The organism is Arcticibacterium sp. SM2516 (genome assembly GCF_057914865.1).
The window spans coordinates 1,557,132-1,614,802 of record NZ_CP195290.1 but is presented as its reverse complement, the minus strand read 5'-3'; the positions used below and the strand labels follow the sequence as shown (position 1 = coordinate 1,614,802).

The following is a 57,671-nucleotide window of genomic DNA, read 5'->3' as shown; positions in this document are numbered from 1 at the left end:
CAGCCTATCATGATAAAGGTTAATGAAAATATCACCCCTCATGGTATAAACCCTATGTACTAGAGCATTGGCAATCAATTCTCTAATAACCTCTATATTATAGTTTGGTATGGTTTGACGAAAAATACCGTCTGATATTTCTATGGACTCTTTCCAGTCTGGTATTTCTGTTAAAACGGCTTGTAGTAATTCTTTTGGGTTGAAACGATAGTCATCCCAAACAATCTTGTTTACTTTAATTTCATTTTCATCGTATTTAATAAACTGAATAGAAGGAGCATACAACAATAAGGCTCTTTGCTTTCTTTGCCCTAGCCACAGCACCCCAAGATTAGTTAAGTAACCATCACTCGCAAATAGATAATATTCCAAAAGCTCATCAGGGCTTTTTTCTTTAACGAATTGGCTAACTCTGTCTGAGTCTAGTATTGCACGTTCAAAATCATTAAACTTTTGAGCGTCTAAGTCTGTAATTGGGTATTTTCTTACGACCCTTTCTTCCCAAATGAAAGCTTGCTTTTCTGCCGCCATTCTTGCCATATCTTCAGGCAAGAGTGGTTTACATTCATCTGATACCCTCATATAATATCTACCATCTGAAGTACAAGCAATGGATTGACTGCTTCTAAATACCTTTAAAATGATAAATTCGCCACCGTTGGAAGCAACTGACTTACTGGCATTCATTCCCACCATCAGCGTTCTTTGCGGTATGGTCTTATTAATTTTTTCGATCAATGATTTGGGTATCTTTTGAGTAGGAGGGGGCATTTCTTCATTGTCTTCAATACCTATATGAATTTCACCACCAACACCATTGGCAAAACATACACAATCCTTCGCCAACTCGCTCCAGTCGGCGGAAGAGCCTTGCACCAATTTCAAAGATTTTTTATCAAACTCGCTGTTTTCTGTCATAAGAGAACACTATTTAGCAATTTTCAAGCGATCATAATAATAAAGCGTTAATTCCAAATGCCTTAGCGTAAGGTTTGGCTCTTCAATTTGACAAATATGTAGCCACTCATGCATTTTGGTGATGTAAAACAAAACCTTCTTTAATTCGCCTTTTTGATGTCTTAGGTCTAATGGCTTATCAATATGTTTCTTCTCTTTTCCACTAAAAAGACTTTGCCATGCTCCAATCGTTCTGCTATCATAAATGGGAATAAGATTGGGTTTAATGAAATGCAAAACCTTAGAAACACCTACATAGCTATTGTTAATAACTGGCACTAATGTTTCAAAAGCCCAAGTGAGGTATTCAACAGAAGCGGTTAATTTGTTTAGCTTATCCACTAAAATAGCTTCATCCTCAGGCTTTAACTCATCATAATGAAGTGTAGGAATGGTAGGCATCCAAGAATATGCAAAAGCCACCAGTTTCCAGAAATCATCCATGGAGGCTAAACCATGAGCAATGAAGAGCTTATATTTATATTCTTCCTCATTTATATTTTTCTGGTCTACGAATTCGCCTTTGACCAGCTCTCTTATTTTTTGATATGTAGTATAATCCAAAACCATCATTCAGCTACTTTTACCCTCACTTTACCTGTAAGTAATTGCTGCATTAAACCTTGTTTAAGTTCGTGATAGTTGGTTTTCTTGTCTAATAAGACTTCTAGTTTTTCATCAACTGTACTTAAAATTTCGGTTATTTTTTTCTGTTCTGGAATTGGTGGAATGGGAATTTGTAAACTATCAATTATGCCTTTACTCAAATTTGGTTGCCCTGAACCCTGACAAAGATTTAATAAGTCATTTGTGCATTTTTTCAAATAATGATAAAGAAACAGGTTAGTTAAGGTTGATACTTTAGAAGTTATAGCTAAAACTGCCTGATTACTACTCGCAGAAACTTTTAGTATCCCAACTTTTCCCGCAGTGGCTCCATACATAGCTACTAAAATTGAATCAGGTTCTATAAGTTTTGCCGAAGATTCTTTCAAAGCCAATTTTGTAATTTTTTCTTCTGCATCAATAATTGAATTATTGTTTACTTCTCCTGATTTTATCCAAGGAATTGAACCTCCGTAAAATCCTTCAGTACCTCTTTTTGGTGTTCCTCCAGCAAAAGATTTTGCAAGTTTGCCAAGTTTTCCAAATACCCAACTAACAGGAATCTCACCTAAAGGAGAATCTTTAAACTCGGTGTGTCCAATGCCTTTGGTAAGTAGGCGTTGCATCAAGCCTTTTTTGAGTTCTTGGGTTTCGGTGATTTGTTGGTCTATCACGGCTATTTTTTCATCTACCGTGCTTAATATTTCGGCTATTTTTTGTTGTTCTGGGAGGGGTGGGAGGGGGATCTCGAACTGATTTATTTGCCCTAAACTAAGGTTTGCTTGTGCAGTTGAAACATTAATTTTTTCAATTAGTGATTTTATATAATTTCCTCTTAGATAATGGAAGATATAATTTAAATTTTCAGAATTTTTCAATCTGATAATTGCAACCGCTTGGTTGGTGTTAGCTGGTAATATTTCTTTACTTACAACCGCACTTCTTCCTAAAGCTCCGGCTATTGTAAACAAGATATCATTATTCCTTAATTGCGACCTTTTAAATGCTTTATGACAGTCTTCACCCACGTGAGCAAACATCTTTGGCATTAAAGTACCATTTGCATGAATGCTTTCTACCTTAACGAAATTTACACCTTCTTCTAAATACGCAAATCCATTAGTTGTTGGAGTTGTTCCTTTTGTTATTACTTCTGTAATTTCTGAAAGCCTCGCTAAGTCCCAATACTTTGGTATTATATCTTTATCTTTCATACACCCAATTCCTTTAAAAATCCGGCCAACTTCTTATCTATTTCAACTTCAAGTTCTTCCAAATCAGAGAGTTTTTGGTGTACCTCTTTTATGTTCACTTGTACTTCGGGTTCAGAGGTATCTATAAAACGAGAGATGTTGAGATTATAATCGTTTTCAGCCAATTCGCTTACAGCTACCACTCGCATGTATTTGTCTACGTCTGTGGCTCCATCATACGCTTTTACAATTTTCGCTATGTGCTCAGCTAGTAACTCGTTTTGGTTTTTACCTTCTTTGTAGTTACTGCTGGCGTCTATGATGCTTACTTTTCCTTTTTGGGCTTCCGTTTTGTTTTTATTAATAATCCAGATAGAGGCTGGGATACCTGTATTATAAAACAAAGCACTTGGCAAGCCAATGATGCCTTCTACCAAGTCGGCTTTTATAAGAGCTTCACGTATTTGGCCTTCGGTTCCGCTTCTAAACAGCGTACCATGCGGTAACACCACACCAGCTTTGCCATCTTGTTTAAGTACGGCTATCATGTGTTGTAAGAAAGCCATATCTGCATAGCCTCTGGGAGGTACGCCGTATTGCAGTCGGCCATAAGGGTCGGTCACCACATTTTTGTAGTTGGGTGTTACCTTTTTCTCTTTGCCATCCTTATCTAGTTTTACTTCTATGTTGGTTTCAGCAGGTGTCCACCATTCACTAGCAGAAAAAGGTGGGTTGGCTATCACACGATCAAAAAGCAACAGCTCGTTTTGGTCGTTTAGGTGTTTAGGTTCTACCAGGGTATCACCTTTGCGTAGGTCGGCATCCATAAAATTATGCAAAAGCATATTTAGCTTGCCAATGGCCCAAGTACCTAGGTTTTTCTCTTGGCCATAAAGAGACACATTGATGTTATTATTCACTTTACCATCAGGTAGCTCACTTACATATTTAGCAGCTTCTATCAGCATACCACCAGAGCCACAGGTAGGGTCGTAAATCTTTTGTTTGGGTTGTGGTTTAATGAGCTGTACTATCAGCTGCACTACACCTCTAGGCGTGTAAAATTCGCCTCCTTTTTTACCAGCATCATCGGCAAACTGCTTTATAAGATACTCGTACGCATCGCCCAAAAGGTCTTTGCTAACCAAATCATCATTCCTTAGCGAGTGTTGGTTAAAATGTCTTAAAAGTCGCTGTAAAAGGGCATCAGAAAGCTTCTCTTTGTCTCCAAACTTGGTGGCGGTCATAACACCTTCCAGATTGGTGTTTTCACGCTCAATGGCTGCAAATGCCTTGTCTAAGGCAATGCCAATGTTCTCTGTTACTTTCTTAATGGTATCCCAACGAGATTCTGGCGGCATCTGAAAGAAAGTCTCTTCTTCGGCTTCCTCTCGGTCAATTCCTTCACGAGCCATGATAGTTTCCACTTCTTCCTCAAAAACGTCATTAGCACGCTTTAGAAAGAGTAATCCAAAGATATAGTTCTTAAAATCGGAGGAGTCTATACTGCCTCTCAGGATATTAGCAGAATCCCAAAGCCAAGATTCAAGGGTGGCAAGGTTTAATTTATTATCAGCCATTCAGGGTTTTAGTAGGTAAAAAATCAATAAGCTACTAAAGTAGAAATTAGTGCATGAAGTTTTATAGGGTTTTATGGGATTGTTTTTGATTATGAAACAATGCAGCTAAATTGCTTAAGAAATAATACTGAATCTAAAGAAGAGAGAGTAAAGCATGAAATACGTTTTTGAATCCTTAGAAGATAGATTCACTTTTGGGAAGTATAGGGGTTTTACCCTTAATGAAGTTTATTGTGGGAATAGGTTCCTCGAGCGAGAATTGTTTAAGAAGTATCTAAAGCAATTGGTTGACACTGATGGTTTCATTTTTTTAATTCCTCAAGTAGGGCATCGATTAGAAGTGAAAAATTTTAGTAAGGATTTAATAGAATTTAACTCTCCATTTTTGAATCAAATGATTATTAATTATCAATCCTCATTTGACGATAAGCCTGAATCTATTTATGAGGAATTTTATGATAGGTTTTTTTTGAATAAAAGAGAACAAATCGTAGTTCCCATAAATTGTAATTACGAATTAGTGCAGTTTGCCTTAAAAGAATATCCTAATAGTGGAAAGCTTCCAGCAGAATCCTCTTCTAATATTAGCTGGCACATTACGAATAATAAGGATTTTTGTATAAAACCAGATGTACTAGAGAGTTTATTGGCATCTGAGGTAAACAAATTCGAAGGAATAGAGTTGAAAAGATTGCAAAAACTTGAATTCTCTTATAACCCAATAGTTAAAACTGAGCTAATAAGTTTCACTCAGCAAACTATTGCAAAAAACAAAGCTAAATACACTAATAATGTTGGTCATGGTAGATTTAACGAACAGTCTGAAGATCGTACTTTTAACCGATACCAAGGTTCATATGCTTCTGACGAAATGGGTTTTAGTGATCAAGACATAGATGATGCTTTTGATGGTGATCCAGACTTATATTGGAATATTGATTAAATTATGTACAAGATTAACCGCACAGACAACGACGTTACAGAGTTAAAACCAAAGAAATTTGGAGAATTAAAAATTCGAGAAAGGGAGCATCTTCAAGAATGGATAGCCAAGAATCCAGAAATGCTAGGGGAGGAGCTGCTTATTATTCAAAAAGAATTTGACGGCTTTAGTGAAACATCAGAAAGGCTTGATTTGCTGGCTTTGGATAAAGATGGCAACTTAGTCGTAATAGAAAACAAGTTAGACGATTCAGGACGAAATGTGGTATGGCAAGCCCTTAAGTATGCTTCCTATTGTTCCACATTAACAGATGAACAGATAATTGACATCTATGGTAAATACTTAGTGAGATTTACTGATTCGGATGCTTCTGTGGCTAAGGAGAATATCATGGAGTTTTTAAATATTGAAAACGAAGATGATTTATTGCTTAATAAGAATGACCAAAGAATAATGTTTGTTGCTAACGAGTATAGAAAGGAGGTCACTTCAACGGTACTATGGCTATTAAATCACGATATTAAGCTTCAATGTTTTAGGGCTGTTCCGTATTCTTTTGGGGAAGACGTTTTTCTACAAATGGAACAGATTATTCCTCTACCAGAGACTGAGGAGTATATGATTGAGATAAAAGAAAAGCAGAAAGAAGTAACCGAAAAGAGTCAAAAGGTGGCAAAAACTGAGTCAATTTTGTCGGCACTTTGGAAAGCGTTTCAGAAAGACCTGAAAGAAAATAATATCAACTTTCTTGACAATGTGAGTGTAAGCTCAAGGGTTTACACAGGCTTTGGGCGTGGGCCAGGCTATTTTAGCTATAATGTAGGCAAGAATACAGTTCGTGTAGAACTCTACTTGAGTAAAGATGAAGATAAAAAGTTCATTGATGGTCTTCTTGATTTCAAATCTGAGATTGAATTAAAACTTGATAATATTTCTTGGGAACGCCTTGAGGGTAAAAAGGCATCTCGTTTAAAGTTAGAGTTGCCAAAAGATCAAATACCCGTAGGTGGTTTCCGTGATGAAGAAAACTGGACATTCTATTTCAATTGGTTTAAAGATTCAATGAATGAGTTTTATAGCGTAGTGAATCCAATTTGGGAGAAAGTACAGCAGAAGGTAAGTAGTTAATCCCAAGGTATTGTATTCTTCTACTAAAACGCTAAATTGACAATTGAAAAATAGATTAAAATCGAATGAACCCAAAACTATTATTAATAGCAACTACCTCATTACTATTTGGTTGTAGCCATGCCAATACTTCAGTTGAGAACTCAGACATTGGGACAGAAATTGTATTAACCGCATCAACAACTAAAAACTCTCTAAACTTTGAAAAGGAAAGTGATAAGTGGGAAAAAGAGTTGTTACTAAATGGTGAAGTTGGTCCTCCTTGTAAAGAAGATTATAATAAATGGAGTGAAGAAAATCCAAATTTTTATTGGGGTTTACAACCAATAAAAATTATTGAATTTGATTTTAATTCGGATGCCATTATAGATGCACTTATTTATTTTCCAGCCCAGAACTGTGTTGGAGGAAATGGGACAGCTTCTGATTTTGCAATGCTAGTTTATTCAAATAATGATCTAACGTTAACAGATAAGAATTTAACAAAAAATATTGAAGCTAAGTTAAAAAAGGGTTTGATGGATAAAGGCCTAGGCTATGATTCTGAAATAGTAATAAATTACAAAACACTTTCCAAGTCTATAGGAGGTAGCTATCGTGCATGGGAAACTGAAGACGCACATTGTTGCCCCAGTTTAAATGGCACGTTTGAATATAATCCAGTGAAATCTTCAATTGTGATAAAATCTGAAGTTTCTGCTGACGAAGCCTATTCTTCCGGACAAGATAATTTTCAAACTTTTGAGGCGGCTGGGTTTAAAGTTAAATGGGGTTGTATTTTATATACCAACAATACCTTAATCGAAATGGCTAAACAGCAAGGTGCGAATAATATAAAGGCTTACATCTGTGCCGAAAATGAAGATAATCCAGGCATTGGTTCAATTTGCAATATTAATGTTATTGATGAATCGAAGAATTATAATGGTATGAAACAATCGGGTTACTCATATTTTGAAAAGAAATACCTTGAACAATATGCAATTAATCTTAAAAAGCAGGGTATAGGATCTTTACATAATACTATACAGGGAGTTTCTGCAATTGAATATACTTTTGATCAAAATGGTTTGCCTACTAAGGCAATAGTTTTTTTAAAAAATAAAAAGATGTATTTATTACAAGTTGGAACTAGAAAGAATTTAATAACAAAATTCAATTCGTTGAAATCCAGTTTTGAATTCTTATGAAGCTAAAAAAATCTGGTTACCAATTCTATTGTCACTATGGTTTTAACTTTAAAGTGTAGTCCCAAGTAAAAGTAGAACTCAAAAAGTGATGTAATGGCATTTATAACTAAAGCTAACGCAAATAGTATTATTTACAAAATGGACATAGAAGCATCTGTTTTAACAGGAGATGTGTATAAACGTCCCATTTATTTTTTCAATAAAATTGAAATCAAAAGACTCCTAGCGATAAAGGAATTATTTTCTGACCCAGAGAGGTTCCTAAAAGAAGTTTATAAGCCTATTGTGAGTAAAGATACTTTGAGTTATGTATATGAAGGAAAACCTCCATCTTTTCATAAAACAACTAGTTGTTCAAGATTAAATTCAGATTATGAAAATTTTCTAATTCCAGAATCAATAAAAGAACAAGGGAAAGAGAAAATTATTGAATTTAGAAAGTGGTTTAAAGAAAACCAAATCAGTCTTGCAAAACCGGATATTTTTGCCAATAGATTATATCTGAGGTGGGGTATTATTACCAATCCCAAAAACATTAATAAGGATAATTCAGGACTTACCGAGTTTCATGACTTTACACCAATCGAATTGGAGATAAAGATTGATGAGTTAATAAAGAGGGCAGGAGAAATGTATCATACTGACAAAGCCATATTACAAAGATTTAATAAGGTAGCTTATCTTGGCCGCAGGCAAGAACCAATTGAAAATAATTCTACTGGATTTTCTGATGCCCAGGTTAAGAAGGTTTTAATGGAGTTTGAAGATAAAATAAAGAAGCCATTAAGTCCATTGCTATTAGATTATTATAGAGTAACACTTAATCCAGAATTAGATTTACATAATAGTATTTTAGAGGAATTGGGGTTTAGACCTTGCAATCAGTGTTACTCAAATAATGATATAATTAGACCCACAGTCAATAAAAATACAGTTTATGAGTCGAGGGTCAGGGGAGAGTTAAATGGTACATTTAAAGAGACTTATGTATTGATAAAGAATGGATATAATATTCAAGGAATATCAAGATTGAGAGGTATTACTGCTACTACTGTGGTTGGACATATTACCAAAATCGCAGAAATAAAAGAAAGCAAAAAATTGTCTTCAATTAGGCCTAGTGAGATGATTATTAGTAAAGTTCATAAGGCCATAATTGCGATTGGCGAGAGAGAAAAACTAAGACCAATTTATGAAAAGCTTAACGAAGAAGTTACCTACGATGATATTCGACTTGCATTGATATTTATTGATTAGTAAAATCCAGAATGTAAAATTTAGCCTACGGTGTGAATTTGCTTATTCTACTCCGACAATTCAATTGAATTCATGAATTCTATAAACTTAGCGTCTAAACCTGAATTCGCAATTACATTGAAATAGTACATTTTTTTATTATGCAAGGAAAAAAAAATCATATTTCTGCGATTTAAATATTCCATTTCAATTTTATATCCATCTAATCCTGAAAAAGTTATTTCTTCTGGTTTAAATTCTTCAAACTGGGCTTTTAGCTTACTGAATTGGCTGATAATTAATGGATCAGGAAATTTGGTTAAATCATTTATTTTAATTTCATAAATAGTATGTAACTTTTTATTATCAGTATTTTGCTCTAAAGCATAGTGTAAGGCTGCATTCGAATTTGCTATTTTAGAAACATCTTTAAGAGGCTCCGGTGATTTGATTTTTATACCATATTTCGAAAAGTCATTAAGGTAAGTAAAATTATTTATCACCTTATTTTTTTCTAAAATGATACTTTTTGAAAGTGAATCGTTTTCTAAAGCATGACTTTCAATGTGATCTTGCCCACTATTTTGTACACAGCTTGATTGGATCATCACAGCTATTATAGCTACAGTTTTTATATTCATTATTAGTGTTTAATTGTCGTTGGTTTTGTCCTTTACAAGGTAAGGATTTTCGGAATGTTTATTAAAGTTATAAATTTGTTTTCTGTTATTCTACGTTTAGGTTCATTCTAGGAATACCATGTGCCAGCAATTCTCTAATTTCTTCTGATAAACTTCAGAAATCGAGTTCCTCGGGAGCCGGCTCTCGAGGAAAGAGGAAGATTGAAAGATTATTTGATAATTTAAACTCTGTCTGAAAAAAAGGAAGGCTACAGCAGACTTAAAATAGCTAATCCCAAGCTCCAATACGAGGGTCATTTAGGATGGCGTATATGTAGGATTTCGCTACTACGTGTTTATAATCGGCTAACCTATCCTTCTTGCCTATTACTAAGGCTTTCTGGAACTCATTGTAGGTTAAAGGAAAAGAAAGCTTAACAGTGTCCACATACATATGCTCATACTTGCCTTGGCTGTAAGTAAATGGCTTACCTCTTTTTAAGTAGAAGGTTTCTCTTCGGTGTTTTAGTATCTTTTGCCAGATTTGTTCCATGTTATTTTTTACCATATTTTCTAAAAGCTTGAACGCCTTGGAATAATAAAATTGGGATGCTTAGTCGCCCAATAAAATCAATAATCAAGGCGAGGGATTCGCTGGGTTTGTTTTTTTCGATGTTAAAATCGTGTACAAAGTCAACTTTGTGTGTTGGGTTCAAAAACTCAAAATAGTAAGGGACTAGGTTAAATGCATGAAGGTAGTCTCCATTTACATCAAAACCGTACAAGAAATAGGAATACAAAACGAAAAGGAACATTGAAACTACCAAGGTCGCCATCATTGGTTTAACCCAGTTTGTGCCATGAGAATTAGTCCATTGATTAAAAAGTAGTTGAAATCGCTCTCCTCGTGTGGAATCGCTACTTTCCCTACTTTCAGAGTTGCGATTTGCCAGCAATATTCTCCGGTGAGTATCCATTTCTAGTTGATGATACTTTAATGGGGTTATTGCGTCACCACGATTCTCATAAATTTTTTTCAGTTGATTGTACGCAACTACTTTTTGATTATCCAGCTCTTTTGGATCAATGGTCTCTAGAATATCGGGAAGTCTCGGGCCCGATATAAACATTTCTACAATCTTGCTATTTAGAAAAATAAACTTGTCATAATGGGATAAATCGCTACTAATCATAGTTTTTCCCATATCAGAATTTAAAATGCTAATTGACGTTTGCTCTACGGAGTATCTTATTTTTTTATGAAAATCCACTCCTCGTGCTCTCCCTGTTATCTTTCTGTTATTTTCAAAATGTACCCCTTCCTTAAATGGTTTTAGATTGTTAATATTGACACTTGCCAAATTAAGGATTGTGTCAAATATCAAATTTGTGATTCGGGAGTCAATTAATTGAATTAGGCCATCCTTCCCTGTCTTCATCTGTTTGAATAGCAGGGTAACAACAGTGGAGTTTCTAAGGTTAAAAGTGGTATTGATAGAGTTTTGATAATCCAAATCTTCAATTAAGGAGCCCTCAATATCAATTTGAGGTAAGATTATACATTTTAGTACAAAATGGTTAATATCACTGTTTCCCTTTATAATGATGTGGTCGGTTATTGTTGCATTATCAAAAAGTAACTCTGAGCAAATAGAGTTTTCGCAAAGCTTCACTGTTTCTAAAGAATCATTTTTACTAACCGCTATTGTTATTGCACTAGACTTTTCGAAAGTAAGACCTTTGGCACTTCCCTTACTTTCAATTCTGACATTTCCAATACCAGTGTTGGTAAAATAGACATCACCTGCGTTAGTTTCTTTGTCTTGAACTAGTAATGAGCCGAAAGACTTGCAATATTCGAACATCAATAATTCACATTCGCTCTTAGTAGAAAAGCTTAAATCTGTTTTGCAATTGATATTCTCAAAAATGAGTCTATCAATTTTTGAATTTTCTGTAAAATCGAGTCCGTCAATTTCAGTACCATCTTTGAAATAGATGTTTTTAGCCATAGAGTTCCTAAAATGCATGCTGCCTAGCTTGCAGTTTACAAACCTTATGGATGGAAGCTGTGAAGGAAGGTCATGGATTTTAACGCTACCAGAAATCGTGTAATCTTTGAATTCAATTATTGGACTAATTCCACCAATAAGATATTCCGATTGTGCTTTCGTATCACCTGCCCATATTTTAATAAACTCTTCACTAGTGAGTTTTTTTTGTTCAGGTTCTTCTGTATTTTCTTTCGGGGTTTTCTTGGCCATGAGGTTGTTGATAATTGCTTTTTAGCGTGTAAAGGATTGTTAATTAATAATTGCTTTAATCTTAAACTAATCTAAGATTAATAATCCAAAATTGGCCTTTCTAGGATTAAAGAGATAGATTTTCTGCCTTATAAATGACATTAGAGAGTCTACTCACAGCCATCTATCACAGCATTGAATAGCACCCCTGAATCAACTCTAAATCCTGGCTTTAGCTCGATGTAGTTTTTCGCATCATACAAAACGGAATTCGCAGAGCTGATTGGACTAGTGGATTGAATACTTTGTTGTGTTTGAAACACGGTAGTTCCAGAACTTGGAATACCAAATAAATTAAGTTGAGTCGGACAGGGATTGTATTCATAAGCACCAAGGTCTGCAGTCCCAATTAGCCTTATATTGCCATCAAAATCAACCAAGCCGTTGCCATTAATGGGTAATGTTATGCCAACATTCTTTGCACTGGATATTGAAGATAAGTGAAGCTCGGGTGAATTAAAATCTGGATTTAGAAAATTTGGATTCGATGTAAGACCATTGCTGTCAAACCCTAAAAAGTTATAATGTGCATAAGTATAAGTACTGTCACGGTATTCATTAGGACTTATTTTGAATGTCTTGACTAAAGTTAGCGTACCAGTGCCACCTGAACTGTAAAATAGGTTATTGTTAATAGTTAGGGCAGAAAGGTCATTTGGGTTCTCCCACTTCATGAAAACAGCACTACTGGCTTGATATCGTACCGAAGAAATATTATTTACTATTGAAGAATTTTTGACTTTCTTAAGTAATATTTCGCCAAAGTTGCCATAGTATTCTGGGAGTTCATTGTAAAAGGAATTATTCCTAAAAAGAGTATTATTCACCACACATGAGTTTTCAACAAAACCTTCTGTACCGCCAATACCTATTCCCCATTTTATATTGTTGAAAACGATATTATTCCTGACGGTGTCATATTGGGCTATTTCACCTAGATTTTCGCATCCGATTTGAATTCCAACCTGATTCTCATAAACACGGTTTTGCTCTACAATTACATTCTCGGCACCATCGATGTAGATTCCAGATGCTGAAGAATTAGCAGTGGTCGGAAAAATGCATTTAAAGACTACATTTTTTCTGATTATACCATTTCTAGAAAAACCTTTACAATCTGTATTATACTTTCCTGCTGCTACGATTCCAATGTTACTCATGTCATGGACTTTGTTGCCCTCAATTAAGAAGCCATTCACATTCCCTGCAATGGATATACCCTCACTGAAACCCGTTTTGCATTCAAATACTTCATTGTTAAGAATTTGAACATTACTAATTAGGTCTGGACTATTGGCACAAATTTTCAAAGGTAATGCGTTCGTTGAAGAATTTAGAACCGTTTCATTTACATCTATATTACTTATTTTACAGTTTTGAATAGTTATGTTATTACAATTGCCATCTATTTTCAATCCGTAAGAACCATTCCCAATGGAGTTCGTAAAATGAATCCCATCTATTAAGATATTGGATTTGGAAGTAATATGGAGCATGATTTTACTTATTCCATTACTTCCATCGATTATTGGAATTTCGTTGGGATAATTTTTCAATGTAGCTTGATTCAATACTGAGCCAGATTCTGGCCAAATGAGCTCTGTTTCTAGATAAATACCACCTCTTAATATAATGGCATCTCCGTTTGAAGACATTACACTAAAAGCCTTATTAATGGTCTTAAACGGTGCGTTTAATTGACCATTATTGATAATGTCATTACCATTTACTGGGTCTACATAAATATTAACCTGTCCAAATGATGTTTGTACAGGAATAAGAAATATTAGTATTAAATAGATTGCTTTCATAAGTCATTACATTTCACTAAGCATTTTCTTAATCATCTCCACATCAGCTTTTCTTTCTTCTGGGATTATACCAGCTTCTTCAAAAGCTTTAAAGTCATCTATGAACGCATCTTTATAAGTAGCAAGGTTTTGCTCGCCAAAGGGTTCTTTTGCCCATTTTTGGTATTGGGCTATAGATTCTTTGGTTTTACCTTGAAAAAGTAAAGCAGGGGCTAGATTGGTGTATAAATACTTGTATTCAGGAAAAAGAGTTATCCCTTGGTTTACTAGGTTTTCTGCCTCTTCAAAATGCCCAGAAAGCAAGCCATACCATGCTGTAGAGTTTATGGCTTGGGTAAGAGTTTCATTCGTAGCATTTTCTTCTTTGAGAGCTTTTAAAAGCTTCCGGTATAAGTTAAAACGCTTATCATTAGCCTTTTCATTGCTGATTTCTTGTCGTATTTTATCTGAGGCTGAAAGAGTTTTATAAGCCTCTAAACGCTTTAAGTAATTTGAAATAAAAGTGTGATTGTTTTTGAAAGAAGCGGTTTGCGGTGAGGTGTCTAACAACTCGGCATAATGTTTTACAGACAATTCTAAATTTTCAACGGCTTTTTCTAAATTACTTTTCTCATAAATAGTCGCCAGATAATAATACGAAATAGCCAAACCGTTTTTAAAAGAGACATTATTGGGATAGGCCTCATAGAGTTCTTTACCAATCCTAGAACGTTCTTGATAAAAAGTCAAAGCCTTGTCTAGATTGCCCAGTGAGCTGTGTGTTTCGCCCAGTTTTTCATACGAAATAGCCAAGTTATTTTTAAACTCCACATTATTTGGATAGGCCTCATAGAGTTCTTTTTCTAAGGCATTATAGTCTTGATAAAAAGTCAAAGCCTTGTCCAGATTGCCCAATGATGAATGAGTGATTCCTAAATTTTGATACGAAATGGCCAAGTTATTTTTAAACTCCACATTATTGGGATAGGCCTCATAGAGTTCTTTTTCTAGTGAATTGAAATCGTCATAAAAAGTCAAAGCCTTGTCCAGATTGCCCAGCGAGCTGTGTGTCTCGCCCAGATTAGAATACGAAATGGCCAAACCGTTTTTAAAAGAGACATTATTGGGATAGGCCTCATATAGCTCCTTTTCAATGGAATTGTATGATTGATAAAAAGTCAAAGCCTTGTCCAGATTGCCCAGCGAGCTGTGTGTCTCGCCCAGTTTAGAATACGAAATTGCCAAGTTATTTTTAAACTCCACATTATTTGGATAGGCCTCATAGAGTTCTTTTTCTAAGGCATTATAGTCTTGATAAAAAGTCAAAGCCTTGTCCAGATTGCCCAGTGATGAATGAGTGAGTCCTAAATTTTGATACGAAATTGCCAAACCGTTTTTAAACTCCACATTATTTGGATAGGCCTCATAAAGTTCTTTTTTTAAGGCCTTATAGTCTTGATAAAAAGTCAAAGCCTTGTCCAGATTGCCCAGCGAGCTGTGTGTCTCGCCCAGTTTAGAATACGAAATTGCCAAACCGTTTTTAAAAGAGACATTATTGGGATAGGCCTCATAGAGTTCTTTTTCTAAGGCATTATAATCTTGATAAAAAGTCAAAGCCTTGTCCAGATTGCCCAGTGATGAATGAGTGATTCCTAAATTTTGATACGAAATAGCCAAACCGTTTTTAAAAGAGACATTATTGGGATAGGCCTCATAGAGTTCTTTACCAATCCTAGAACGTTCTTGATAAAAAGTCAAAGCCTTGTCTAGATTGCCCAGCGAGCTGTGTGTCTCGCCCAGATTAGAATAGGAATTAGCCAAACCGTTTTTAAATTCTACATTATAGGGATGGACATCATATAGTTCTTTAACAATTCTAGAACTTTCTCGATAAAAAGTCAAAGCCCTGTCCAGATTGCCCAGCGAGCTGTGTGTTTCGCCCAGTTTAGAATACGAAATGGCCAAGCCGTTTTTAAAAGAGACATTATTGGGATAGGTCTCATAGAGTTCTTCAAATAAAGAAGTCTCATCTTGATAAAAAGTCAAAGCCTTGTCTAGATTGCCCAGTGAGCTGTGTGTTTCGCCCAGTTTTTCATACGAAATGGCCAAGTTGTTTTTGTTAAATGAAGTGCTATCCTGCTGATACAGGCTTGCATAAGACTCCTTAAAACTCAAATAATAGCTTAAAGCAGTATTCAAGTCCCCTGTGGTGGTGTATAGTTCCCCCAAATGGCCATTTGCATTGGCTTTTTTATAGTCTTCTGCTTTATTATGGGCTATAATTTTAGGGTATAGTTTTTTTGCCTTCTGGTAGCGGTGTTGTTCACGGTAAAAATTTGCGGCTTCTTGTAGTATTTCAAGGTTGGTGCTGTCTAGCTCGTAAAGTTTGTCATAATAGGCCTCTGCCTTTTCAAATTCAAAATCAAGCAATAAGGTCTGCACGGCCAGCTGTATTAATTTAATGTCTTCGTTTATACCGGCATCATTAAGCCTTTGGTTTTCTGTTTCCTCGGCAATCACTTTAGTGGCTCTATTTCGCTCTTGTATTCTTTTGTCTGCCCGCTCAATAAGATTAAGGCTTTCTAAGAGTTCTTGGCAGGCTTTTACTTCTCCGTTTTTGAAAAGTGTTAAGGCCTTTTCATACGTTTCGCTTACATCGTCAAAGTTGGTTCTAGCAAATCTGCCAGCATAATCATCTATTAGGGCTTGCTGTTTATCAAACTCCTGCTGTAACTTTTCAAGTTGAGCCATATATTCATCCTGCTCAATCTTCGCATTTTTCAATTGACTCAATAGAGTCTCTTTTTCCCTTCTTAAACTTGCCGTTAAAGCATTTAATGAGACTCCAGCATATTCTGCTTTAGCTTTGGCGATAAGGCCAGCCTTTGCAAGAATTATGTCTTCCTCAAATTTGCTGTCATTGCCTAGCTTTGCCACCTGTAAGTCTTTATCATTTACGACTTCGTAGCCTGTTTTTATTATTTCTTCAAGAATAATACTTTGTCCAGGCTCTATTGCTCTGTTAAAAACTAAAGTAAAAACACCTTGATTGTCAGATTCAGCAGTACTAGCGTGTATGTATTTAACCTGCACACCAGGAAGTGGCTTCTTGCCAGAGTTAAATTCACGTACTAGTCCTTTTTGTACTGTTTGGGCGAGGCCAGTAATTGGGAGGATTAAAGTTAATAGGAGTAGTTTTTTCATGGTTAAGCAGATTACATATCATTAAGCATTTTCTTAATCATCTCCACATCAGACATTCTTTCTTCAGGGATGATTCCAGCTTCTTCAAAAGCCTTAAAATCATCCAGAAAAGCATCTTTATAAGTAGCAAGGTTTTGTTCACCAAAAGGCTCTTTTGCCCAGTTTTGGTATTGAGTTATTGCTTCTTTTGTTTTGCCTTGGAAAAGTAGGGCTGGGGCTAAGTTTGTGTATAAAAACTTGTTTTCAGGAAAAAGACTATTACCCTCAATGATTAGCTTTTCTGTGGCTTCAAACTTACCTGTAAGCAAGCTAAACCAAGCTTGTGAGTTGAGAGCTTGCGTGATTTCTTCTGCACTGGCTTTTTCTGTTTTTAGGGTTTGGATGAGCGATTGATAAAGTATTAAGCGTTTTTCATTGCTTTTTTCTTTACTGATTTGTAGTCTTAACTTTTCCGATTCACTCTGATTTAGTGCTTTTTTAAATTGAGATACATAGTTTGATGAAAGATTGTAATAATTTTCAAAAGACTTATTTGAAGGCGAAATTTCAAATAGTTCCTTGAATTGTTTATTGGCTAAAACCATGGATTCAAGAGCTTTCCCAAAATCATCTAATTTCTCAAAAGAAAACAGAGATAATTTAGCGTACGAAATCGCCAAACTATTTTTAAAATTTACATTGTTTGGATAGGCATCATAGAGTTCTTTTTCAAGTTTTTGATAGTTTTCATAAAACTCCAGAGCCTTATTGAGATTGCCCAGCGAAGTATGGGTTTCGCCAAGTTTTGCATACGAAATGGCCAAATTATTTTTAAACTCTACATTGTTTGGATAGGCATCATAGAGTTCTTTTTCAAGTTTTTGATAGTTTTCATAAAACTCCAGAGCCTTATTTAGATTGCCCAAAGAAGTATGTGTGACTCCTAATAATTGATACGAAATGGCCAAATTATTTTTAAACTCTACATTGTTTGGATAGACATCATATAGATCTTTTTCAAGTTTTTGATAGTTTTCATAAAACTCCAGAGCCTTATTGAGATTGCCCAGCGAAGTATGGGTTTCGCCAAGTTTTGCATACGAAATGGCCAAACCATTTTTAAACTCTACATTGTTTGGATAGGCATCATAGAGTTCTTTTTCAAGTTTTTGATAGTTTTCATAAAACTCCAGAGCCTTATTTAGATTGCCCAAAGAAGTATGTGTGACTCCTAATAATTGATACGAAATGGCCAAATTATTTTTAAACTCTACATTGTTTGGATAGACATCATATAGATCTTTTTCAAGTTTTTGATAGTTTTCATAAAACTCCAGAGCCTTATTGAGATTGCCCAGCGAAGTATGGGTTTCGCCAAGTTTTGCATACGAAATGGCCAAACCATTTTTAAACTCTACATTGTTTGGATAGGCATCATAGAGTTCTTTACCAATTTTAGAACGTATTTCATAAAACTCCAGAGCCCTATTTAGATTGCCCAGCGAAGTATGGGTAGAGCCAAGTTTTTCATACGAAATAGCCAAACTATTTTTAAAATTTACATTGTTTGGATAGGCATCATAGAGTTCTTTTTCAAGTTTTTGATAGTTTTCATAAAACTCCAGAGCCTTATTTAGATTGCCTAAAGAAGTATGGGTGACTCCTAATAATTGATACGAAATAGCCAAATTATTTTTAAACTCTACATTGTTTGGATAGGCATCATAGAGTTCTTTTTCAAGTTTTTGATAGTTCTCATAAAACTCCAGAGCCTTAATTAGATTGCCCAAAGAAGTATGGGTGACTCCTAATAATTGATACGAAATGGCCAAACCATTTTTAAAATCTACATTGCGTAGGTCGGCATCATAGAGTTCTTTAAAAAGTTTAGTTATTATTTCATAAAACTCCAGAGCCTTATTTAGATTGCCCAGCGAAGTAAGGGTTTCGCCAAGTTTTGAATACGAAATCGCAATATTTTCTTTATGAAATGAGGAGCTATCTTCATTGTATAGAGCGATGTAGTTTTCTTTGCACATAAAATAATTTTCAAGTGCTTTATCCAGATTACCCGTAGTTTTGTATAAATCACCTAAAAAACTGTGGGCATTGGCTTTTCGCCATTTTTCGGCTTGGGGGTGCTCAATAATTTTTGGGTAAATTTTAAAGGCTTTTTCGTAGCGGTGCTGCTCTCGGCAAAAATCGGCTGCCTCTTGTAGAATTTCAAGGTTGGTACTGTCTAGTTGGTAAAGTTTGTCATAATAGCTCTCTGCTTTTTCAAATTCAAAATCAAGCAATAAGGTCTGAACAGCTAGCTGTATTAATTTAATATCTTCGCTTATACCAGCATCATTAAGCCATAGGTTTTCTGTTTCCTCGGCTATTACTTTTGTGGCTCTATTTCGCTCTTGTATTCTTTTGTCTGCCCGCTCTATAAGGTTCAAACTTTCCAATAGTTCTTGGCAGGCTTTTACTTCGCCATTTTTGAAAAGTGTCAAAGCCTTTTCATACGTTTCGCTTACATCATCAAAATTGGTTCTGGCAAACCTTCCAGCATATTCATCTATTAGGGACTGTTGTTTGTCAAACTCCTGCTGTAACTTTTCAAGTTGAGCCATATATTCATCCTGCTCAATCATCGCATTTTTCAATTGACTCAATAGAGTCTCTTTTTCCCTTCTTAAACTTGCCGTTAAAGCATTTAATGAGACTCCAGCATATTCTGCTTTAGCTGTGGCGATAAGGCCCGCCTTTGCAAGAATTATGTCTTCTTCAAATTTGCTGTCATTGCCTAGCTTTGCCACCTGTAAGTCTTTATCATTTACGACTTCGTAGCCTGTTTTTATTATTTCTTCAAGAATGATACTTTGCCCAGGCTCTATTGCTCTGTTAAAAACCAATGTAAATACCCCTAAGTTATCAGACTCAGCAGAATTAGCATGTATGTATTTAACTTGTACACCAGATAGTGGTTTCTTACCCGAGTTAAATTCACGTACTAGTCCTTTTTGTACTGTTTGAGCGTAGCCGTCCAATGAAAATGAAGCTAATAAAATGAGTATGCTAAGTTTTTTCATGGTTTTTCTAGTTGTATGATACTTTCAATATTTTTTAGAACAGGTTCTTCACGTACCCATTCTTTATAGCCTGTTTTGGTAATACTAAGGCGTTGTTCTGTTTTTTGCTTGGCTAGAGGGATGGATAGTTTAAATTGTCCGTTTCGGTCGGTTTCGGTACTTAGGTCTAATACCTGTACCCTAGCATTGGCTATTCTGGCTCCTGTGAGGCCATCTTTTACCGTGCCTTGCATGCTGTCATAGGTGTCATCCCTGCCTATAGCCAAGTTTATGTAGTTTTGGTTTAAGACTACCATTGTGTCTAAGCTGTAAAAGCCGTAGGTTTCTACTTTTATTCTTGCAGAATCGCCTCTTAAGCTAGACGGAAGGTTTTTAAAGACCACTTCTATTAAGCTCTCTTGGCTTTCAGTTTTGTCTCCATAGGTAAGACTTATTTTGGAGGCTTCGATAGGTAAATTGGGTGTAGGTGTTGTGTTTTCTATGGCCACGGTAAATATAAATGGCTGTTGCAACTGCCAGTAACGATAGGCAAAGTACGCAATGCTAATAGCCACTATGGGTATCAAAAAATAGTACAAGCGGTTCCGTTTAAGGCTTTTATCCAATTTTTGGTCAATGCCGTGAATTTGTTGGGTTTGTATCCCGAGCTCTTTTTTAAGTTCTTCTACAGATTTTAGAATTTTACCGTTAGAGTCAACAACCAAATTAACCTTTGCTTCAAGGGGTTCTAGAAATTGATCCAGCTCGATTTTTATTTGCGGTAGTACCAGGTCTTGTTCTATTCGCTCGATAGGAGTTAAGGCTAGTTTCTCTAGAGCATCTTTTATAGCTTTATTATCGGCCTTTAAGGTCTGTAAGTCAGTGCTGTTGGCTTTTAGGTTTTTCTGTATTTGGGTACTTACATTTCTATTGTAGGCTACCAGTGCGGCATGTTTTTCAGGTTTTTTGAGCAATTCACCAAAACAGAGTTGGAAATTCTCTAAAAACCTTTCCTCAAAAAAAGCAGGAAAAGGTCTCTCTTCATTTATAGAATCCAACTTTTTCAATTCATTTACAAAAGAACCTAATAGATTCTTTGGGGCATCTACTTCATTAATTTGGTTTAAAACGTCCTCATTTTTAAGCCATTCTTTTTTGTCGGCAGCTTTCAGTTGGGTTAAAAGCGTTTCTTTTACTTTAGACAACTTTTCTTTATGCTCAACGTCTAGTGCGTACGGCTCATAAAGGCCTATTATATTTTTTACTGTCCAGGCTAAAGCCTCGGCAATTGTTTTCTCTAAATCATGATTCAGGTTAGAGGGATTAGTCCGTCCTAAAATTTGTTTTAGTTTATGAAGTTGAGCACTTTCAATCCTGTTTGTGGCTAGTCCAGTTAAGATTCCCCCTACAACAGTCCCTATCATTGGACTACCATATGCGGTTCCTAAGCAGGCGGCACCAATCATTAAAATAGACGAACCGAGGTTTAAGCTAGTGGATTTTAAGTTGTTATTCATTTAATACAGTTTGATATACTTGTATTAAATTTATGTATTTTTTTTCTTACACAGAAAGCGGTGTGTTCTTTTTTTACACTGTGAATTAGGACTTTACTTTTGCTAAATTTCCATAATAAATACTCCAAATCACCCCTTCAGGAGGTATTGAATTAGGACGGAAGGTTTCTTCAATAAGAGCCCGTAGATTCTCCAAACCACCCCTTCAGTAGCCGGGGCTGGCCAACCAGATGAATTAGGACAATCGCCAGAATCTTTGCATCACAATGACATAACTCTCCAAGCCACCCCTTCAGTAAGCATTGAATTAGGACGTAACTATATTGTTATGATACTCCATTCTGCTTTCACTCCAAGCCTAGCCGGGGCTGGCCAACCAGTTGAATTAGGACAATCGCCAGAATCTTTGCATCACAATGACATAACTCTCCAAACCACCCCTTCAGTAAGAATTGAATAAACTAACCGTTTAATTAGAATTAGTTTTTACAACTGGGCTGTTATTTCTTAGAGAGCAATATGGCAGTAACCATTTTCTAAGATATGACAAATCGTAATTACGGGAAAAATACGGGAAAGAATCCAAATAAAAAACCTCAACTACTTAATAATAAGATAGTTGAGGTTTTACAAAGTGGAACTGCAGGGATTCGAACCCTGGTCCGAACATGGCCCCTGTCGAGCCTTCTACATGTTTATTCGGTCTTAGTTTTCGAGATTGAGGAGCCGTCCGACGTACCTAATTCAACCCTTATTTTCTCCGATACTATTTACTGGTAAGAAAACCGCCAGAAAACGCCTCTGCGTGTCGACACCTCTAGTTCTCCCGCGGCAGAGGTTAGCAGGAGAGAGATGTGGCGTAAGGTTAATCTAATCTAGATTAAGCAGCCATGGCATACTGAGTATTGCCTCTTGTTGTTCGGAAGAATTTTTAAATGGAGGTTCTACCAACTCCATACATGCTTATACTCGCAAATGCATCACGCCGTCAAAACCGGTCAGTCCCATTGCGTTGTAAATCTACAACGATATATCGGTTTAATAGTTCCGTCTATTAAAAAGAATTTATCATATAATTTGCCAATATACCCAAAAGAATGGTAGGAGTGATGCTCATTAAAGTGCCTATAAGCACATATTCCATTTGTTTGATTTCGGTATCCTTAAATCTCAAAATCGCCTTTGTGGCAATCAGAAAGCCCATTGCAGAGAATTGACCTGTCAAAATGAAAGTCAGAATCAAAATCCTTTCTAAAATGCCTATCCATAATCCTGCTTTTTCTAAAGATTCTTGTCGGTCTGGTTCTAGCTGAGACCGCCATCTGTACGTAAAAATATTAATAACCACACTTAAAGGAAACGTGATGACGCCGTAGGCAAAAACTAAGACCCAGACTTTAGGGTTGTCAAATAATGAGAGTACGGATTCTCCTAGCCAATTCCAACCCTTAATGAGCCATAGCCAAGCGATAAAAAGCATAAGCGTGTGTAAAAACTGGTCTAATACAAACAGCACATAACGGTTCCATTTGATATAAATTTTACCCAGGTCAATGGCGTAATGCGTGATACCTATAAAAAGTGCGGCTAGAAAGCTTCCAGAAAATATCCATGCCGCTATAAAAGTGATGAGGATATGTATGTAAAGCTTTTTAGACCTTATTTTATTCAATTCTTTATCTCTGCTCCAAGAGTTAAATTGCAGAAAGTAATCAGATACCATATGTGCAATCAATAGCTTTACTAGGAGACTTATTTCGGGATTTGTGAGCGTCATAGCGTATTTTGATAGTGTTCAACTATTTTTTCGATAAGGTTCCAACCTGAATTTTTAATTCTTCTGTTTACAGAAGATTGCGTTATGCCTATTTGTTCGGCTATTTCTTGCTGCGTTTTATCTTGTAGCAGCCAGTAATGGACTTCCGTTTGATTCAGGGTGCTATTTCTTTCTAAATAATCCAAAGTGGCGGTGTGCACTAACCATTCCGCATTTTTGTATTCATCTTCTGTATGAATACTTAGTAGCCTTTTTTCGTCCTTCATTTTATCCAAACCCTGCCCGGAAAGCCAGAAAGCAGGGCCGTCGGAGTTAGAGAGTTTTTTTTCAAGAACCGTCACTTTTCCTATTCCTATAGAAATCCTGACGGTCAAACTAGTTTTAAGCTTTAAGAAATATTTAATCCTTAAAGCTTCAGTAAGTCCACCTTCTTTTAATAAAATTTGAAAGGAGTCTCCTCGTATAAAAAAATCATATTGTCCCACAGAATTATCAGAAAGCTCCTGAAAGGCCGCAGTTAACTGATCTCTTTCAGAAGCTTTCAGTTTTGTTGAGTCTATGATATCGCCGGTTAGTACTTGCATTATTTTATTAATATGTACAAATATATGCATATTTTTAATTTATGCATATTTAAGTGCATATTATTGGATTATGTATCTATGGATGCATATTTTATAGCGGATCAGGTATCAACTGAGGTAAGTGGATTTCGGCCAACATACACCTGGCAGAGCCGCCGCCTAATGTTTCTATCAGGCCAAGTTCAGCGTCCATAATCTCAGTTTTTGACCTTAAAAAGTCAAGCTGTATTCGATTCAAACTTCTAAGTGCTTTAGATGACATAACCAATATGCTATTTCCATGAGAATTTTCTACTTGAAGCATATTTCCAGCAAAGTTTTCCATTTGATCCATAGAAATGAGCACAGGTTCTTTGCCATTATCTTTTAAAGATTTTAAAACCAATCCCCGCTGATTTACATCCTTAATAGTATCTGCACAAATCACAGAAAAGTCTTCACCAATAGCCATGAGTACATTCGTATGATAAATGGAAATATTATCATTATCAGAGGCATCAAAAGTGATGATTTTATAATCTGGAAAGAGTTTTTGCCAGATATCTAGAACCTCTTTATGGGTTCTACTAGACAAGCAAGCGTAAGCTATTTTGTTAGTTCTGTCCAAGACTAAACTTCCCGTGCCTTCTAGATATAATCCGTCTTCTTCACTTTTGCTAATGTCAATTATCTCTTCGGTATTAAACGCATTCTTTATTATTTCAAGAATGTCTTGTCGCCTTTCTAGTCTTCTGTTCTTTGCTTCCATCGGGTACAAAACTATTCTCCCGTCTGCATGAAAAGACACCCAATTGTTCGGGAAAATGCTATCTGGGCTTCTCGGTTCTACAGTGTCGTCAACCGTCAATACGTTTACACCGGATGCCCTAAGCTTAGATACAAAAGCTTCAAAGTGTTTCAGAGCGTTTTCTTGAGGTTTTTCGCCTGCGACAAGGTCTTGCATAAAAGCATTACTTTCGGCTGTTTCCTCATTAAATCCAAAGCAAACAGGGCGAATCATTAGTATGTTGGAGGTACATTGTTTTTCCATTATATAGATGTTCTCAATAATGGTAAACTCATGCAATGAGAGCCTCCTCTGGCCCTTGAGAGTTCCGCCGAAGGCAACAGGATAATTGTATTTTTCAAAGTTTCTGGAGACTTTAGCCCTGCTTCAAAATTATCTAATAAATCTTTAGCAGATATGATGTCAAAACCCGCATTTATAAAGGCTTCTGAAGTCTTATTGTTTCTATCATAGCCTATGGCCACACCTTCTTTTAAGACCAAAAGGTTGCAGGAGTCGGTCCATTGCTCTCTGGCACCATAAGGAAATTCGTTATTTCCAGAATAAACAAAAACAACTTCTTTATCGGTTTTCAAGTCGGTTTTAGATATGTCTATCAATAAATCCTCAAGGTTTTCAAATGTCTTAGAAAATTCTTCCCCATTCTCAACATAAAACTGTTTGATAATTAACTCCTCTGCCTTGTTTCTTTGTCCCAAGTCTTCCCATAAAGAATCCTTTTTGTGCTTTTCTGCTGCACGACCTATGGATGCCAAAAGCACCCAAACATTTTTCTTTATTTGCGTAAAAATGGTGTCTATGTGCATATAATCTCTCTTAGCAGGAATTTTAATCAAGGTCACCTTAGTTAAGATTTTCATATCAAATAGTTTACGCATAACCTGCCTACCAGCTTCTACACTGGTTCTTTCGCTTATACCTATTAAAAGATGGTTTGGAGCCACCATCATAACATCACCACCTTCCAAAGTCTCGTCTTTTTTGCCCATTTCATTTTCTGGCATTAAAAACTGCTCTTCATTTTCTTCTATTTCTATCAAGTTTTCTCTGAGGCTTTTGAATACAGGGTGATTGAAAAAAATGTATTTAGCCAATAAAGATTCTCTTCTTCTAGCCAGTTTCGCAGGTTTGTTAAGCAGAAAGTGACCATTTATCATGATGCCAATATCCCTGGTGAAAATAAGATTAGGGATAGGGGAGAAGTACATTTCTCCAGATTTGGTCATGCCCGTAATAAGTAATCTAGTGAGCTCTAGGTCTGGCAGGGCCAAGAAACCTTCCATCTCTTTATAGGAACACTCTTCTATAGCACTTACGGCCGCCACCAACCTACTTTTAATGCCATTATCTGCTAAGACTTCCTTTAATAAAACTTCAAATTCTAAGACTTTTTCAGATGAGAAATATGCTTTACTATCTGGAATGTAGAAGTTCCTGTTTGCTGCATTATCAATTTCCGCTAGTTTCCCTTTCACTTTTTCAGGGTCTAAGAAATAGAGTAGGAGCTTTACGTAATAATCGTATTCATGCTTTCGCATGGTTTCTAAATGCACTATGTCCTCAAAAAGCCAATCCTGTGCTTTAGAAGGCACTACTTTGCCAAGCCCGCTATCTGGACTGTGAATTACTAATTTCTTTAACGTTGATATCTCACTATTTACATGAAAATCCATGATTATTCGGTTTATATTATAATTATTTATTCCCCATTTTAGACTAGAAATTAAGATCACATAAAACCAAAAAGAGCCATATAATATAATATTAAACCCTTGAAATGAGACAAGTAAGAAGCCATCTTGATGAAGTTTGGATATCGTTAGATTTCAAATAAACAAAAGTAATAAGAAGTTTCTACTCAATAATCACATTTAATCGAACGGATTACTTTCAATATAGGTTTATATATTGAAATATGATTTTGCAAAGAAAAATGGTATCTTTGCAGCCCAATTAAAGACAAAAAAATTGTTCAGCATGCTGAAAGTCAGTAACTTACACGCAAGAGTAGAGGATAAGGAGATATTAAGAGGTATCAATCTCGAGGTTAAACCAGGCGAAGTACACGCTATCATGGGTCCTAATGGATCTGGTAAAAGTACATTAGCTTCTGTTTTAGCTGGTAGAGAAGATTATGTAGTAACCGAAGGTTCTGTGGAATTTTTAGGTAAAGATTTGCTAGATATGGCTCCTGAAGAAAGAGCTGCAGAAGGCGTATTTTTAGCTTTCCAATATCCTGTAGAAATATCTGGTGTTACGACCATTAATTTCTTAAAAACGGCCATCAATCAAATAAGAAAATATAAAGGTGAGGGTCCTTTGGGTGCCGCTAGTTTTCTTAAACTAATGAAGGAAAAAGCTAAGTTGGTGAAGATTGATGATAAGCTTTTAAGAAGATCATTAAACGAAGGTTTCTCTGGTGGAGAGAAAAAGCGTAATGAAATTTTTCAAATGGCTATGCTTGAGCCTGTTTTAGGCATTTTAGACGAAACAGATTCAGGCTTGGATATTGATGCCCTTAGAATCGTGGCAGATGGTGTAAACCAATTGAAAAATGAAAGTCGTTCATTTGTCGTTATTACCCACTACCAGAGACTTTTAGATTACATAGTCCCTGATTATGTACATGTACTTTATCAAGGAAGAATAGTTAAATCTGGTACAAAAGATTTAGCCTTAGAGCTAGAGGAGAAAGGGTATGACTGGATTATAAAGGAAGTAGCTGATGCCGACGGAGCAATAGCATAATAAATTAAGAATTTCAATGTCTGAGAATAGTTTGCAAAGCCAAATAAAAGAGGTATTTCAAAAGCAACAGGCCAATTTAAATGGTAGTGTTGGGGAAGCCTATAACCAAAGACGTGTAAAGGCAATAAATAGTTTTGAGCAATTAGGTTTTCCAACCACAAAACATGAGGAATGGAAGTATTCTAATGTTAAAAATTTGGTAGGAGGAACTTATAACCTTAACTCTGATAAATCTTTAAGCAAAGAAGAAATTGATTCTTTTGAGCTTCCAGACTTAAAAGGGATTATCATCTATTTTGTTAATGGGGTATATAGGGCAGAACTTTCTGATTTATCTCAAGCCGAAGGTAAAGTTAGCATTCAAACTTTGAGCGAGGCTCAAAAAGAAAATGCTTCTTTACTAAACGACCACTTTTCTAAATATTCTAATGATGATTTAGAAGCGTTTACAGCTATTAATACGGCTATAGCTAGCCAAGGTGTGGTTATTACTGTAAATGATAATGTTACACTAGAATTTCCAATCATTTTAAGAATGGTTTCGGATGTACGTAAAGAAAATATAGCATCCACACTTAGAAACTTGGTAGTAGTTGGAAAGAATGCTGAGGTTAAAATAGCAGAGTCTTTTAGAACGCTAGGAGAGTCTTCTGCATATGTTAATACGGTTACAGAGATAGTGGTTTCTGAAGATGCTAGAGTAGATTATTATAAGGTTCAAGACGATAATAACGCATCTTATCATATAGGGACTACCAGTGTTTACCAGAAAGATAAAAGTTATTTTTATGCTGCTACCATTACAGTTAATGGTGGTTTTGTAAGAAATAACCTTCATCTAGAGATTGATGGAGAGTATGTTGAGAGTTTTATGTATGGTCTATATGTTCCTAACGAAAACCAGCATATTGATAATCATACGGTAGCTGACCACAAAAGGCCTAACTCTGTTTCTAACGAACTTTATAAGGGCGTTTTGATGGATAAGTCTACAGGGGTTTTTAATGGTAAAATATTTGTGAGACGAGAAGCACAAAAGACAAATGCATACCAAAACTGTAGAAACGTAGTAGTTTCTGATAGTGCCACCATGAACACTAAGCCGCAGCTAGAAATATGGGCAGATGATGTCAAATGTTCACATGGAGCTACCACGGGTATGTTAAATGATGAGGCCATTTTCTATATGCAATCAAGAGGTATTCCTAAAGAAGAGGCCATCAGAATGCAATTATTAGCTTTTGCTGATGATGTAGTTTCTCAAATTAAGATAGATTCTATTAGAGATTATTTAGCAGATTTAATACACGCAAAATTGGCTTAAAATTCGGATAGCATTAACTGTAGAAAAACACAGTCAAGCCATTTACCGTTTTTGAAACCTATTTCTTTAAAGGTTCCAATTTCCTTAAAACCAAATTTTAGATGAAAATCTATACTTGGTACATTGCTAGCATCAATACCGGCCGTCATACTATGATGGCCGTCTTTTTTTGCACGTTCTATTAATGCCAGCATCAGTGCTTTTCCGTAGCCTTTACCCTGTAAGTTAGGACGCAGGTAGACACCATGTTCTAGACTGTATCTATAGCCATTTCTTGCTCTAAATTGACCATAAGTGCCGTATCCTAGTATTTCATTATTAACATCTAAAACGAAAATAGGATAGCTGTGTTCCTCCTTCTCTTTAAAAAAACTTTCAAAGAAATGCATGTCCTTTGGTTCACTATCATAGTTATACGTTGTGTTTAGAATGTAATGATTCCAAATTTCTGAAATTGAATTAAGGTCTGAAAGTTGAGCTTCTCTGATGATCATTTTTTTAATAGAAGTTTAATACTGGCTAAATGGGAAAATAGTACCATAGGTACAATAAAGGAGGCTAACCAAACAAAAGGAAACTTAAGAAATCCCTTATTGGGCATGTCAAATGCCATTTGTTGAAATGGCGACTCTACAGAAAGAATTGCCATAACTACAATATTTAAAAGAAGAAAAAGGGACAATAAATTCCATAAGATCATTCTATTTTTATCTAGAATTGGCTTTCTTAAGCCGTAAAATATGATAAGTGGAGCCGTAATGCCAGCTATGATGTCATAATTCCGTCCTTCAAAAGTCATTATTTCTGGGATTTGGGAAGAAATGAAAAGCAACCACAGCACTATTTCTACAGGAATCCTTATGGTATGAATCCAATGAAGAGATTCTAAATCAAGTCCATCTATAAAGGTTTTACCTTTTTTTGATACGAAAAGATAAGCAATGAAAATCAAAGCAGGAACTACGGCAAAGGCGAATTTAGGGGGTATACTTTCGGTATCCTGATAAAACCCAGTATAAGCTAAATATGCCTGAAGAGATAACCATACAAACAAAATACTTAGGATGTTTATAGATGGTTTAAATGCTTTTTTATAGAGCCAAACACCGTATAATGTAGTAAGGGTAAAGATTAAACTGACGTATTCTGGAATTTCTTTGTCCATCGTTTTTTTTCAAATATACGGCTCAATCGTTTTCATTCTTAATATTTAGATCCATGTCTTCGTAAAAACCTAACTGTTGGTCTTTTGATAATTTGGTATAAAAGGCAATTTGCCCCGTATGGTAGGAGAGGTGCTCTACAACATGAATTAAAATACCAATTCCGGAAAAAGTAAAACCCTGCACCTGTCTTTCTTTCAGCCATGCTTCTTCGGAAAGGTTCTCTACTATTTTTACGGCTTCTGTTATGGTGTTTTCAAATTTTAAATAGAGTTCACTTTTTGAATATCCTCCAATCGTCTCAAATTCTTCATCTCTATGTCTTTGGTCGTTTCGATTTCCCAAAGATGAAATGGCATACTGCCTAACATTCCCACACAGGTGAAGTATCAAATTTCCCATGCTGTTAGAGGCATAGCTTGGTTTCTTCCAAACCTCTGTTTCGCTTAGTAAATCGAGGCATTTCTTTATCCTTGGAGGGTTTTCTTCCATTCGGAAAATGCACTGTTCTACAAAAGCTTTTTTGAAATTTGACATGACTTAAATTTTGACACAAAATAAAGGAATTCCAAGAAATAAATTATTTAGAATTTTTCCAAACTTATTGAATCATGGTGTTGTTGCTAGAGAGAACAAAGAAATACACGTTTTGACTAATCTGGATATAGATAAAATAAGAGCAGATTTTCCAATTTTAGACCAAGAGGTTAATGGGAAAAAGCTAGTTTATTTTGATAATGCGGCCACGACCCAAAAGCCAAATGTGGTTATAGATGCTTTAAGCGGATATTATAAAGGCTATAATGCTAATATACATAGAGGCATTCATCATCTTGCGGAGAAGGCAACCGCGGCTTTTGAATTGTCCAGAAAGACGATAAAAGAGTTTTTAAATGCTGAAAGTACGGACGAAATTATATTTACATACGGTACTACTGATGGTATTAACCTGATTTCTCAAACTTACGGACGCAAGTTTCTTAAGGAAGGCGATGAAATTATTATCAGTACTATGGAGCACCACTCTAATATAGTACCATGGCAAATGCTTTGTGAAGAAAATGGCTGTTTGCTAAAAGTGATTCCTATTAATGATGATGGCGATATAGATTTTGAAGCCTACCAGAGTCTCTTAAATGAAAAGACAAAGATAGTTTCTGTGGTTTATGCTTCTAATGCTTTAGGAACCATAAATCCCATTAAAGAAATTATAGAAGAAGCTCATAAAGTAGGGGCTGTAACTGTGGTGGACGCAGCTCAGGCGGTTTCACATATAGATATTGATGTGCAGGCTTTAGATGTAGATTTCTTATGTTTTTCGGCTCATAAATTGTACGGACCAACAGGAATGGGAGCACTTTATGGTAAAAGAGAGCTTTTAGATAAAATGCCACCTTGGCGTGGGGGTGGGGAGATGATTAAAGATGTTTCTTTTGAAAAAACCACTTATAATGAACTTCCGTATAAATTTGAAGCCGGAACGCCTAATATTGCTGATGTAATAGGCATTACTGCTGCCATAGACTATGTTAATGCCTTGGGTAAGAAAAATATTGCAGCTTACGAAAATCAGTTATTACAATACGCTACAGGTAAACTTGAAGCTATATCTGGTTTAAGAATAATTGGAAAGGCCAAGAAAAAAGTGAGTGTGCTTTCTTTTGTGATGGAGGGCATTCATCCCCAAGACATTGGAGTATTGTTAGATCAGCAAGGCATAGCGATAAGAACGGGACATCACTGCACACAGCCTCTCATGCAGCGTTTTGGCTTGGTAGGAACTTCAAGAGCCTCTTTTGCGGTTTATAACACAGAGGAAGAGATAGATAGATTGGTCTCTGGAATTGAAAAAGCGAAACGTTTTTTATTGTAATTTTGTAAAGAGACGCTAAAAATAAGGATAGATAGAGGATGACGATAAAAGAAATACAAGAAGAAATAATTGAAGATTTTGAACTTTTTGACGACTGGGAAGGCAAATATGAGTATATCATAGACCTTGGTAAAACACTTCCCGTGATGCCAGATGAGCTTAAAACGGACGACAATATTATTAAGGGTTGTCAATCCTTGGTTTGGCTTCATGCTTATGCAGAAGGAGATAAAGTGTTTTTTCAGGCAGATAGTCAAGCCATAATAGTGAAAGGATTAGTGAGCATGTTATTAAAAGTTTTATCTGGACATAAGGCAGAAGAGATTTTAAATAGCGATTTATATTTTATTGAAAAAGTGGGATTAGCTGGTCATTTAGCTCAGACAAGGTCAAATGGACTAGCGTCAATGGTTAAACAAATGAAAATGTATGCTTTGGCATATACAAGCCAAGAATTAAAGTTATGACAGAAGTAGAAACAGATTTAAAAGAAAAGGTATTAGAGGCCATAAAAGAGGTTTATGACCCAGAGATACCTGTGGATGTGTTTGAACTGGGTTTAATATATGAAATCAAAATTTTCCCAGTAAATAATGTTTACATTCTAATGACTTTAACTTCACCTTCTTGCCCCTCTGCAGAAGCAATTCCAGCAGAAATTGAGCAAAAAGTGAGAGAAGTGGAAGGCGTAAGTGATGTAACTATAGAGCTTACTTTTGACCCGCCATATAGTCAAGACATGATGTCTGAAGTGGCGAAACTGGAGCTAGGCTTCATGTAAAGAATTTAGAATCAAATTTGAACAATTAAATTAAATAGATATGTATCCTCCTCATTTAGTAGCACCTATGAAAGCCCAGCTTACAGACGCTGGTTTTACAGAGCTTCTTACTGCTGCAGACGTAGATAATTTTATAGAAAATCAAAAAGGTACGGCATTGATCGTTATTAATTCGGTATGTGGATGTGCTGCTGGAACTTGTCGTCCAGGAGTATTAGCTTCTTTAGCTAATGCTGAGCATAAGCCAGACCAATTGGTAACTGTTTTCGCTGGTTTTGATACGGAAGCTACTCAGCGTATGCGTGATCACATTCCAATGCCTCCATCTTCTCCATCTATAGCCCTTTATAAGGATGGTGAGTTGGCTCATTTTGTAGAAAGACATCACATTGAAGGTCGTTCTGCTGAAATGATAGCACAGCACTTAGGAATGGTTTATGACGAAATCTGTGCTACCGAAGTATAATTAAAAAATCAATCATCCTGCCCTTTATTTAAGACTAAGGAAATCTTTAAAGCCTGTGAGCATTTGCTCTCAGGCTTTTTGTTTAAACGCCCCTAAAGAAATTACGTATTCGCCAAAACGTTATTTATGAAATTTTCTTTAAGGTTTTTGAAATATTTTCATAATTCATATAGTCAATGGTTCAGTTAAGATATATAATGCCAGCATAGTCTATGTTATGTATCTGAATGGCATAAAATTTGAGGTTTTCATCGTGTATAATACGGAAGAATTAAATTCAGAAGCTCTATTCTTCATGGTCATTTTTTAATGATAGATAAATCCTAATATGTCTAAAAGAAAAGCAACGTTTGATAGTAACATGATTAAAATGATGGAAATAATCATGCAAAAAATATTGTGCGAGGGACTAATGGTGCGTTCAATCTTATCTAAAAAGAAACGATTTTATTCAAAAACCAAAAAATTGGATAGTGCTAAAATGGAGAATTTAGACTATTCCAGATTAACACCAGAACAAAAATCGCTCTCTAGACTAAATAGAAAAGACGCTGAGGACTTTTTCAAACAAATAGATTTGGTCAATCCGGATGTTTCAATTGAAAGTATAACAACCATACCTCTGAAAGATCCTCAAGGAAAAAACTTGGGTAACCTTTTAGTTTTCTTAAAAGCTGAGGATAAGGAGCCAGTCCCAAATTTGATACAAATCGAGCTGGATCTGCTTGGCAGTATTATAAATGAGTGTTATGAGTACTCTAACCTTTATTTTTACGAAAATGTGTTCCATATTTCTTCTGAAATGGTTTGTGTAGCTGGAATGGACGGTTTTTTTAAAAAAATAAACCCAGCTTTTAGAAGAACATTACGATGGTCTGAAGCAGATATCTTGAAAACCCAATGTATAGATTTTATACATCCTGACGATGTTAAGGAGGTAACAAGCGTCATTAAAACCTTTAATAGGAGTACTAAAAGTGTTGATCTCAAGTTAAGATTGAAACAGAAATCAGGGGCTTATAGTAAAACGGAATGGGTAGTAAGTATAGATTTTTCAAATGGTTTACTCTATGGTATAGGAAGAGATATTACTAGGCTTGAAGAAACCAAAGTTGAACTCGTTCGAGCTAATAAAATGCTGGAAAAAACCAACAAGGTTGCCAAAATTGGAGGCTGGGAGTTTGATGCTTTAACCGAGGAATTATACTGGACCTCTATCACCGAAGAAATTCATGAAGTAGGAGCGAATTATAAGCCTAACTTAGCAGAAGGCCTTGGTTTCTATAAAGAAGGCGAGAGTTTGGATAAAATATCTGGAGCGTTCAAGAAAGCTTTAGTATTCGGCGAATCCTTTGACGTTGAGCTTGAGATAATCACATTTAAGGGTAATGAAAAATGGGTAAGAACGATAGGTAATCCAAATTTTGAAAATGGGCAATGCGTAAAAATTACAGGTACTTTCCAAGATATCACTAGAGATAAGAAGAACAGTTTGGCTTTAGAAGCCATTAATACCCGAATGGAGGCGGTTCTGAATGCCAGCACCGAAACTTCTATAATAGCTACAGACCTGAACGGGAGAATCACTCATTTTAATTCAGGATCGGAGATTTTACTAGGCTATACCGCTAAAGAATTGGTAGGTATTTATACGCCAATTATTTTTTATGATCAAAAAGAATTAGAACAACAAGCCAAAGAGAATTCCAAAGAATTTGGATTTAAAGTGAATCCCGGTATAGATAGCTTTAGGTTAAGATCAAAACTCGGTTTACCCGATAATGGCGAGTACTCTTATATAAGAAGAGATAATGAAAAAATTGATGTAAAGGTATCTGTAACACCTATTAAAGATAGTAAAGAGGAGATCGTGGGATACTTAAGTGTGGCCGTAGATATCACAGAAAAGAACTTATGGGAGAAAAAAATACTTGAAAACGAGAAGAGATATAGAATTTTCTTTGACAACTCCAACGTGGTAATGTATACCCATGACATGAACGGAAACTTTATGTCAATAAACACGATAGGAGCACAGCTAATTGGCTTTTCTAAGGCAGAAATACTGAAAAAAAACATTATTGATATAGTCCCTATAAAGTCCAAAGTAAGCTTCCCCTTTTATTTAAAAGAACTTGCCGAAAATGGCAAATCTAAAGGCCTTATGCAGGTGGTCAACTATAGTGGTAAGGAAATTACTTGGATGTATAATAATGTGGTGGTGGAGTCTGTAAAAGGAGATGAGTATGTGCTTGGAACTGTCATGGACATCACGGATAGGATAGAGCTTGAGCGAGACTTAAATGAATCAAAGAAACTCGCAGAATTCAATGCTAAAATGAAGGATCTTTTCTTGGCCAACATGAGCCATGAAATTAGGACTCCAATGAACGCCATTACGGGTTTTGGTACACTCCTAAATGATACCAGGCTAGATGAAGAACAGAAAGACTATTTAAAATCAATAAATACGGCATCTTCTAATTTGCTGAATATCATTAACGATATCTTAGATTTTTCCAAGATTGAATCTGGTCAAATAAGTATAGAAAGTGTAGAGTTTGATTTGTTGGAACAATTAGGCAATGTAGAGCGAGTACTTAAAAGAAATGCAGAAGAAAAAGGACTAAGTTTTAAAGTTGAATTGGATACGAAAACACCTAGATTTGTGCTTGGAGATCCAACAAGACTAAATCAAATTCTGACCAATTTAATCAGTAACGCTATTAAGTTTACGGAGTCTGGGTTTATTAAGATAGAAGTTTTTGTAACTAAAGTTGAAAATGACTTTCAAGAGATTCAATTTAATATTCTGGACTCTGGTATTGGGATTCCAGCGGATAAAATTGAGATAATTTTTGAAAGGTTCACCCAAGCAAACACCAATACGACAAGAAAATATGGAGGAACGGGCCTAGGTTTAAGTATTTCTAAATCCCTTGTAGAACTACAAAATGGAACATTTTTGGTCAAAAGTGAAGAGGGTGTTGGTTCATGCTTCGGGTTTAATATTCCGTTTAAAAATAGAAAACAAGAAGAAATTATAAAACCAGTCGTTAAGAAATCAATTTTACAACATTCGGGCTTGAAGATTCTTTTGGTGGAAGACAACATTTTGAATCAGAAACTGGCTATGAAAGTACTGGAAAAGCAAGGCTTCAATGCTAAGATGGCTTGCAATGGTCGAAAAGCCGCAGACATACTCGAAAGCGAAACGTTTGATTTAATCCTGATGGATCTTCAAATGCCCGAAATGGATGGATATCAGACTACACAGCATATCAGAAATGTGCTAAGATTGGAAATTCCAATCATAGCCATGACCGCACATTCATTGGTGGGAGAAAAGGAGAAGTGCATTCGGGTAGGAATGAACGATTATCTTCCAAAACCTTTCAAGCAGGAAGAACTGTATGATAAAATTTTAGCACTTACAAAATATAGAGATATGAATTCAAAGATAAATACGGCTAAAGCTACCTATGATCTTAATTACCTAAGAACGATGGCAGAAGGAAATAAAGAATTTGAAAAGGAAATTATTAACACATCTTTGGTCCATATTCCAGAGAGTTTAAAAGAATTATTAAACGCCATAAGATTATTGGATTTGAAAGAAATTAGTGCTGTGGCTCATAGGCTAAAATCTTCTTTTTATGTGATGGGTATTGAAGACCAGTCACTTTTGAAACAATTCGAACTGAATGGAATAGATGATCTCACAACACTTGAAAATATGTATTTCAAACTGGAGGGTATTTATTTAGAAACAAAAGTGTGCTTGGAGAGTGAATTGGAACATTATTACGCCTAAAAGGCAAAAAATAAATAAAATATGAAGATAATGTTGGTTGAAGACGACGCCCTACTTCTAAGAACATTAGAGTATAAATTGGAGAAAAGTGGTTTCGAGATTGATTCTTGTAAGAATGGATACGATGCCATAGAGTATTTGAAATCTAATGTACCAGACCTCATTGTGACGGATATAATGATGCCGTTTATTAATGGATTAGAAATAGTTAGTCATGTGAGGAATATCATGAATAATCAAAGCCTGCCTATTATTGTTTTGAGTTCGGCTGGATTAGAGAAAACGGTTTTAGAGGCTTTTGAACTAGGAGCAGATGATTTTATTACAAAACCCTTCAGCCCCAATGAACTTATTATTAGGATAAATAAAATGTTTATTGGTCGGAGGTCTCAGGTATGATATGCTATAAATAAAAGTGAAAAACTTAAACTACTTTGACATAAGCGACATAGAATTACTCTATTTCACTAGCACGCTGTTGTTTCTCATAAGCGTAGGATTTTTTGTGATCGTAATGATAAGTAGAAAGACTAAGTCTATTAGAATTAAAGTAAGAAACCGCGTCTTACTGGCATGTCAAGAATTTATAAGTGAACTGGTCTTTGAAGACGAATTGAGTTATAAGACATGGAAATTGGAAAAGTATTTTTTAAGTAGCGACTATAAAAAACAGGTTCTTTTAGAAGAGATTATTAATCTTCATAAAAGTGTCAAAGGCGAATTGGCCACTTTTTTAGAGGGGTATTTTATAGAGAAAAACTTTCATCTCATTTGCCTTGCTAAGATTAGAAGTAAAAATAAATATAAGATAATAGAAGGGCTTTTGGAGTTATCACAAATGAACGCAACCGTAGTCTTAACGGAGGTTAAGGAAGTTTTACGAAAACAAAAGGATGCTGATATGAAAAATCATTTCATTGAATTTTTGATAAAACAAGATCCCAAAGAAGGTTTGAAAGAGCTTCATAAGGCTAATACATATATTTCGGATTGGTTTCAAATTAAAATAGTGAATGTATTAAAAGAAAAAAACTTCATCGATGTCCCTCCATTATCTATTTGGTTAAAAAATGGTGGAAGTCATGCGTTTTTTGGCTGTAGACTCGTGGCTTTTGCTCGCGTTCATGCTGAAATTCCGGAATTAATAGAAATACTTTCTTTTTTTGGGGACGATGAATTGAAAATAGAGGCATTAAGAACTTTGACAGAGCTTGAAGCGAAAGAATCCATTGAGGAATTAACGAGAAAGTATCTGTGGCAGCCGGAAATCGTAAAAAAAGAGATCCTAATTCTTTTAGAAAAATTTGAGGGCGAAATGAATGTGGACCTTCTGATAAAATGTGCTACTTCTAGTGTAGATGATATTAGAGTTTTCTCTATCAATGCCATCAGTAAACTAAAAATAGAGCGAAATTATGCAAAACTAAGAACGCAAAAGGTATTTCCCTATTCGCTTAATCAAAGCATAAAGCTGGTTGGATAATGGAAAATACTCTCCAACATATATCCCATTTTGTTCAAAACACCTTGGTGGTCTATTCTGCGGTGCTAATGGCTTCGTATATACTGTTGGGTTTAATATCGATTTTTACCCTTAGGAAATATCTAAAAACAAGCAAACATACCGATTATATCGAATTGTTGCCTAATGTACAAGTGCCAGCTATTTCATTAATAGCACCAGCTTATAACGAAGGCCTGACCATAGTTGAAAATATTAGATCTTTAGTATCGCTGCACTATGCCAACTTTGAGGTTATAATAGTAAATGATGGCAGTTCCGACGATACGTTGTTAAAGGCCACAAAAGCATATAAAATGGAGAAAATCGAAATGGAAATTCGTACTCCAATACCTTCAAAAGAAATAAGAGGTATTTATAGGTCTAGTCTGCCTGAATTTAAAAACCTTTTGCTCATAGATAAGGTAAACGGCGGAAAGTCCGATGCCTTGAACACCGGAATTAATGTCTCTAGTAGTAAATATGTGGCCTGTATAGATGTGGACTGTATATTGGAGCAGGATTCGCTTTTAAAGCTCGTTAAACCATTTCTTTCGTACAAAGAGAAGGTAATAGCCACTGGTGGCGTCATAAGAATTATAAATTCTTGTGAGATAAAAAACGGATCAATCACAAAGATTACTGTACCCAAGTCCTGGATTGCTAGAATGCAGGTTTTAGAGTATCTCAGAGCTTTTCTGCTAGGAAGAGTGGCTTGGGGTAATTTGGATGGTCTCTTGCTCATTTCTGGAGCTTTTGGCATGTTCGATAAGGACATTGTTATTGCCGCTGGAGGATATAGCACCACCACAGTTGGTGAGGATATGGAGCTGGTGGTGAGAATGAGAAGATATATGGTAGAGCATAAAATACCCTATAGGGTAGAGTTTATACCTGATCCTTTATGCTGGACAGAGGCTCCTGAAAGCACTCAGATTCTAGGGAGGCAAAGAAACAGATGGACCAGAGGTACCATAGAAACTTTATGGTATCATAGAATTATGTTTTTTAATCCTAAGTATGGGGTTATTGGAATGCTGAGCTATCCATACTGGTTCTTTTTTGAATTTTTAGCTCCAATTATTGAAACTTTAGGACTCGCTTTTTGTATTCTGGCAGGCTTTATGGGTTGGATAAATTGGGAGTTCTTTTATGCCATTTCTTTGATGATATATGCCTTCGTGATTTTCATTAGTCTCATGGCCATTTATGTAGAAGAATTTACATACTGCCAATACAAAAGCAGTATGGATATCATAAAACTAGTCGGCAGTGCTTTAGTAGAACCCTTTATATATCATCCTTTTTTGGTTTACTCCGCCATACTGGGTCATATAGACATGATAAAAGGGAAGCACACTTGGGGAGAAATGACGAGAAAAGGATTGAAAACGACATAAAAAATAAACCATGAATGACATTTTAGAAAAATTTGGATTAAAACAGCTTCTCAAAATAGGTTTTGGAATCAGCATATTACTTTCCTTAAGTGATATCATAAATACATTTTTATATAATATTCAGGCCATGGAAAGTGGCATTTTATGGATAGCCATTCAGACCGTCTTTATAAATCTCGGAGTGGGTGGTTTCTTCGTCTTAGTATTATTAATCCCTTACGCACTTATTAGGACTTTTAGTCAAGGCCTGGCCAATGCTATTATTATCCTCTTTGCATTCGTTTTACTTCTAGCCAACCTTTGTTTAAATAAGTATTTCTCTACTACCAATCTTTCCTTGGGTAGCGATTTATATGGTTATACGCTTTCAGATATTTTGATGATACTTCAGACATCCACAGATTTCAATATGATGGATTTATGGCCATTTGTGCTTTTCTTCGCCCTATTTCTACTTCTCATTAAGTTGTATTTCTCAGATTTGGGTTTCAAATCAAGTTTAATTTGGCCACTGTTATTTGGAGTTATTTTTTTATTCTTCGGTAAAGCTATTGGAGCCCAATATGGTACTAATCTTTCGTATTTTGTTAAGGATTCTATGGATTACCAAATGTCAAAGTCTGAAGAGGTTTCTTCCAATTGGGAAGGAGATTCAAACAGTTATCCTTTAATGAAACCCCTTAATATTAATAATGATGTTTTAAGCGATTACTTAAACTTAAAGGATATTAAACCCAATATCGTGATATTAGTGGTAGAGGGTTTAGGAAGTGATTTTACGGGCTCAGGAGGACAGTATGAAGGTTTTACACCCTTTTTAGATTCCCTTTCTAAAAAATCACTCTATTGGTCCAATTTTGTCAGTAACACTGGACGTTCTTTTGGTGCTTTGCCATCTATTTTGGGCTCTGCACCTTTTGGAGATAAAGGTTTTCTGGAACTCGAAGAAATACCAGATCATCTTTCGCTCATAGCTTTAATGAAACAGAACGGCTATCAAACTTCTTACTTTGAAGGAGGAGATTCTAATTTCGATAATAAGATAAAATATCTTCAAAATGAGGGTGTAGATTTTGTTTTGGATAAAGAAAATTTTGGTCCTGGTTACGATATGTTTTCTGATGATGAGAATGGTTTTAGTTGGGGCTATCCAGATTCTGAAATCTATAAAAAAACACTAACGCTTTTAGAACCTATTGCTAAGCCGAGATTGGATGTTATCTTAAGCATATCAAATCACGAACCGTTTAATTTTCCAAACCGAGATTTATATCAATCCAAGGCAGAAAAAATAAGGGATAATAAGGGCTATAGCCAAACCCAAAAGAAAATCATTACGGAGCATATCAATATTTTTTCCAGTCTGCTTTATACAGATGCTACTATTGAAAGCTTTCTTAAATCGTATGAAAGTAGCCCGAATTATGAAAATACAATCTTTATTATTACCGGCGACCATAGGCTAATTCCAGTTCCACAGAAAGATGATATCTGCCGGTATCATGTACCGCTGATGGTCTATAGCCCTATGCAAAAGAAAGCTCAAGAATTTAAGGGAATTAGCTCTCACATGGATATTACTCCAAGCATTATGACCATGCTTAAGAATTCTTACCAAGCCATAGTTTCTGAAAATGTACCTTGGATTGGATCAAATCTTAGCTCTTCTATAGATTTTATAAATGATCATGAGATTCCCTTAATGCAGTACAAAGGAGCTTTTAAAGACTTTATTTCTAATAATTATTATTTATCGGGGGATAGCTTTTTTGAGATAAATAAAGACTTTAGTCTGTCAAAAACAGACAAGGTCGAAAAAAGAAAGCAAGTAGGAGAGCGGTATAATTATTATAAAAAACTTAATCGTTTTGTTACCCTAAATAATAGAATAATACCAGCAGATCCTTCTGTTTCTAAAATTCAAAAGCTAGCGTATACCAAGGAAGAACAAAAAGTCATTGACGATAATACTAAGGGACAAAATCTTACCATTGAGCAGGTATATTTCATTGCCAGAGAAATGGCTTTTGAAAAAAAATATGAAGACGCTCATGCACTTATAGCTTATATAATACATAAAAACCCCAATCATTTTGATGCGATAACACTTAAAGGGAGAGTTTATGGTTGGAACGGTGAATTTGAAAAAGCTCAAAAAGAACTTCTTTATGTGATTAATAGAAGTCCTTTATACTTTGATGCTTATAGTGCTATTTTGGATCTTTATTGGTGGAATGATAAACCAGAACTGGCTAACGAGATTAATAAGAAAATTAAAGTAAATTTTGCCAATAAGAAGGACGTTCTTCAGATGGCTAATGTTTCAATGAGTAGGTTTAAAAATGATGAAAAATTGAATTCAGAAACCCTTAAAATGGCAAAAGCTGTTCAGGATGAATTTGCATCAATAATGGAGAAACAAAAAAATGATTAGAATTTATGTCATACTATCCCTGTTTCTGTCAAGCTATATGACCTTAATGGCCCAAGATGGGAGTATTGACCCAGATGCAGAATTCGCCAAAGCACGTGAGTTTGCCTTTAACGATAAAAGGAGCTTGTCGATTAAAATCTTAAAGAATATAGTGGTCAAATACCCAAATTATGATGAGGTAAGATTGTTTCTTGGAACTGTTTATGGCTGGGAAGAAGAATATAAGTTGGCAAGAAAGGAGCTGCAGATTTTAATAGAAAAGAATGAGCAGGAAAAGGATTACTGGGTCGCTGCCATAAAAAATGAAGTCTGGGCTGAACAGGCCATGGCGGCCATTGATTTATCAAAGAAAGGACTTGTTCTATTTCCTAACGATATTGATATTACGCTTTTAAAAGCCAAGGCCGAAAAGAATAATTATAAACTCAATGATGCCTTTATCACTATAAAAGCGTTTCTAAAAATAGAACCAGATAATGTATTGGCCAATGAGTTTTTACAGGGACTAAAAGAAGATTTTGCCACCAATAATATCAGTATTGGTATCTCAATAGATAGGTTTACAGAAATATATGACCCAATGACCTATTATTACCTCGGTTATGGTAAAGAAACGAAATGGGGTAGCATAACTGGTCGAGTAAACGTCAATAAGAAGTTTGGCGAGCTAGGAACTCAGTTTGAAATAGATGCCTATCCTAGCCTCGGAGAGGGTTTATATGCTTATATGAATTTCGGTGTTTCCAATTCTTCCATCTTTCCAGGTTTGAAATATGGAGCTCAGCTATACAAATCCTTACCAAAGAGCTTCGAGGCTTCTATAGGAATTAGAAGATTAAAGTTTACAGAGTACACCACCATTTATACCGGCTCTTTGGGGAAGTATTTTGGAAATTCTTTTATCAACTTTGTGCCTTACCTTATCCCTTCCAATGAGGGGCTAAGTAAATCGGGTACTTTGAATTATAGAAAATATGGAGCTAATGGAGACCAATACTTTTCAGTTACGGCTGGTGTAGGTTTTTCACCAGAGATAAATAGATTTGGTTTAGATACTGCTAACGAACCTATTATTAGCCTGAAATCTCAAAAATTGGGTGTCAGTAAAAATTTCAAAGTAAAAAATAATAATAATATTTTGGGAATTGGCGTGGCCATTGCTCACCAAGAAAGTCTCTTTGACCCAGGGGAGTATATTTGGATTATTTCAGCGAGTCTTAGTTACAGTCTTAGTTATTGAAAAGATAATTATGCTAGGAAAGGATGTTGTTTAAAATCTTACAATCTGGATGAAATTAACCCGAAGAGGCTATTAAAAGAAAAGCTCGGAAGCTATAAAGTCTGCTTTAAGCTTGCCAGCTTGTGTTAATTTGAGCGTATCGTTTATGGATATTAGAAGCCCTTTCGACTTGAATTTTTCAGTAGCATCTTTAAAATCAGTACCATCAAAAGACACCAATGTTCTAAGTTTTTTTAAATCTACACCCCATTTGGTCCTTAGCCCAGTCATAAGGTATTCATTGGCTTTATCATTGGCAGATAGATTCTCAAACTCAAAAGGAACAAATCCCCCTGCTATGGATTTTAGATATTTAGCGTTATTGGAAACATTCCAAAATCTCTGATTTCCATTAAAGGAATGAGCGGACGGCCCTAGGCCCAAATATTCGTCACCTTGCCAATATGAAGTATTATGCACAGCGTATTTGCCATCCTTAGCAAAATTGGAAATTTCATATTGTTCAAACTTGTTTTTTTCCATTTCTTCCAACAGAATATTGAATTGGTCGGAGGCAAAATCATCATCTATAGGTTTCATGATTTTCTGCCTAACTTTATTCCCAAAGACAGTTTTCTCCTCAATGGTTAAACAATAAGAAGAAATGTGGGATACCCCAAAACTAAAAGCCTTATGAAGATCGGACTTCCAGATTTCATTCGATTCCGATGGAATTGCGTAAATTAAATCAATACTTAAATTCTCAAAACCTACTCGAAGGGCATCATGAATGCACTTTTCGGAATGTGCTGCATGATGTGCTCTGTTCAGAAAATGAAGGTGTTCGTTATTAAAACTCTGAATACCTATACTAAGCCTGTTAATGCCCACAGAAAGCCATTCTTTTAATCTAGGAATAGTGATATCGTCAGGATTACATTCTAAGGTGATTTCAGCGTTTCGCTCTATCTCAAACTGGCTATTAATATGCTTGAAAATCATTTCCAATTCACCAATATCGAGTAGGGAAGGGGTGCCACCGCCGAAGTATATTGTCTGTAAACTTTTACTTTTTAAGAATTCCTTTTGTAGTTCTATTTCCCTGCATATGGCGTTCACCACATCTGTTTTCTTAGAGGTATTGGTAGAGAAATGGAAATCGCAATAATGACAGGCTTGCTTACAAAAAGGAATATGCAGATATAAGTGCATTACTTAGTGCCCATAAAGTAGAAATCTATGCATTGGTCTGGGTCTACACATAAAAAATGATCGTCCCAGTTTATTTCTGCAGCCAAGCCATTGGTTTGACTCATTAGTTTTTCTCTGTTCCTTCTGTTCATAAACTCATAAGGAATTCTGAGCATCCAGGATGGTAACTTGTGCTGAAGGTCTAGCACATCCCATTTCATGGTCTTATTTACAGAGACTTTATTTTCTTCATAGTATTGCCAAACTTTGTCATTTCCACCAACACCCATAGTGTCAACGGTTTTGAAGTATTTGGCCATTAAGTTACTCAACTCCTTGGTATGATACTCTCTTATATGCCAAGGGTTTCGACTTAGACTATATGTTTTATTTACGGTGGTTAAAATAATTTTACCACCTGGCTTAAGAACTCTATGAGCTTCTTTTAAGAATTTATGGTCGTCATTGATATGTTCTATGACCTGAAAGGTCACAACAAAGTCAAAAGTATTGTCTTCAAATGCTGATAAATCAGGAAAATCAGCTGTGTTAAAATGATGGTCCGGATATTTCTTTTGTAGAGCCGTTATCAGCTCTTTGTTTTTATCTAATCCGGTGTAATGCTCAGAAGCTGAAATAAGCTTTTCAACCCCACGACCCCAGCCACAGCCTAGCTCTAAAACTTTTCCGTTGATCACCTTGGCGGCCTCTTCATAAGGGAAGTATAACCTCTGATGTACTGGATTATCAGATATTATTTCTGCACTAGTAATTTCTGTAGTAGCGTAAGACATTCGTTTTATTAGGAAATTTTAGTAAAAATAAAGCTTTGGTAAGTATTAAACCAAAATAGTGCCATACTTATCACCAAAACCCCATTGCTTTTCTCTTGAACAGAGGTTAATGTTGAACCAGGTTTATGCCTTGTTGAATTGTAATGAGTTTTAAAGTGGCATAAATCAGACATTTAAGCGAGATTAGCATAGTGGTTTACCCTGAGCTATTGTGGAAGGGTTCTGGTGATTGAGTTTAAATGCGTTTACGCCTGCACTGAGCCTGAGGAAGTGAAATGATTTGTCTTAGCCTGAGCTTGCCGATAGGAAGTAATTTAGATACGGTCCCGATAAAATCGGGAGGTTTTCTAATGAATAAAGCGGGTTGAAGGACTGTTTTCGGCTATAATTAATTTTCAAGAAAACGCTAAAAAGTATAAAGGCTGTATCATCCGAAATGACACAGCCTTCATTCTTAAGTATTTTCGGAATTAGTTACCTACAAATTTGCTGTATGCTTTTGCTTGATCGGCACTCATTTTCTTTATTTTTTCAAGAGAATATGATTTTCGAGGATCTTTTTGAAGCTCAAAAGTAAACTCGAATTCTTCTGCATTCCTATTCACTTTTACGGTCATTTTTTCACCTACTTTTTTACCAATCAAGGCATTGGCGAAATTGATGTTGCTATTTCCATTAATGCTTATAATTTGGTCACCCACATTTAAGCCCGAGTGGTACGCACTTCCATCGCTGCTTAACCTATAAATGGCTCCGCTGCGATCTGTAATACCTAAATATGGAAGTTCAGAATTTTCTTTTGCGTCGGTGATTTGAAGCCCCACACCTTTATAGATTTGATCATAATCAGGCGTTTCTGTTCCTGCAATGTATTTCTGGAAGAAGTAGTCCAGTTTTCCACCATGAATCTCTTCCACAGCCATCTGAAATTCTTCATCAGTATAGCCTCTCCCTAATTCCTTATAATATTTCTGATATAAAAGTTTCATGACATCATCTAATGACCTTTCTGCTTTGCTGTTAGCAATAATTTTCGCATTCAAAAAAGCTGCCAATACACCCCCTTTTCCGTAGTAAGAAATTCTACTATTGTTTGCGTTTTCATTGGGTCTATAATATTTAATCCAAGCATCCCAAGAGGCTTCTGTTGCAGATTGAACCTTGTTACCTGGGGTATTTTCGGCAGTAGAAATTGCAGATGCAATAACCTGAAGCATATCCTCTTCTCCAATCATTCCAGCCCTTTTCAGGATTATTTCTTCGTAAAAGCTTGTAAAACCTTCTGCAACCCATAACATGTGGGTGTAGTTTTCTTTTTCATAATCGAACGGTCCAAGAGCTACTGGGCGTATTCTCTTTACATTCCATAAGTGAAAATATTCATGGGCCAATAAATTAAAAAGAGCAACATATGCTTTTTCAGAACTGTATGCGTAGGTAGAAGTCTGACAAGTAGAAGAAAACAAATGCTCTAAACCACCGCCAATGCCTGGTTGATGATGGATGATGAATAAATAATTATCCAGCGGGTTTTCACCAACTACTGATGTGGCGGCTTCCACCAATTTTTTATAATCCTTAAGCAGTTTTGCCTTATCGTAATTTAAAGGGGAAGAGCTATACATGGCCACTCTGTGTGGGATACCAAGAGCCTCGAACTCCAAAACTTCGTGGTTTCCTATTTCAATTGGGCTATCCACCAAAGTGTCAAAATCTTTAATAACAAAAGTGTTTTTAGCTGTCTCTGGTAGAGCTGTTGATATGGTAGACCATTTCTCATAAGGATTTATCTTTAAGTCCGCGACCTTTTTCATCAGCTCAGGAACAAACATAAATATGCTGGCCCCATTTAAAAAACCATGACTGGCGTCAATGAAAGAGGTTCTTACCGTCAATTCGTTAGCATAAACCTTATAATCAACTTTGACGTCTTTGGAGTTCTGAATATCAATCTGCCATGTGTTCTTGTCTATCTTTTTAAAAGGTAGGGTCTTTCCGCTTTCGTTGGTAGCTTTAAAATTTTCTACATTTCCAGCATACTCCCTAACTAAATAAGAACCAGGGGTCCAGACGGGCATTTTAACCAATACATGTTTTTTATCTAGCAAACTGGAATTAGTAAGTGGACTGTTAATGGTCATTCCTACTTCAAAGTAATGTGTTTCAGGTTCAGGCATACTTAATTCATAAGAAATTGCCGTGTTAGATTGACCTAAAACATGGGAGTGGAATGAGAATAAAGTAGTGGTAATAAGGAGATAAAAGAGGTACTTTCTGAGCTTCATAAATAGAGAATTGTTGATTTTTATTCGTTGAAAGATTAATTTTGCAATTTTAAGCAAAACCCGACGTTAAAAGCGTAATATTCTAAAAGAAAACTTAAAACCGCAAAACGCTGCATATTGAGATACATCTTTCCTAAATTTGGTTTTTAACACTATCACAGAATTCGCTTTTCGATGAAAAAAATCTTTTCGATTGTTTTTTCTTGTATCGTTTACTCGCCTTTAGTTTTTTCTCAAAACACACTTAGTTATACAGAAACGGAAGCCCACTATAACACAGGGGTGGAACTTTTCGAGAAAAAAGCTTATTCGGCAGCAAGAAAAGAATTTAAAACTTACGTAGATAAATCCTCTACGTCTTTTAATCCGAACCAATTCAATATCGCTAATGCCGAGTATTACTCTGCCGTATCGGCACTATATACCAATGCCACAGATGCGGATATTGAAGTTCACAGATTTGTACTGAATCACAGTGAACATCCAAAGGCTAAAATAATCTTTAGTGATCTAGGAGAAAATTTCTACGAAAAAGGAGATTATGCTAAAGCCATTGAATACCTCACCAAGGCCATTGACTTTAGACAAGATAATATTGCCATTTACGAACTTAGATATAAGTTGGGCATCTCCTATTATCAACTAAAAGATTTTGATAAGGCACTTGTTGAATTTAATTACGTGAAAAGAACGGTGGCAGAAAATGCTATCAATGCCGCTTATTATGCTGCCGTAATAAATTTCCAAAATGAAAACTTTGATGATGCACTAGTAGATCTACACCGGGTAGAGAATGTAAATCCTTATAAAATTGAAGTTCCTAACTGGATAGCCCAGATTTTGTACCGACAAGAAAAATATGATGAGCTTTTAGCCTATGCAGAGCCTATTATTGCAAGCCCAAACGGACGTAAAACGGATGAAATATGTATGGTAGCGGCTGAAGTACTGTTCTTTAAAAATGATTTTGAAAGAGCCGCTCAGTATTATGATAGATTTAAAGTTTTAAGAAGGGGTACTGTAGACCCACAGTTAACTTTTAGACATGGATACAGTCTATATAAAACAGAACAGCATAAAAAGGCCATTGATGTTTTTAAAATCATAGCAGATAGAGAAGATGAATTAGGGCAGCAGGCGGCTTATTATTTAGGTATTTCAGCTTTAAACTCTGGAGATTTGACGGCCGCAATGGCGGCATTTGATTTTGCCAGAAAGACCGATTTCGATCTAGAAATAAAAGAGGAAGCAAGTTTCAATTATATAAAAGTTCAACTAGAACAAAACAACACAGAGTCAGCCATAACTTCTCTTAGAGATTATGTGATGAACTATCCTTCTGGCAAATATATTGACGAGGCCAACGAATTAATGAGTGAGGTACTTTTTGAAACCAATGATTATGAGAAGGCCATTGGTTACATTGAGAACCTTAAAAGAACAACAATTAAAATAGATCAAGCGTATCAAAAGCTATGTTATGCACAGGCGGTCATAGAATATAATGCGGAGTCTTTTGATAAAGCCATTACCTATTTTGATAAGGCCATCAGCAAGCCTATAGATAAGACCATTGTTCAAAATGCTAAATTCTGGAAAGCAGAAGCTTCTTTTGCGGCTGAAAAACCAGGTGCGGAAGCTTTATACAAAGAAGTATCCCAGTCTGGGTCAAAAGAACAAAGGAATAAGAGTTTATATAGCCTTGGGTACCTGGCTTATAACAAAGAACAGTATGCACAAGCTCTCAATTACTTCAAAGATTTCTTAGCTTCTTCCAGTACCGCAGATTCTCAGCAGAGTAGAGAAGATGCACTCTTAAGGGTTGCCGATTGCTATTTAATTCGTAAAGATTTCGCTAATGCTTTAAAAAGCTATAATTCAGCCCTTGACAACAACCGTTCAGACAAAGACTACGCATTATTCCAAAAGGGGGTTACTTTAGATTTTATGGGTCGTAAAGCAGAAGCCCAAGCCGCTTTTGACCAGTTCGCAAGAGTCTATGACAATTCTAGATTATTAGACGACGCCTTGTTTGAAAGAGGAAACCTAGAAATGGAAAAACATGATTATTTGACGGCTATTACTACACTATCTGAAATGCTCAGAAAACGACCAAGGTCAGTGTTGGTTCCGTATGCATTGTTAAAAAGAGCCCTTGCTTATGGTAATGTTCAGAATTATGATAAAGCAGTGGCAGATTATAAAATCCTTATTAATCGTTTCGGAAGTCATGAAACCTCTAATGAAGCACTCATAGGTTTAAGAGATATTATGAACTTGACCAGTAGGAGTGAAGACTTTGCAGACATAGCGGATGAATACCAAAAAAATAATCCTGGAAGCTCTTCAGCGGTAGCACTGCAATATGACGCCGCTAAAAACCTCTATTATACGGAGAAGTACGCGGCGGCCATCCCGGCTTTGAAAAGATTTATTCAGAGTAATCCATCAAACGCAAATGTTGGTGAAGCCAGATACTTAATAGCAGAAGCATATTATTTTTCAAATGACCCTGCTAGTGCCCTTCCTTATTTTAAAGATGTAGTTTCAGATGGTCAAGCTCAATGGGCTGGCAAGGCCGCGTTTAGAGCTGCCGATATTGAGTATGCAGCTGGAAACTATAGAGATGCTGTTTCGGATTATCAGAACGTATTAAGCTCAAGTGATAATAAAAGAGACCAAGTCGCGGCTTGGGAAGGTTTGTTTCAATCTTATTACTATTTGGGGGATTATGAGAATTCCATTAAGTATTGCAAAGAAGTTATTTCTGATGGTGGTGGGGTGATAATAGGCATCAAAAATAAGGCGGAGTTATTTATCGGTAAATGTCATATGAAAAGACGTGATTTTACGCAGGCTAGAGCACAGTTTGATAAAGTTATTGGTATGGATAAAGATGTTAATGGGGCAGAGGCTAAATATTTACTTGGTGAAATTCTTTTTGACAGTGGCAAATATGAAGATGCCATTAAAGAGATGCAGCAGTTGGCCCAAGTCTTCGGTGACTATGTCGTATGGTACGAAAAGGCTTTCTTACTGATTGCCGATTCCTATTTGGGTCAAAAAGACTATTTCATGGCAAAAGCTACGCTGAATTCTATTATAGAAAACTCTGGCAATCCAGAAACAGTGAGTATTGCAAAAGCCAAACTGAAAAATGTTCCTAAATAATTAGAATTTAAGTTAAAAGATGAAATTGAATTCAAATAAGATATTGTTTTTAATGTGCCTAAGCATCTCTGCTTTGGCACAAAATACGGGTATTGGTGATGAGGAAATCACCATTACTAAAGAGAAACAAGTTAAGTTACAAAAGGCCAGTAGGGTATTTGACAAAATACCGACGGAAGAGAAAGTGACTAAGAAAAGAGAAATGGCTTATACTTTTTTTGAAAAAAAGCCAAATGGCATAGAAGAAGTAGAGTTTGCACCTAACATCGTTTCACCTGTAGATGATAATAAAAAAGGGAAAACTCAAAGTGCTGGTTACGCCAATTATTTTAAAGTAGGTGCAGGTAACTATGGACGTTTATATGCAGAGACTTTTATAAACTCTGATCAAAGTAAAAAAACAGTATTCGGTATTTATGGTTTGCATAATGCGGCTAAAAGAGGACCCATTCAAGGCGTTAATTCTGGGATAAATTTAGACCAAATAAAGCTTGACGGTAAATACAATGCCAATGGGTTTGAACTTAAAGGAAATTTAGGTTTCGAAGCCAGAAATTATAGATTTTATGGCTACGATACAACAGCAAATTATGATTTCCAAAAAGATGACATTAAACAAAAATTAAATATTTTCAATTTTGGAGTCGCTTTACAGAATACCAAACCAAAACCCATTTTGGATTATTCAATAAAAACGAACATAAGAAAATTGAGTAATAAAAATGTTCTTCCTCAATATCGATATGATGCGGAAGAAACGGATTGGGGAACACAATTCGATGCCACTTTCCCGCTGATTGAAGATAGAGTTACGGCGATGGTAAAAGGGGAGACTTATTTAACAGAAAGAACGGATAGTTATTTTGACCAAGAAGTAGGGAAGAGGAATCTATTTAGAGTAGAACCTTCCTTTAATATTGATTTTAATCAGTTTAATGCTAAGCTTGGTTTTAAAGCCGTGAATGAATTTGATCAAATTACACAAGTCAATCAAACAAAAGGTTTCCCTACGGCTACTTTAACTTACAAAACACCTGCCCTTTACTACTTTTTTGCAGGATATGATGGAGATATCATTCGTAATACTTTAGGCTCAATGTTAGACCAAAACCCTTGGTTAAAACCGAATGTATCGATTCTAAATACCACCAAAGACATGGAAGTATTTATTGGTAGCCGAGGAGATTTATTTTCAGGTTTGAATTACAACTTCAAAGCATCTTACGGGCAGTTTACTGGTTTGTATTTTTTCAATACTTATGAAGGCGATCCTAGAACGCGTCAATTTGAAATAGAATATGATAACAATCGAACAGATTTTGTCAATGTTTCTGCGGAGTTTAATTACCAGCCAAAGGAATTTTGGAGAACTAACTTAACAGCGGATTATTGGTATTATGAAACCATTGAATTTGACAAACCTTACCACAGGCCATCGTTTGAAGGTAGACTAGGAAACACATTTGTGGTTTCTGACAAAATTGTTTCAAATATCGATTTTTACTATATTGGTAATTCTTATGCAAGAGACCCGTTCATAGGAGAGGATGTTAAACTGCCAGCCATTACAGATTTGAATGCAGAATTTACCTACCTTTTCAGTGAGCAATTTGCGTTCTTTGTGAAATTGAATAATATCATTGGTAAAAATTACCAGAGGTATTATAATTATCCGCAGCAAGGTCTTAACTTTCTTGTTGGAATAAACGTCTCTCTTTAAAACCAATATTGGCTTTCTGAATGATAAACTTTGATAAGCATCTTAAAGAATTACTTTACGAAGAAGACTTCATAGTCATTCCTGGTTTAGGTGCTTTTATAGCTTCTTTTACGCAAGCTCAAATCAAAGAAAATGGAGCGTTTATAGAACCTTTTAAAACTTTTGAGTTTAATCATTTACTAGTCTCAGATGAAGGGAATAAGTTTATTAATTATATTCTAAAAAAAGAGAACTTTTCTAAAGCGGAAATTGAAGCCCGACTCAAAGCTTACTTATTTGATTTCAAAACGGGTTTAAATACGAACAATAAATTAGTCTTGGCTGATGTTTGTGTTATTAGCAAATCGGAAGACGGACATTTAGAAGGGCAATTTATTCCTGAAATCAACTATTATACTAAACCTAGTTTTTCAGATATTGAGTTTACGGTTCCAGCTAAACCAGCGTTAAAAGTCTCAGAACCGATAAGTGATACTCCTGAACCATCAAATGCCTCGGTTGGGGAAAACACAACTCTTGGGGCGTATGAATATCAGTATCAAGAAGAGGAAGAAAGTAAGCCATGGTTAAAATATTTGCTTTACATTCTGCCTGTATTATTTATATTTGGTGCTTTATATTACGTGATTCTCTATAGGCCTTTTCAAAAAAGAGAAATTCCAGTTCTTGATACGACCATACAAAGTGTTCCAGATAGTGTTGTTTACGAGAATGATAGTTTAATGGGAGATTCTACTTCTCAGGAAATGATACTTAAGGAAATTCACGAGGGTCTTGTGGAGCAGGGCAGCGAAAATATAAAAAGATTTGAAGTTTCTGCTGGGCTTTTCAAAAATAAGGAAAACGCCAATAAATTAGTAGACAAAATGAAGTCCGCTGGTTTTAATGCAGAAATAAAGGTGGTTAATGGCATGAGAAGGGTATATGTGCCCGTTATAGGAATAGAAGAAGCAGAAACCATGTCTGCTAGTATAGAACAGTTCACCGGCGATAAGTCCGTATATTTTGACGAAAATGGAATTAGCAATAGATAATAAAGAGCATAAAAGGAAAGCACTCATGATTAGTGCTGGGCTTTACGTTTTGTTTTTGGCAGCTTTAGTTTTTTTTAAAATCATTTATGATCCTAAAGAAGAGCCCATAGCCATGGGCGTGGATTTAAATTACGGTTTAGATTTAACTGGATATGGTGATATTCAAACCACCAATAAGGCCAGTAACTCTCCTAATAATTATGATGTAAAACCAGCGGATAAAGCCACTACGCAAAAGGCGGTTACGCCTCCTGCAAAAGTTGTTCCTACACCAAGCACAAAACCTACCCCTCCTAAAAGTACGCCACAAAAAACACCACCTGTTATAACTTCAGAAGCGGAGAAATCTCCCGTGATTATGAAGAAAACACCAACAAACTCAAAACCGCAACCAGCAAGTCCTAGCCCTAGTGCTCCCGCATCAAAACCTACGCCGCCCGCACCTTCTAGAAGTGTAGACACTGGTTCTGTAATGAAAAAATCTGGGTCTGGTAGTAATTCTAACGGAACCACAGGAACGAGAGATGGTGAAGGAGGAAATAATAATGGTGATGGAAGACCTGGGGATGTAGGAGATCAAGGTGATCCAAGGGGTACACCAGACGGAAAAAGCCTTTATGGTAATCCTGGTGCTGGAGGAAACGGTGGAGCCTCAGTAAGTATTTCTGGATGGAATAGAAAGAGTTTTACCTTACCTAAAGATAATAGCTCAGAGACAGGTATTATCGTATTTAAGGTTACTGTGGATAATAGAGGAGAGGTAATTGCTATAGTGCCGAGCCAATCTACCGTAAGTCCAAGTGTAACTAATTTTTACAAAAACTACATTCAACAGAGGTTAGGAAGCTTTTTAACACCACAAGGAACTCCGCCTCCAAAATCAAGCGGAACTATTACTATTAACATTACAAATTAGCCTTAAGCCTTAGTATTTTTGCGAACATTTTGTTAGCAAAAATGAATTATCAAGAAACCGTAACATATTTATACGCTCAGTTGCCAGCATTTCAGAATTCTGGTATCAAGGCTATAAAACCTTCATTAAAGAATATTGAAGCGTTCTGTCAATATTTGGGGAATCCTGAATTAAAGTTTAAAAGTATTCATGTGGCGGGCACCAATGGTAAAGGAAGTTCCTCCCATATGTTGGCTTCTATATTTCAAGAAGCCGGATATAAAACGGGATTGTATACCTCCCCACATCTTAAAGATTTCCGAGAACGATTTAAAATCAATGGAAATATAGTCGAAGAGAACTATGTGATCAATTTCGTTGAAAAACATAAGGAATATATCGCCGAATTAAAACCCTCATTTTTTGAAGTGACTGTTGCCATGGCTTTTGAACTCTTTGCTAAGGAAGAGGTAGAAATAGCCATTATAGAAACTGGGCTTGGAGGAAGGCTAGACTCTACCAATATTATAAAACCTATTCTTTCTCTAATTACAAATATAGGATTTGACCATGTGGATGTACTTGGTGATACCCTTGAGAAAATAGCATTTGAGAAAGCTGGAATCATTAAAGAAAATATTCCAGTAGTCATTTCTGAAAAGGATATATCAACTACAAAGATATTTCTTGAGCAAGCTAAATTAAGAAAGTCTGAAATTATATTTGCTCAGGAGCGTTATATTGGTCGCTTCATAAAAGAGAAAGAAGGATTAACTAATTATATAGTTGATGGTTTGAAGAATGATGATGAGTTTGAAATCGGTTTGGATCTTCAGGGTGCTTATCAAAAACAGAACTTATTAGGTGTTATCACTTGTGTTAATATAATTAACAATTCATCAGGCTATAATATATCTAGTAAATCACTGACTTCAGGGCTAGCACATGTTATAAGAAATACGGGATTAAAAGGAAGGTGGCAAAAAATGGCCATTAATCCTTTAACCATTTGTGATACAGGGCATAACCCTCATGCCTTTAGATTACTACAGACATATCTTAGTAAACATGTCTATAATAGAGTACATTTTATATTGGGTTTTGCTGCGGACAAAGATTTGAAGACTACTTTAAATTTATTACCTCATGATGCCAGTTATTACTTTTGTTCGTTTAATTCGTTGCGTTCGAAATCATTAGAAGAACTAAAAGCCTGTGCTAATAAGTTTAACATATTAGATTCATATTACTTTGCTAATGTTAATGATGCTTTAGTTGTCGCAAAAGAAAGAGCTTTGAAAAACGATTTTATTTATATTGGAGGAAGTACCTATTTAGTAGCAGAATTAGAAAATTTATAATCAAGTGTCGAGAAGAAAATTACATAGATTTCAGCATAATCAGGAGGTTTGGAACGTGATAGAGAATGGTAAGCCTCTGTATACCACTATTAAAGGAAATTGGAATAAGGTTTATTTTGAGAAAAAGCAACCTTTGGTATTAGAATTAGCCTGTGGTAAAGGAGAATATACCGTTGGTCTAGCTGAAAACGTACCGGATAAAAACTTCATTGGTATTGATATCAAAGGGGACAGGATTGCCAGGGGAAGTAAGAGAGCGTTAGATAAAGATCTGAAAAATGCTTCTTTTTTGAGGACTGGAATTCAGTATTTGGATGAGTTTTTTGAAGAAAAAGAAGTTGATGAAATCTGGCTTATTCATCCAGATCCACAACCCAGCGAGAAACAAGAGCGAAAGCGTCTTACCAATCAACACTTTCTTAATTTATATAAGAAGTACCTTAAAAAAGATGGCCTTTTTAGGCTCAAAACGGATAGTCCATTTCTCTATGAATATAGCCTAGAGATGATATCTAATGATAGTGATTTCGAGATATTGGGATATACAGATGATTTATATCATTCGGCTCTGTTAGCAGAACACCATGGTATACAGACTCATTATGAGAACCTATGGGTGGAAAAAGGTTATACCATTAACTATATTAAAGCTAAACTATTGGTTTAACCCGGTTTATGCATTGCAGAATTGTAATGAGTAGCTAAAGTACGATAAATCAGACAATTAAAGGAAATTAGCATAGCGTTTACCCTGAGCTAATGTCGATGTGCTATGGTGTTTGAGTTTAAATGGGTGTAGCCAGTGCTGAGAGCTTGACGAAGTATACTGATTTGAAGCAATTTAGCTACGGTCCCGATAAAATCGGGAGATTGCCTAATACATAAAGCGGGTTTAATCATCAGAGATTCAATGACAGCACATAAAAAAATCCCCATCGCTAAATTAGCAATGGGGATTTTTAGTGTTTAACAAAAAATTCTTATTTCTGGATTAAACCTGCGAAATATTTAACCGTTCTAACCAACTGAGAAACGTAAGACATTTCGTTATCATACCAGCTAACAGTTTTAACCAATTGGCTATCACCTACTGTTTGTACTTTAGTTTGAGTTGCATCAAATAATGAACCATAAGTAATACCAATGATGTCTGAACTTACAATAGGGTCTTCTGTGTAACCATAACTATCAGATGCAGCAGCCTTCATTACAGCGTTGATTTCTTCAACTGTAACTTTCTTGTCTAAGATGGTTACTAATTCTGTTAACGAACCCGTCAATGTAGGAACACGTTGAGCAGCACCATCTAAAACACCATCTAATTCAGGTAATACTTTACCTATAGCTTTAGCAGCACCTGTAGTATTAGGAACTATATTTTCAGCAGCAGCTCTTCCTCTTCTAAAATCTTTATGAGGACCATCTTGCGTACTTTGGTCGTTAGTGTAAGCATGAATTGTAGTCATTAAGCCCGTTTTGATGCCAAATGAGTTGTTCAATGCTTGAGCCATAGGAGCTAAGCAGTTTGTTGTACAAGAAGCTCCAGAAATGATAGTTTCTGTACCATCTAAAGTTTCATGATTTACACCAAATACTATCATTTTTACATCACCCGTAGCTGGTGCAGAAATAACCACTCTTTTAGCACCTGCTTTAAGGTGTGCAGAAGCTTTCTCGTCAGAAGCGAAAAATCCGGTACACTCTAAAACCACATCAACATCATGCTGAGCCCATGGAATTTGAGATGGGTCTCTTTGAGCGTATACGTTTATATTGTCTCCGTTTACTATAATACTATTTTCAGTAGCGGTAACTTCTTGATCGAATCTACCTTGAGCCGTATCATATTTTAAGAGATAAGCTAGTGATTCTGGGCTTGTAAGGTCGTTAATGGCCACAATATCAATGCCTTCCATGTTATATATCTGACGATAAACTAATCTTCCGATTCTTCCAAAGCCATTAATAGCAACTTTAATATCCTTCATTTCTGTTATAATTTTTATGGTAAATGATACACAAAAATAGCACTTTTATAATAATGCTG

General features: G+C 35.7%; 44 protein-coding genes and 1 other RNA gene (1 of these 45 only partly in view). 22 read left to right on the top strand and 23 right to left on the bottom strand.

Annotation, left to right across the window (positions count from 1 at the left end; all coding sequences use genetic code 11):
* The 4 genes in view from ACSBFT_RS06670 to ACSBFT_RS06655 are tightly spaced (at most 9 nt apart) and all read right to left on the bottom strand, a layout consistent with a single transcriptional unit that may run on beyond the window.
* A protein-coding gene (locus tag ACSBFT_RS06670) for an ATP-binding protein (protein WP_489603996.1) crosses the window boundary here: on the bottom strand, window positions 1-918 show its 5' portion. It extends 747 nt beyond the left edge of the window; 918 of the gene's 1,665 nt are visible here — the first part of the coding sequence; the start codon lies at window positions 916-918; its stop codon lies beyond the left edge, outside the window.
* 9 nt (window positions 919-927) lie between these two features.
* Window positions 928-1,530 (bottom strand): hypothetical protein, encoded by a 603-nt coding sequence (locus tag ACSBFT_RS06665; RefSeq protein ID WP_489603995.1) that lies wholly within the window; start codon window positions 1,528-1,530, stop codon window positions 928-930.
* Window positions 1,527-2,777, bottom strand: a complete 1,251-nt coding sequence (locus tag ACSBFT_RS06660) for a restriction endonuclease subunit S (RefSeq protein WP_489603994.1) — start codon at window positions 2,775-2,777, stop codon at window positions 1,527-1,529. Before ACSBFT_RS06660 ends, ACSBFT_RS06665 begins: the two co-directional genes overlap by 4 nt.
* Window positions 2,774-4,336, bottom strand: a complete 1,563-nt coding sequence (locus tag ACSBFT_RS06655) for a type I restriction-modification system subunit M (protein WP_489603993.1) — start codon at window positions 4,334-4,336, stop codon at window positions 2,774-2,776. Before ACSBFT_RS06655 ends, ACSBFT_RS06660 begins: the two co-directional genes overlap by 4 nt.
* 283 nt (window positions 4,337-4,619) lie before the next feature.
* Between ACSBFT_RS06655 and ACSBFT_RS06650 the strand changes: the two genes are divergently transcribed.
* From ACSBFT_RS06650 to ACSBFT_RS06635, 4 genes are all read left to right on the top strand, one after another.
* Window positions 4,620-5,279 (top strand): hypothetical protein, encoded by a 660-nt coding sequence (locus ACSBFT_RS06650; RefSeq protein ID WP_489603992.1) that lies wholly within the window; start codon window positions 4,620-4,622, stop codon window positions 5,277-5,279.
* Between the two features lie 3 nt (window positions 5,280-5,282).
* Window positions 5,283-6,407: a DUF4268 domain-containing protein gene (locus ACSBFT_RS06645; RefSeq protein ID WP_489603991.1), complete on the top strand. Its 1,125-nt coding sequence runs from the start codon at window positions 5,283-5,285 to the stop codon at window positions 6,405-6,407.
* A 65-nt stretch (window positions 6,408-6,472) separates the two neighbouring features.
* Entirely contained in the window at window positions 6,473-7,597 is a 1,125-nt protein-coding gene (locus tag ACSBFT_RS06640; RefSeq protein ID WP_489603990.1) for a hypothetical protein, read from the top strand.
* Between the two features lie 93 nt (window positions 7,598-7,690).
* Window positions 7,691-8,854 (top strand): helix-turn-helix domain-containing protein, encoded by a 1,164-nt coding sequence (locus ACSBFT_RS06635; protein WP_489603989.1) that lies wholly within the window; start codon window positions 7,691-7,693, stop codon window positions 8,852-8,854.
* 47 nt (window positions 8,855-8,901) lie between these two features.
* On the opposite strand, the gene ACSBFT_RS06630 is transcribed toward ACSBFT_RS06635, so the two are convergent.
* The 12 genes from ACSBFT_RS06630 to ACSBFT_RS06575 all read right to left on the bottom strand — a co-directional run bounded on the left by ACSBFT_RS06630 (window position 8,902) and on the right by ACSBFT_RS06575 (window position 26,123).
* On the bottom strand, window positions 8,902-9,474 hold the full coding sequence (locus tag ACSBFT_RS06630) for a hypothetical protein (protein ID WP_489603988.1): 573 nt from the start codon (window positions 9,472-9,474) through the stop codon (window positions 8,902-8,904).
* Between the two features lie 268 nt (window positions 9,475-9,742).
* Window positions 9,743-10,006, bottom strand: a complete 264-nt coding sequence (locus ACSBFT_RS06625) for a hypothetical protein (protein WP_489603987.1) — start codon at window positions 10,004-10,006, stop codon at window positions 9,743-9,745.
* A 1-nt stretch (window position 10,007) separates the two neighbouring features.
* A complete protein-coding gene (locus ACSBFT_RS06620) occupies window positions 10,008-11,717 on the bottom strand; it encodes a hypothetical protein (RefSeq protein ID WP_489603986.1) in 1,710 nt (569 codons plus the stop codon).
* 149 nt (window positions 11,718-11,866) lie between these two features.
* Window positions 11,867-13,567 (bottom strand): 3-coathanger stack domain-containing protein, encoded by a 1,701-nt coding sequence (locus ACSBFT_RS06615; protein ID WP_489603985.1) that lies wholly within the window; start codon window positions 13,565-13,567, stop codon window positions 11,867-11,869.
* Window positions 13,568-13,573: 6 nt separating this feature from the next.
* The gene (locus ACSBFT_RS06610) at window positions 13,574-16,750 is read right to left on the bottom strand and encodes a tetratricopeptide repeat protein (RefSeq protein ID WP_489603984.1); all 3,177 of its coding nucleotides are present in this window, start codon (window positions 16,748-16,750) and stop codon (window positions 13,574-13,576) included.
* Between the two features lie 11 nt (window positions 16,751-16,761).
* Window positions 16,762-19,806, bottom strand: a complete 3,045-nt coding sequence (locus ACSBFT_RS06605) for a tetratricopeptide repeat protein (RefSeq protein ID WP_489603983.1) — start codon at window positions 19,804-19,806, stop codon at window positions 16,762-16,764.
* Window positions 19,803-21,302 carry a carboxypeptidase-like regulatory domain-containing protein gene (locus ACSBFT_RS06600; protein WP_489603982.1) on the bottom strand — a complete coding sequence of 500 codons (1,500 nt, stop codon included), beginning with the start codon at window positions 21,300-21,302 and terminating at the stop codon, window positions 19,803-19,805. The genes ACSBFT_RS06605 and ACSBFT_RS06600 overlap by 4 nt, the downstream gene beginning before the upstream one ends.
* A gap of 632 nt (window positions 21,303-21,934) precedes the next feature.
* Window positions 21,935-22,308, bottom strand: a transfer-messenger RNA (tmRNA) gene (gene ssrA, locus ACSBFT_RS06595).
* A 48-nt stretch (window positions 22,309-22,356) separates the two neighbouring features.
* Window positions 22,357-23,079: a DUF3307 domain-containing protein gene (locus ACSBFT_RS06590; protein ID WP_489603981.1), complete on the bottom strand. Its 723-nt coding sequence runs from the start codon at window positions 23,077-23,079 to the stop codon at window positions 22,357-22,359.
* Complete coding sequence (locus ACSBFT_RS06585; RefSeq protein WP_489603980.1) at window positions 23,076-23,663, bottom strand: SatD family protein; 588 nt, start codon at window positions 23,661-23,663, stop codon at window positions 23,076-23,078. Before ACSBFT_RS06585 ends, ACSBFT_RS06590 begins: the two co-directional genes overlap by 4 nt.
* 91 nt (window positions 23,664-23,754) lie before the next feature.
* Window positions 23,755-24,693 (bottom strand): citrulline utilization hydrolase CtlX, encoded by a 939-nt coding sequence (gene ctlX / locus ACSBFT_RS06580; RefSeq protein WP_489603979.1) that lies wholly within the window; start codon window positions 24,691-24,693, stop codon window positions 23,755-23,757.
* Entirely contained in the window at window positions 24,693-26,123 is a 1,431-nt protein-coding gene (locus ACSBFT_RS06575) for an arginine deiminase family protein (protein WP_489603978.1), read from the bottom strand. Before ACSBFT_RS06575 ends, ctlX begins: the two co-directional genes overlap by 1 nt.
* A gap of 304 nt (window positions 26,124-26,427) precedes the next feature.
* On the opposite strand from ACSBFT_RS06575, the gene sufC reads away from it, so the two are divergent.
* Together sufC and sufD are read left to right on the top strand one after the other, a co-directional pair.
* On the top strand, window positions 26,428-27,198 hold the full coding sequence (sufC, locus tag ACSBFT_RS06570; RefSeq protein ID WP_489603977.1) for a Fe-S cluster assembly ATPase SufC: 771 nt from the start codon (window positions 26,428-26,430) through the stop codon (window positions 27,196-27,198).
* 16 nt (window positions 27,199-27,214) lie between these two features.
* On the top strand, window positions 27,215-28,522 hold the full coding sequence (gene sufD, locus ACSBFT_RS06565; RefSeq protein WP_489603976.1) for a Fe-S cluster assembly protein SufD: 1,308 nt from the start codon (window positions 27,215-27,217) through the stop codon (window positions 28,520-28,522).
* On the opposite strand, the gene ACSBFT_RS06560 is transcribed toward sufD, so the two are convergent.
* From ACSBFT_RS06560 to ACSBFT_RS06550, 3 genes are read right to left on the bottom strand one after another with little or no spacing between them, the layout of a single operon-like run.
* Window positions 28,519-29,016, bottom strand: a complete 498-nt coding sequence (locus ACSBFT_RS06560; protein WP_463046187.1) for a GNAT family N-acetyltransferase — start codon at window positions 29,014-29,016, stop codon at window positions 28,519-28,521. The genes sufD and ACSBFT_RS06560 overlap by 4 nt on opposite strands.
* A complete protein-coding gene (locus ACSBFT_RS06555; protein WP_489603975.1) occupies window positions 29,013-29,687 on the bottom strand; it encodes a hypothetical protein in 675 nt (224 codons plus the stop codon). The genes ACSBFT_RS06560 and ACSBFT_RS06555 overlap by 4 nt, the downstream gene beginning before the upstream one ends.
* Window positions 29,688-29,709: 22 nt before the next feature.
* The gene (locus ACSBFT_RS06550) at window positions 29,710-30,222 is read right to left on the bottom strand and encodes a DinB family protein (RefSeq protein ID WP_463046185.1); all 513 of its coding nucleotides are present in this window, start codon (window positions 30,220-30,222) and stop codon (window positions 29,710-29,712) included.
* Between the two features lie 112 nt (window positions 30,223-30,334).
* On the opposite strand from ACSBFT_RS06550, the gene ACSBFT_RS06545 reads away from it, so the two are divergent.
* From ACSBFT_RS06545 to ACSBFT_RS06500, 10 genes are all read left to right on the top strand, one after another.
* Complete coding sequence (locus ACSBFT_RS06545; RefSeq protein ID WP_489604826.1) at window positions 30,335-31,558, top strand: SufS family cysteine desulfurase; 1,224 nt, start codon at window positions 30,335-30,337, stop codon at window positions 31,556-31,558.
* 38 nt (window positions 31,559-31,596) lie between these two features.
* Window positions 31,597-32,025: a SufE family protein gene (locus ACSBFT_RS06540; protein ID WP_463046184.1), complete on the top strand. Its 429-nt coding sequence runs from the start codon at window positions 31,597-31,599 to the stop codon at window positions 32,023-32,025.
* Window positions 32,022-32,339 (top strand): DUF59 domain-containing protein, encoded by a 318-nt coding sequence (locus ACSBFT_RS06535; protein WP_463046183.1) that lies wholly within the window; start codon window positions 32,022-32,024, stop codon window positions 32,337-32,339. Before ACSBFT_RS06540 ends, ACSBFT_RS06535 begins: the two co-directional genes overlap by 4 nt.
* Window positions 32,340-32,379: 40 nt before the next feature.
* Complete coding sequence (locus ACSBFT_RS06530) at window positions 32,380-32,805, top strand: BrxA/BrxB family bacilliredoxin (RefSeq protein WP_463046182.1); 426 nt, start codon at window positions 32,380-32,382, stop codon at window positions 32,803-32,805.
* A 385-nt stretch (window positions 32,806-33,190) separates the two neighbouring features.
* Window positions 33,191-36,619, top strand: a complete 3,429-nt coding sequence (locus ACSBFT_RS06525; protein ID WP_489603974.1) for a PAS domain-containing hybrid sensor histidine kinase/response regulator — start codon at window positions 33,191-33,193, stop codon at window positions 36,617-36,619.
* A gap of 21 nt (window positions 36,620-36,640) precedes the next feature.
* Entirely contained in the window at window positions 36,641-37,018 is a 378-nt protein-coding gene (locus ACSBFT_RS06520) for a response regulator (RefSeq protein ID WP_489603973.1), read from the top strand.
* Window positions 37,019-37,034: 16 nt separating this feature from the next.
* Entirely contained in the window at window positions 37,035-38,102 is a 1,068-nt protein-coding gene (locus ACSBFT_RS06515; RefSeq protein ID WP_463046218.1) for a hypothetical protein, read from the top strand.
* A complete protein-coding gene (locus ACSBFT_RS06510) occupies window positions 38,102-39,520 on the top strand; it encodes a glycosyltransferase family 2 protein (RefSeq protein ID WP_489603972.1) in 1,419 nt (472 codons plus the stop codon). The genes ACSBFT_RS06515 and ACSBFT_RS06510 overlap by 1 nt, the downstream gene beginning before the upstream one ends.
* A 10-nt stretch (window positions 39,521-39,530) precedes the next feature.
* On the top strand, window positions 39,531-41,954 hold the full coding sequence (locus tag ACSBFT_RS06505) for a sulfatase-like hydrolase/transferase (RefSeq protein ID WP_489603971.1): 2,424 nt from the start codon (window positions 39,531-39,533) through the stop codon (window positions 41,952-41,954).
* Window positions 41,947-43,194 carry a YaiO family outer membrane beta-barrel protein gene (locus ACSBFT_RS06500; RefSeq protein WP_463046221.1) on the top strand — a complete coding sequence of 416 codons (1,248 nt, stop codon included), beginning with the start codon at window positions 41,947-41,949 and terminating at the stop codon, window positions 43,192-43,194. Before ACSBFT_RS06505 ends, ACSBFT_RS06500 begins: the two co-directional genes overlap by 8 nt.
* A 72-nt stretch (window positions 43,195-43,266) precedes the next feature.
* Here ACSBFT_RS06500 and hemW read toward each other — a convergent pair whose 3' ends face one another.
* The 3 genes from hemW to ACSBFT_RS06485 all read right to left on the bottom strand — a co-directional run bounded on the left by hemW (window position 43,267) and on the right by ACSBFT_RS06485 (window position 47,443).
* The gene (hemW, locus tag ACSBFT_RS06495; RefSeq protein WP_489603970.1) at window positions 43,267-44,385 is read right to left on the bottom strand and encodes a radical SAM family heme chaperone HemW; all 1,119 of its coding nucleotides are present in this window, start codon (window positions 44,383-44,385) and stop codon (window positions 43,267-43,269) included.
* Window positions 44,385-45,158 (bottom strand): class I SAM-dependent methyltransferase, encoded by a 774-nt coding sequence (locus ACSBFT_RS06490; RefSeq protein ID WP_463046223.1) that lies wholly within the window; start codon window positions 45,156-45,158, stop codon window positions 44,385-44,387. The genes hemW and ACSBFT_RS06490 overlap by 1 nt, the downstream gene beginning before the upstream one ends.
* A gap of 470 nt (window positions 45,159-45,628) precedes the next feature.
* Window positions 45,629-47,443: a M61 family metallopeptidase gene (locus ACSBFT_RS06485; RefSeq protein WP_489603969.1), complete on the bottom strand. Its 1,815-nt coding sequence runs from the start codon at window positions 47,441-47,443 to the stop codon at window positions 45,629-45,631.
* A gap of 174 nt (window positions 47,444-47,617) precedes the next feature.
* Between ACSBFT_RS06485 and ACSBFT_RS06480 the strand changes: the two genes are divergently transcribed.
* The 6 genes from ACSBFT_RS06480 to trmB are packed head-to-tail and all read left to right on the top strand — an operon-like array spanning window position 47,618 to window position 56,291.
* The gene (locus ACSBFT_RS06480) at window positions 47,618-50,614 is read left to right on the top strand and encodes a tetratricopeptide repeat protein (protein WP_489603968.1); all 2,997 of its coding nucleotides are present in this window, start codon (window positions 47,618-47,620) and stop codon (window positions 50,612-50,614) included.
* A 19-nt stretch (window positions 50,615-50,633) separates the two neighbouring features.
* Window positions 50,634-52,334, top strand: coding sequence for a TonB-dependent receptor (locus tag ACSBFT_RS06475; protein WP_489603967.1), 1,701 nt, complete (start codon window positions 50,634-50,636; stop codon window positions 52,332-52,334).
* Window positions 52,335-52,354: 20 nt separating this feature from the next.
* Window positions 52,355-53,368: an HU domain-containing protein gene (locus tag ACSBFT_RS06470; RefSeq protein WP_463046227.1), complete on the top strand. Its 1,014-nt coding sequence runs from the start codon at window positions 52,355-52,357 to the stop codon at window positions 53,366-53,368.
* Window positions 53,349-54,284 (top strand): hypothetical protein, encoded by a 936-nt coding sequence (locus ACSBFT_RS06465; protein WP_463046228.1) that lies wholly within the window; start codon window positions 53,349-53,351, stop codon window positions 54,282-54,284. The genes ACSBFT_RS06470 and ACSBFT_RS06465 overlap by 20 nt, the downstream gene beginning before the upstream one ends.
* Before the next feature lie 41 nt (window positions 54,285-54,325).
* Complete coding sequence (locus tag ACSBFT_RS06460) at window positions 54,326-55,624, top strand: bifunctional folylpolyglutamate synthase/dihydrofolate synthase (RefSeq protein WP_489603966.1); 1,299 nt, start codon at window positions 54,326-54,328, stop codon at window positions 55,622-55,624.
* 4 nt (window positions 55,625-55,628) lie between these two features.
* Entirely contained in the window at window positions 55,629-56,291 is a 663-nt protein-coding gene (trmB, locus tag ACSBFT_RS06455) for a tRNA (guanosine(46)-N7)-methyltransferase TrmB (protein WP_463046230.1), read from the top strand.
* Window positions 56,292-56,604: 313 nt separating this feature from the next.
* Here the strand turns inward: trmB and gap are convergent, their stop codons facing one another.
* Window positions 56,605-57,612 carry a type I glyceraldehyde-3-phosphate dehydrogenase gene (gap, locus tag ACSBFT_RS06450; RefSeq protein WP_463046231.1) on the bottom strand — a complete coding sequence of 336 codons (1,008 nt, stop codon included), beginning with the start codon at window positions 57,610-57,612 and terminating at the stop codon, window positions 56,605-56,607.
* Between the last annotated feature and the right edge of the window lie 59 nt (window positions 57,613-57,671).

What these genes read in the sequence shown, in the direction of transcription:
- ACSBFT_RS06560 (WP_463046187.1), bottom strand. Translation starts at nt 29,016, where the DNA reads ATGATCATCAGAGAAGCTCAACTTTCAGACCTTAATTCAATTTCAGAA.
- ACSBFT_RS06590 (WP_489603981.1), bottom strand. Translation starts at nt 23,079, where the DNA reads ATGACGCTCACAAATCCCGAAATAAGTCTCCTAGTAAAGCTATTGATT.
- ACSBFT_RS06485 (WP_489603969.1), bottom strand. Translation starts at nt 47,443, where the DNA reads ATGAAGCTCAGAAAGTACCTCTTTTATCTCCTTATTACCACTACTTTA.
- hemW (WP_489603970.1), bottom strand. Translation starts at nt 44,385, where the DNA reads ATGCACTTATATCTGCATATTCCTTTTTGTAAGCAAGCCTGTCATTAT.
- ACSBFT_RS06550 (WP_463046185.1), bottom strand. Translation starts at nt 30,222, where the DNA reads ATGTCAAATTTCAAAAAAGCTTTTGTAGAACAGTGCATTTTCCGAATG.
- ACSBFT_RS06625 (WP_489603987.1), bottom strand. Translation starts at nt 10,006, where the DNA reads ATGGAACAAATCTGGCAAAAGATACTAAAACACCGAAGAGAAACCTTC.
- ACSBFT_RS06635 (WP_489603989.1), top strand. Translation starts at nt 7,691, where the DNA reads ATGGCATTTATAACTAAAGCTAACGCAAATAGTATTATTTACAAAATG.
- ACSBFT_RS06480 (WP_489603968.1), top strand. Translation starts at nt 47,618, where the DNA reads ATGAAAAAAATCTTTTCGATTGTTTTTTCTTGTATCGTTTACTCGCCT.
- ACSBFT_RS06475 (WP_489603967.1), top strand. Translation starts at nt 50,634, where the DNA reads ATGAAATTGAATTCAAATAAGATATTGTTTTTAATGTGCCTAAGCATC.
- ACSBFT_RS06535 (WP_463046183.1), top strand. Translation starts at nt 32,022, where the DNA reads ATGACAGAAGTAGAAACAGATTTAAAAGAAAAGGTATTAGAGGCCATA.
- ACSBFT_RS06605 (WP_489603983.1), bottom strand. Translation starts at nt 19,806, where the DNA reads ATGAAAAAACTTAGCATACTCATTTTATTAGCTTCATTTTCATTGGAC.
- ACSBFT_RS06600 (WP_489603982.1), bottom strand. Translation starts at nt 21,302, where the DNA reads ATGAATAACAACTTAAAATCCACTAGCTTAAACCTCGGTTCGTCTATT.
- ACSBFT_RS06585 (WP_489603980.1), bottom strand. Translation starts at nt 23,663, where the DNA reads ATGCAAGTACTAACCGGCGATATCATAGACTCAACAAAACTGAAAGCT.
- ACSBFT_RS06490 (WP_463046223.1), bottom strand. Translation starts at nt 45,158, where the DNA reads ATGTCTTACGCTACTACAGAAATTACTAGTGCAGAAATAATATCTGAT.
- ctlX (WP_489603979.1), bottom strand. Translation starts at nt 24,693, where the DNA reads ATGGAAAAACAATGTACCTCCAACATACTAATGATTCGCCCTGTTTGC.
- ACSBFT_RS06500 (WP_463046221.1), top strand. Translation starts at nt 41,947, where the DNA reads ATGATTAGAATTTATGTCATACTATCCCTGTTTCTGTCAAGCTATATG.
- ACSBFT_RS06510 (WP_489603972.1), top strand. Translation starts at nt 38,102, where the DNA reads ATGGAAAATACTCTCCAACATATATCCCATTTTGTTCAAAACACCTTG.
- ACSBFT_RS06660 (WP_489603994.1), bottom strand. Translation starts at nt 2,777, where the DNA reads ATGAAAGATAAAGATATAATACCAAAGTATTGGGACTTAGCGAGGCTT.
- ACSBFT_RS06610 (WP_489603984.1), bottom strand. Translation starts at nt 16,750, where the DNA reads ATGAAAAAACTACTCCTATTAACTTTAATCCTCCCAATTACTGGCCTC.
- ACSBFT_RS06665 (WP_489603995.1), bottom strand. Translation starts at nt 1,530, where the DNA reads ATGATGGTTTTGGATTATACTACATATCAAAAAATAAGAGAGCTGGTC.
- ACSBFT_RS06525 (WP_489603974.1), top strand. Translation starts at nt 33,191, where the DNA reads ATGCAAAAAATATTGTGCGAGGGACTAATGGTGCGTTCAATCTTATCT.
- sufD (WP_489603976.1), top strand. Translation starts at nt 27,215, where the DNA reads ATGTCTGAGAATAGTTTGCAAAGCCAAATAAAAGAGGTATTTCAAAAG.
- ACSBFT_RS06630 (WP_489603988.1), bottom strand. Translation starts at nt 9,474, where the DNA reads ATGAATATAAAAACTGTAGCTATAATAGCTGTGATGATCCAATCAAGC.
- ACSBFT_RS06530 (WP_463046182.1), top strand. Translation starts at nt 32,380, where the DNA reads ATGTATCCTCCTCATTTAGTAGCACCTATGAAAGCCCAGCTTACAGAC.
- ACSBFT_RS06620 (WP_489603986.1), bottom strand. Translation starts at nt 11,717, where the DNA reads ATGGCCAAGAAAACCCCGAAAGAAAATACAGAAGAACCTGAACAAAAA.
- ACSBFT_RS06655 (WP_489603993.1), bottom strand. Translation starts at nt 4,336, where the DNA reads ATGGCTGATAATAAATTAAACCTTGCCACCCTTGAATCTTGGCTTTGG.
- ACSBFT_RS06505 (WP_489603971.1), top strand. Translation starts at nt 39,531, where the DNA reads ATGAATGACATTTTAGAAAAATTTGGATTAAAACAGCTTCTCAAAATA.
- ACSBFT_RS06470 (WP_463046227.1), top strand. Translation starts at nt 52,355, where the DNA reads ATGATAAACTTTGATAAGCATCTTAAAGAATTACTTTACGAAGAAGAC.
- ACSBFT_RS06615 (WP_489603985.1), bottom strand. Translation starts at nt 13,567, where the DNA reads ATGAAAGCAATCTATTTAATACTAATATTTCTTATTCCTGTACAAACA.
- ACSBFT_RS06460 (WP_489603966.1), top strand. Translation starts at nt 54,326, where the DNA reads ATGAATTATCAAGAAACCGTAACATATTTATACGCTCAGTTGCCAGCA.
- ACSBFT_RS06555 (WP_489603975.1), bottom strand. Translation starts at nt 29,687, where the DNA reads ATGGACAAAGAAATTCCAGAATACGTCAGTTTAATCTTTACCCTTACT.
- ACSBFT_RS06640 (WP_489603990.1), top strand. Translation starts at nt 6,473, where the DNA reads ATGAACCCAAAACTATTATTAATAGCAACTACCTCATTACTATTTGGT.
- ACSBFT_RS06465 (WP_463046228.1), top strand. Translation starts at nt 53,349, where the DNA reads ATGGAATTAGCAATAGATAATAAAGAGCATAAAAGGAAAGCACTCATG.
- ACSBFT_RS06645 (WP_489603991.1), top strand. Translation starts at nt 5,283, where the DNA reads ATGTACAAGATTAACCGCACAGACAACGACGTTACAGAGTTAAAACCA.
- ACSBFT_RS06520 (WP_489603973.1), top strand. Translation starts at nt 36,641, where the DNA reads ATGAAGATAATGTTGGTTGAAGACGACGCCCTACTTCTAAGAACATTA.
- sufC (WP_489603977.1), top strand. Translation starts at nt 26,428, where the DNA reads ATGCTGAAAGTCAGTAACTTACACGCAAGAGTAGAGGATAAGGAGATA.
- ACSBFT_RS06540 (WP_463046184.1), top strand. Translation starts at nt 31,597, where the DNA reads ATGACGATAAAAGAAATACAAGAAGAAATAATTGAAGATTTTGAACTT.
- gap (WP_463046231.1), bottom strand. Translation starts at nt 57,612, where the DNA reads ATGAAGGATATTAAAGTTGCTATTAATGGCTTTGGAAGAATCGGAAGA.
- ACSBFT_RS06575 (WP_489603978.1), bottom strand. Translation starts at nt 26,123, where the DNA reads ATGGATTTTCATGTAAATAGTGAGATATCAACGTTAAAGAAATTAGTA.